Here is a 57671-nt window from a genome sequence, read left to right on the forward strand (position 1 = left end):
CGAAGCTGCCGTTAACTGGAATAAAGTCACCAATGATGAAGGTCAGATCAAAGATTTTAAAGATCAATGGCACGCCGGAATTACTTCTGAATCCAAACAAAAATTCAGGTTTTTAACCATTATACAAATTAAAGACGGCAAAACAGAAGTGATTAAAACCATCTCAAACAACAGCGGTTTATCAAACTTACAAGTTGGAGACTGGAATATTCAGGTGCAATTAGACGGAGAAAAACCTGCTGCATTACAAGTTTCGGGCAAAACGGCAAAATCACTATTTAGCTACGGAAATCTGCCAATTCAATTTGAAGGAAAAGCATATACTCCTAAAATTACAGGAAGTTCGGTTGTATTAGAAATTGATGATAATAAAGTTAATAAACAAGAAGCCGTAGATGAATTACCGGATGTTGCCCAATACGATAAAAATTAAAAAGAATAAGATGTTTAGTTTTTCTATAAATTAGAGGTGAATTTCTATTATTTCAAAAAAAAGAATGAATAATAATTCGTAGTAAAAATTAAACACATAAAAACATAGATTATTATATACGATAAAAAGGATACTTAAAAGAAATACATTTCCTTCACATAGTTACTTACGCGGGTTTAAAATAAGTGAAACGTCTTTTTTTAGTGACCAAAAAGCTATGTTCCTATGTGTTAAAAAAAAAAGCAGTAAAGCATACAAAAAATAATTATAATACCAATTTCATGAAAAAAAAGATTGCTGTCGTTGCCCTTTTGTGCATTCTTCTTTTCGCGGCCAAAAGCCAAGCGCAAGTTCAGGACCGATATTTCCGTACTATTTCGGTCGATAAAGGCTTGTCGCAAAGTTCCGTTTTTGCCATTCAGCAAGATACGCTCGGTTTTATCTGGATTGGAACTCAGGACGGACTAAATCGCTATGACAGTAAAGGTTTTAAAGTATATCGCCCTGTAAAAAATGTTAAAACAAGCTTACAATCCTATTACATCCGAAGCTTGTTTACCGATCATAAAGGGCAATTGTGGGTTGGCGGCAATCAGGGTATCAGCGTTTACAATTACAACACAGACAGTTTTACCAATTATCAGCTTCCGCGAAGCATTGGCGAATGGTACATCTCGTCGATCACAGAAGACCATCAGCATCAGATCTGGGCTACTTCGATTACCGGCGAAGTCTTTGTTTTAGCTCCTGAAGCTCAAAAATTCACAACCATTAAGTTCAATGCTTCTTCACATGAAATTAAAAAAATTGCCTATATCGGAGTTTGGCAAAAGCATATTCTTTTGGGTACTGATGTTGGTCTTTTTAAACTAAAACCCAATACACATCAACTAATAAAAATAGATTTAGGCGGAAAAACCCCTTATATCAATGATGTTTACATTGACGGAAAAAAATTATGGGTGGCTACAGAAGGTGAAGGCGTAATAAAATATAATGCCGAAAACGGACAGACTTCTTCCCTGCTTCATAACGCCGGAACCAATAGCATTGCCGATAATAACATCAGATGTGTTGGAAAAGATACGGAAGGAAATATCTGGATGGGAACCTTTAAGGGATTGACTATTTTTAACCCGGACAATGATTCATTTAGTAACTACCACCATCAAATCTCGCAGCCTTATACCATTAGTCAAAACTCGGTGCGCTGTTTTTTTAGGGACAAACAAAACGGAATTTGGTTGGGAACCTATTATGGCGGTTTGAATTATTATCATAAAAACGATATCAAGTTTAATCTGTTAAGTCAAAACTCAGGAAAACCTTCTTTAAATGATGAGGTCATTGGTGTCATCAAACAAGATGCTAAAGGCAATTTCTGGATTGGAAGCAACGATAAAGGCATCAACTACTGGAATAAAAACGCCAATACAATTAGCTATTATTCCAACAGCGAAAACAATCCGAATAGTTTAAGTTCTAACAACATCAAAGCAATAGAATTTGACGATAACGGCAATGTTCTTATTGGTACGCACAACGGCGGATTGAATCTACTAAACCCTAACGGCGGTTCTGTACAGCGTTTTAGACATGATGAAAACAATCCCAACACGATTGCCGGAGATTTGGTTTACAGTTTATTAAAAGATTCCAAGGGACGTATCTGGGTAGGAACCAGATCAGGATTGGATCAGTTTCATCCCGAAACCAAAACGTTTACACACATACATTTAGACAAGGCCGGAAAACGCCTGACTTCAGACGATATCACTTTTTTGTTTGAAGACAGTAAACATAGAATCTGGATTGGAACCACAAACGGCGTAACGCTTTTTTATCCGGATACGCAGTTATTTGGAAACATCGGACACGGAAAATTAAGCGACGATATTGTAAACTGCATTACCGAAGATCAAAAACACAGGATCTGGATTGGTACCAGAGAAGGTTTGCGATTGTATGATGAAGCTCAGGAATCTTTTATTAGTTTTAAAGCAGGAAAAGATTTCGTTAAAGAAACCATCTACGGAATAATTCCGGATGATGATGGCAATCTGTGGATTTCGACCAACAGCGGCTTAATCAAATTCAATTCGGACAAAGGTTCTGTTCAGACGTTTGACGAAAGTGACGGTTTACAAAACAAGCAATTTAACGATTATGCTTTCCTTAAAGCAAAAGACGGTATGCTGCTATTTGGCGGTATTAAGGGGATTTCGTATTTCTATCCGTCGATGATCAAACAACAGCCGCTTCCTCTAAAACTAAGTTTTACAGGATTAGAAGTTTTAAATAAAAATGTTGCCGTCGATGATGAAACCGGTATTCTCGAAGAACATATCGATCAGACAAACGAACTGGAGATTGGGCCGGAATACAAACAATTCAGTATCTTTTTTAATACATTCAATTATATTTCCTCAAACCGAACGTACTATTATTATAAGTTAGAAGGAATAGATAAAGACTGGCAGCGTACTGATGAACTCAAAGTGAGTTACAGCAATTTGCCAGCCGGAAAATATAACTTTCAAATTAAGGCTATTGGTCCAAATGGGGAAATGAGCGCTGTTCGTAATCTCAAAATTGTGATTCTGCCGCCCTGGTACAAAACATTATGGTTTTCTTTTCTGTTACTTACAATCGTTAGCGTAGCGATATACATTGGTTTTGAAATTATAAAAGGACGAATAAGAGCCGTTCAGCAATTAAAACTGGAAAGGATTGATAAAGAAAAAGTAAATTATATCAATCAGGTAAAAATGGATTTCTTTACTAATGTATCACATGAATTAAGAACCCCTTTAACCTTGATTTTAGCTCCTTTAGAAGAATTATTAAAAATGCCTTTTGCAGATAAAATTTCCAAAAAGAAACACGAATTAATGTTTATTAATGCAAAACGACTTTACAATTTAGTCGATCAGCTTTTTGAGTTCAGAAAAACCGAAATGGGAACACGACAGCTTAAAGTAGGCAAAGCCGACATTGTTAGTTTTACACAGGAAATTTTTGAATCCTTCAAGCCGCTTTCAGAGAAAAACAGCATTCATTACACCTATCATTCAGAAGAACCACAGCTGCTGTTTTATTTTGATAAAGATGCCATGGAAAAGATTTTGTTTAATCTTTTATCCAACGCCTTTAAATACACCAAAGCAGGACAAAGTATTCATGTCGAATTAGAAAAGAAAAATGATACTGTACAAATAAAGGTCGCCGACACGGGAGTTGGAATTAGCGAAGAAGATTTGTCTAAAGTTTTTGATCGTTTTTACCAGGTCAACAATCGCGAAATGAATTTGGGCTCCGGTGTAGGATTGGCCTTTACGAAACGTTTGGTCGAATTGCATCATGGCGAAATTACTGCCGAAAGTACCATGCAGGAAGGAAGTATTTTTACAGTAACAATTCCAACTTCAGATCAGGTTTATAAAAATGATCAGCAAATTGAAGTGTCAGCTTATAACTTGTCGATCATATCTGATAATGAACTGGAAACAGACGATTCTTTATTGCCGGAAGAAAATGAAGTAACTGAAAGAGATCAGCCCATAAAACTTTTAATTGTTGATGACAACAAAGAGATTTTAGATTATTTGCAGGATTATTTCAGTAAAGTATATGATGTTACCGTGGCTTATGACGGTCAGATGGCCTTAGACCTTTTAGAAATCCAGCCGTTTGACCTTATTATCAGCGACGTTATGATGCCGGAACTCGACGGTCTGCATTTTTGTAAAAAGGTAAAACAAAACATCAATACCTCACACATTCCGCTGATGCTTTTAACAGCCAGAAACGAAACCAGCCAACAGCTTAAAGGATTAGAAATGGGTGCCGACGATTATATCACAAAACCATTTTCGACACCTTTATTGGCTGCAAAAATCACAAATTTGCTGCGTTCCCGTAAACGTTTAAAAGAATATTATTCGGTTGGAAAAGAAATGGTTCCTGAGAATATTGCTTTTAATACACTTGATGAAGAATTTTTAAAACAAGCCATTCAGATTGTCGAAGATCATCTTGCCGATTCTGAATTTTCGGTAGACCAATTCAGCAAAAAAATAGGCATGAGCAGATCAAACCTTTACTTGAAGTTAAAAGCTATAACAGGCGAATCTGCAATGGATTTCATCAAACGAATCCGATTTAAAAAAGCAGTTGAACTCATGCAGAGCAAACGCTACACTATTGCGCAAATCACGTATATGTGCGGTTTTAATTCACCATCTTATTTTTCTACCGCATTCAAACAACATTACGGCTGTATGCCAAGCGAATATTTGGCAAAACTGGAAAACACAAAAGAATAACTGAAACACACAAACAACTATACAATGAAAATCTACAATCGTTCTTCTTAATGAAAATCAGCTAAACCAAGGGCTTCACAAAGCCTAAAATCACTTCCGAATTTTAATTTCAAAAATGATGATCTCGTCTAAATGGTAAATACATTTAGAAATCGGGAAGCCCAAACTATGTCTTTTCGGAACGAAATTATCAAACCTATTTTAATTTAAAAACAGCAAATAATTACACAAAATAACTCTTATGAAAATAATAAAAACCTTCTTTACACTAGCACTTATTTTGCCTTTGACCCTTATGGCACAATCAAAAGCCACTGTTACCATTCAGAATAATTCAACTTTAAACAGAAAAGAAACTTTGATTGCTATTAAATGGGCAACCGTACTTTCCTCCTATCCACAAATTGATACGGCGAACTTTGTGGTGGTTAATCCAAATACAAAAAAACAAATTCCGTTTCAGTTAGAGCATAAAGGAAAAGCTGCTATTCAGAATCTATTGGTACAAGTTGATATTAAAGCAAAATCGTCTATTATTCTTTCAATACAAAAAGGAAAGCCTGAAGTATTTGCTGCAAAAACATATGCGCGTTATGTACCGGAGCGTCTGGATGATTTTGCTTGGGAAAATGACAAAATCGCTTTTCGTGCTTACGGAAAAGCCTTAGAAAAAACAGAAGGCGATGCTTATGGCTACGATGTCTGGGTAAAAAGAACCAATAAATTAGTCTTAAATGACCGCTACAAAAGAAACGACTATCATATCGATCATGGCGACGGATTAGATTACTATCATGTGGGATATACTTTAGGCGCAGGAAACATGGCGCCATACGTAAACGACACCATTCGTTATTCCGGAAATTATCACCATTGGAAAGTACTGGATAATGGTCCGTTGAGATCTACTTTCCAGTTATTATATGACAGCTGGAATGCAGGCAGCATAAAAGTAACTGCCGTAAAAACCATTTCGCTGGATGCCGGTTCTCAACTCAACCGAATTGAAACCGTCTATACATTCAACGATACTAAACCTATGCCTGTTGTAGTTGGAATTATCCGACGCGAAAAAGCAGGTGTAATAGGCCTAAACGAACAACAAGGAATCATGAGTTATTGGGAACCCACTTTTGAGAAAGACGGAACTACAGCTGTTGGTACAATATTAAGCACTCCGGCTGAAAAAATGTGGGTGAATAAAGAGCAGTTATTAACCAGAACTTCGGTTAGAAATAACGAACCTATCGTGTATTATTCCGGTGCTGCGTGGGACAAAGCGGGTCAGATAACCAACTCAAAACAATGGCAGGATTATTTAGATCATTTCAATCAGGAAATTCAAAATCCTTTGATTGTAAGCGTGAAATAAAAAGCTGCGTATAATTTCTTTAACACATCATCAAAAAAAAACAAGATTACTAATAACCAAAAACTTAAAAAAAATGTCAATTAACTTATTTGATCTAACAGGAAAAACAGCGCTGATTACAGGAGGAGTTCACGGTCTTGGAATGGCTATGGCCAAAGGACTTGGGCATGCGGGGGCAAAAATTGTAGTCAACGACCACTCGTCGCAGGAAGCGGTCGATAATGCCATTGCTGAATACAAAGCTGAAGGAATCGAAGCATACGGCTATTTGTTTGATGTAACAGATGAAACCGCTGTAATCGCCGCAATCAATAAAATAGAAAAGGAAGTTGGTCCAATAGATATTTTAATTAATAATGCCGGAATCATCAAAAGAACGCCGATTATCGAAATGGAAGTTGCCGATTTTGAAGCGGTAATAAAAGTCGATCTGACAGGCCCTTTTATCGTATCAAAAAATGTGGCTAAAGGAATGATCGAACGCAGAGCAGGAAAAATCATCAATATGTGCTCGATGATGAGCGAATTGGGAAGAGATTCTGTAAGTGCTTATGCCTCTGCAAAAGGCGGATTAAAAATGCTGACCAAAAACATGGCAACAGAATGGGCAAAATTTAACATTCAGATCAACGGAATCGGCCCCGGTTATTTTGCAACAAGCCAAACCGCTCCTATTCGTGTAAACGGACATCCGTTTAATGAGTTTATTATGGGCAGAACACCTGCAGGACGTTGGGGAGATCCGGATGATTTGCAAGGAGCTGCTATATTTTTAAGCTCTAAAGCAAGTGATTTTGTAAACGGTCATATTGTTTATGTTGACGGAGGAATTCTGGCTACGATTGGAAAACCATCTAACGAAGATTAAAAAATAACAAATCTCCCAAATCTGCAGAATCTGCGAGAAAAAAATGAAACAAATAACAGAAAATAAACCTGTTTAAATCAGCGGGCAAAAATAAACGCATAGAAAACGATGTCTCCATGTGTTAAAAAAACAAAGCTAAAATTAAATTCAAAATGATAAAAAGTACCCTCGATAAAGCAACAGGATTCGAGAAACGATTTGAAAACATTAATACTGTTGTTTTCGAAAATTCTACTGAAGCTTCTAAAGCCGTTGCTCAGGAAATAGCAGCACTTATACAATCAAAACAAAAAGAAAACAAGCCTTGCATTTTAGGTTTGGCGACAGGTTCTTCTCCAAAAGGATTGTATGCTGAACTGGTTCGTTTGCATAAAGAAGAAGGATTAAGTTTCAAAAATGTAATTACGTTCAACTTAGACGAATATTACCCGATGGAACCGGATTCTATCAACAGTTACGTTCGATTTATGAAAGAACTGTTATTGGATCAGGTTGATATTTTACCGGAAAATTATCATATTCCGGATGGAACTTTATCCAAAGAAGAAATTGCAGACTATTGTCACGATTACGAAGCAAAAATCGAAGCTTTGGGCGGCATCGATTTACAGATTCTGGGAATTGGAGGAAACGGACATATTGGTTTTAACGAATCCGGTTCGCTTCAAAATTCAAAAACCAGGTTAGTTGCTTTAGATCATATTACGAGAGTGGCGGCAAGCGGCGATTTTTCTGGTTTGAGCAATACGCCAAGAACAGCCATTACGCTTGGTGTTAAAAAGATTATGGAAGCCAAACAGGTTATTCTGATGGCCTGGGGTGAAGGAAAATCAAACATCATCAAAAAATCGGCTGAAGGAGAAGTAACCAATCAAATTCCGGCTTCGTTTTTACAGGAACACAACAATGCTGTTTTTGTTTTGGATAAAGAAGCTTCTTCAAAACTAACCAGAATCAACAGACCTTGGCTGGTAGAAAAAATCGTATGGACCGATAAATTGACCCGAAAAGCCGTTTTGGGATTGGCTTTAGACTTAAAAAAGCCCATTTTAATGCTTACTGATGCAGATTATATCGAAAACGGAATGAGCGATTTATTGGCTGATTCCGGTCCGGCTTACGATATCAACATCAAAATATTCAATAAACTGCAAAATACCATTACGGGCTGGCCTGGAGGAAAACCAAATGCTGACGACAGCAATCGTCCGGAAAGAGCAGAACCGGCCAAAAAACGTGTACTTATTTTCAGTCCGCATCCTGATGATGATATTATCAGTATGGGAGGTACCTTTATGCGTTTGCAGCAACAAGGTCATGAAGTGCATGTCGCGTACCAAACTTCAGGAAATATTGCCGTTGCAGACGACGAAGCCTTGCGATTTGCCAGTTTTGTGATTGATTACAATGATAAGTTTGGGATAAAAAGCCCTGAAGCCGAGAATATTTACAAAAAAGCAGTACGTTTTTTAAAGAATAAAAAAGCCAGCGAAATTGATATTCCGGAGGTTCGCTATCTAAAAGGATTGATTCGAAAAGGAGAAGCCCGCGCTACAAGTCATTTTGTTGGTTTGCCGGACGAGCAGATTCACTTTATGGAATTGCCTTTTTATGAAACGGGAGCAATCGAGAAAAAACCTTTAGGAGTACAGGACATTCAGCTGACTATCGAATTGATAAAAAAAATACAACCTCATCAAATCTATGCAGCAGGAGATCTGGCCGATCCGCACGGTACGCACAAAGTGTGTCTGGACGCCATTTTTGAAGCTGTAAAAATACTAAAACCGAAACCTTTTATGAACGACTGCTGGGTTTGGCTGTACCGCGGCGCGTGGCAGGAATGGGGAATTGACGAAGTAGAAATGGCAGTACCTATGAGCCCGGATCAGGTTTTGGAAAAACGCCACGGAATCTTCAAACATCAATCTCAAAAAGATGGTGTTGTTTTTCAGGGAACTGATGCAAGGGAATTTTGGCAAAGAGCCGAAGACCGAAACAGCGAAACTGCTGAACTGTACAACCAATTAGGCTTGTCCCGTTATGCGGCTATGGAAGCTTTTGTGAGATGGCATTACTAAGTCTCCGTTTTCAGTGCCAATAAACAGTCTGTCGTATGGCATACGTACAAAACAAACGCGAATTTTACTAATTTGCACAAATCTTAATTCGTGTTAATTGGTGAAATTCGTGTTTAAAATTGATTCATACTATTTGTCTCTACATCATAATCTTAAAAATTCTCTTTTCTTATTACGTTTTATTTAAAAAGCAATACTCTCCTGTTTTGATCGTATTGATACTTCCAATGACTATTATTTACAAAACTACAGCCTCTTTAGAAATCAGGTTTAAATACTCTCTGGGCGTATAAGTGGTAATATCTTTAAAATACCGATTGAATGATGATTTAGAATTAAAACCGGATTCAAAAGCCAGTTCAAGAATATTAATCGTGTTGTTTTCTTCTGACAAACTCTTCAGTTTTTCTTTTACATATTCAATCCTGTATTCATTTACAAAAGTGTAAAATGGTTTATTAACGAAATGGTTCAACGTTTCGCTTATGTGGTATTTATTCGCACCCGTAAGTTTTGCCAGTTTATCAAGAGTCAATTCATTATCCATAAAATACCGTTCTTTTTGCATCGCATTTTCTAGTTTCAGCACTATTTTGAACATTTCACTTTGGCTTAAAATCTCTTTACGTTTTTGAGTGATTAATAGTTCTTTTTCAAAGACTAATGCCTTTTCATCTAAACAATCCATTAAAGGTTCAATTGCCACTTCTGAAGTGGTTTTATCATCCGTTCCTGAAGCTGCTGTATAATGATCTGCAAACAAAAGGAATTCATTACCCGTGTTCGAAATGGAGTCTGCCAATGCACCGTTTTTATAAGTAATTATTCGAACCGTGATTACAATAAGAAGTGCATAAATAATAGATCGGCTGACATAATTTAATTCGAAAATATAAGAGCTGAATATCGTAAACGACACACCTAATATTCCGATACATAAAAAAAGCGACGCGAGCTGAATGATCAGTTTTTTCTCCTGACTGTTTCCTGGCAGTTTATTGATCGCCAAATAAATTATACCACAGGAAAAAATAATATCCAGCGGAAGCAGCGTATAAAGACTGATTGTATTGTACCAATATAAAATCAAATAGGCTTTTGGCGATGTTGCTGATAACACGCAGACTGTAGAAAAATAACCTATCGCGCCAATAATAAACGGAATAAAAACGTACCATTTTGAAGCGCTTATAAATTCCGGACGAATTGTTTTTAAAGTATAGAGATACAACAAGGGAATATAGCAGAACCCAATAAAAGTATTCATCATGGTAAGCACTTGCTGATCTTCTACAAAAGTAAAAATGAAAAACTTTATAGAAAGATGCAATCCAATGCATATTACTAATGATATTAATAAATCATCTGCGTTTTTTCGGTACCTGCTTCTTAAAAGTAATACCGCGGCTAAGAGCGCCTGAAATATTCCAATGGCAATAATATATTTCATCTTAAAATCTTTGTGCTAATGTACCCTGAGGCTGTTAATTTAATGTTTCATAATTGCGAAAAAATTGATTCATAACAATTTAATAACAAAACATAAGTCATTAAAAATTAAACACTTATTGAATCCCCAAAAGATTGACACCTTTCTAAAGTAGTTCTGGTTCAACAAAGTCGTTTGATAGTTTAAAACGAAGCAATCTTTGCATCAAAACAACAAAACATGACACCTAAAATTATTTTAAAATCTTTATTTAAAAAGGAAAAGATATTTAAAAAAATACTTTTCACTGCCGTCTTCACGATCGGCTCTATTGTATCAAGTGATGCGCAAACCATCAAAGGAATTGTTAACAGCGATGCAGGGACTTTGCCCACTGCCAATATTACCGGCAAGACCTTTAATAACTCCGCGATTTCAGATTTGCAGGGTTCCTTTACCCTTACAGCGCCAACTGAAGGAGAAGTGACTATCGAAATTAGTTATCTTGGTTTTGAAACAAAATCAATTACGGTAACGCTTGTGAAAGGAATAAATGATCTTGGTCTGATCCAGATGTCACCAGACGGTTCAAGTTCCCTGAAAGAGATAGTTGTAAAAGGTACAATGGCACCCTCTCAGGCTAAAGCGTACAGCATCAAGAAAAATTCGCTTGCTATTATGGATGTGATGGCTGCAGATGCCATAGGAAAACTTCCGGATCGTAATGCTGCCGAAGCTGTTCAGCGTATGCAGGGTGTGGCCGTTGCCCGTTATCATGGTGAAGCAGATCAGGCTACCGTAAGAGGAACTCCTTTTGCCTGGACTTCTACCCTTTTTAACGGAAATCGTCTTCCAAGTTCTAATGTAATGGGAAATCGTTCCTCAGTTCTCGATGCTGTCCCGTCTGAAATGATTCAATACGTACAAGTGGCAAAAGCTATCACTCCGGATATGGAAGGAGATGCTATTGGCGGATCTATCAATTTTATAACCCGTACGGCTCCTACCAAGCGTGTACTGAATGTTAGTGCTGCCGGAGGTTACAATACCTTCAGCCAAAACGGTACATATAACGGATCTATAACTTACGGGGATCGATTTTTTAATAATAAGCTTGGCGTAATTGTTTCCGGAGCCATCTGGAGCAGACAATGGGGATCAGATGAATTTGCGGCTACTTACAATACCGGTGCTGCTGTGGTCGAGCAGAAAAGATCACTTAATACCGTGCTTTTTAAACGTTATATGGGAGAACGCGAAACTAAAGGTTTAAATGTGGGTGCAGAATATAAAATTACGCCGTCTGATAAAATATTCTTTAGAGGAATGGCGAATAAATTCGATGATATCCGTCCTGTGTATGAATCGTATATTGATTACACCAATTCCCGTTTTCAGTACAATTACAGATATTCTCATTATCAAACTGCCTTAAATGGTTTTGAAATTGGCGGTGAACATCAGATGAACCAAAAGTTTAAATTAGACTGGAGTTACAGCAATCATAAATCAGAATATTATTTGGATACGCCTCCCACTTCCGGCAACAAAGGGCTTCCGATTGCGACTTTCAGACAAAAAATAACAGGAGGTTTCAATGATCTTTCCAGCGATGGTAAACGTTATTGGGGTTTTGATTCTCCAAACGGAGTTGGCGGTACCGTAGATCATTTTGAAACTGGTCTTGCCAATCCAAATGAGGTAATGAGTGCTGATAAATTACTGCTGAACCAATTGGTAATTGCGCAGCTTGATAATAGTGAAAGAGATCAGATTGCACAAGTGAACCTAAAGGTCGAAGCCAGTTCCAGGGTAAACCTGAAGTTTGGTGCAAAATACCGTCACAAAGACAGAACCAACACTTACGGATCTAATTTTGTTTATCTGCCGGGAGCAGCTGTGGGAATTCCTAATTCACCTCCTTTAGTGGCACTATCTTCCCTGCAGACTACAAGTTTCCCAAGCGGAAGCAAGTTTTTTGGAAACATGAATGGTGATTTCAGCCAGTTCATCGTAAATCCATTAACTAAGGATCAGTTGTTCAATATGTATGGACAGGCTTTTCAAACCGCTAACGGATTTATGGATTTTACATCCAAAACAAATGCAACTTCTTTTTATACTGGCGACGAAAATGTAATTGCAGGTTATGCAATGGCAGAAATCGATGCTACAGATAACTTAAAAATAGTCGCAGGTTTACGTAACGAACATACTTCTATGACCTTAAATGGTACAAAAGCCACTACAGAAGGAACTCCGGCTGTAATCACTCTTAGCCCGTCTGTGGTAGAAAATAATTACAACTCGTTTCTTCCGATGCTGCATTTAAAATACAAATTAACCGAGAAATCAAATCTTCGTGCTGCATATACCCGCACCTTTGTCCGTCCGAATTTTGGAGATATGACACCGGGAAGTTCCACTAATACAACGGCATCTCCTATGACAATTACTCAGGGAAATCCTGATCTGAAACCTACTTTCAGCAACAATTTTGATCTTATGGGAGAATATTATTTTGATAATGTAGGGATTCTGTCGGGAGGTGCTTTTTATAAAAACATCAGCGATGTGGTGTTTACCGATGTGAGTATGCAGAACATTGACGGCAGTGATTATTTAGTGACTCAGGCAAAAAACCTAAACAAGGCATCTTTGTACGGATTTGAAGCGGGAATCAATAAAAGATTTGATTTCCTAAACGGTTTCTGGAGTGGTTTTGGAGTAGAATTTAATTACACTTTTATCAATTCTAAAACAGAAGTGCCGCGTGTAAACGGAAACGTTGTTTACCAGGATAAAACAGGATTGCCCAATCAATCTAAAAATTTATTTAATGCTATTCTTTTCTACGAACGCAATGGCGTAATGATTCGCATCGCTGGTAATTACCGCGGAAATTCTGTAGAGACTATAAACCAGCAATTAGGACCGGATTATTACATCTGGACAGATTCTAATTTTACGATAGATGCTTCTGCAACAGTAAACATCAACAAAAGGTTTAAAGTATTTATTGAACTAAACAATCTTAGTGACTCTCCGGTCAAAATGTATATGGGAGGTGATAAACGCCGTATTACTTCACAGGAATGGTACGGAAGCCGGGGTCAGGCAGGAGTACGTTATGACATATTTTAAAAACAAATAAATTAATTCAATATAAAATGAAAAAAACAATCATTGCAATTGCCCTGTTGGTGCAAACATTAGCAAGCGCTCAGCTTACAGACAGTATCAAAAGATTAGTTCCGCTAAAAGGAGCCTTAAATTTCAGAGATGTAGGCGGATATAAAACTACAGACGGAAAAGAAGTGGTATGGGGAAAAGTATACCGAAGTGCCGGAATTGATAAACTGACCAATGAAGATGTAGCGCTGCTGGATAAGAAAGGAATTCATACTGTAGTTGATTTTAGAGGTGTGGCCGAATCAAAAGCTGCTCCGGACCGTCTGCCTCAAAACACAGATTATACACTTAGTCCTGCCGGAAGCGACAGTATCCCAAATCCGGCGCAAATGGTGAAGCTTTTGAAAGAAGGAGGTTTTCTGGAAAAATTTTACGGAACAGATGCTGTAAAATACAGCGGTGACAGATTCCGTCCGTTATTTATAAAACTATTGACCACAGATACAAAAGAGGCTGTTATGTACCATTGCACCGGCGGACGCGATCGTACAGGTATGGCGACAGCACTATTTCTTTATACTTTGAATGTTCCTGAGAAAATGATCGAAGAAGATTATGTGGCCTCTAATGTATATCTTAAGAAAATGAATAAAGGCATGATGGCACCGCTTGCCAAAATGAGCGGTCTGACAGAAGCACAGATAGAAAATGAAATGGCACTAAAACCAGAACTCATCCGTTCTTTTTTCGCAGGTCTTAAAACAAAATACGGAAGCATCGATAATTTTTTACAGCAGGAAATGGGAATTGGACCAAAGGAAATAAATATTCTGAGAAAAAAGTATACCAAATAAAACAGTAATCGTATCGTTTATAATTGAAAGCCTGACATAGTTCAGGCTTTTTTTGTTAGCGTAAAGTCTTAGTTGTAAATACAGCTTAACTTATCTGCAGATAACAAATAGATTTTTTTACTCTGCAATTATAGTTTGCAATATCTCTCGTATTGTTTTTAAGGCCTGAGTCGAAGTTTCTCTAACTATAATTTTATTTTTCTTGTCTTTAACAAGTTCTGTAAATAAATTATCTTCTGTGTTAATGTCAACAATGGTTCCTCCATATCTCAAGGTACTTTCTGCAATTGCCATTGGTAAATTCGTTGCTCCAGATGTTCCAACAATAAAAAGAATACCTGAGTTTTTGGCTATTTTTAAGGAACTAAATTTTTTATTTGTTTTTTCATCATAATACTCATCAAACCATAAAATATTTGGTCGCATCCAGCTTCCGCATTCTTTGCATTTTAGTAATTCTATATCTTTCTCTGTTAAATCTTCGTCAATGTCTTTTCCTTCAATTTCATCGGGAAGATTTTCAATTCCTTTACAGCCATTTGAACATTTGATTTCTCTGTTGTTCCCATGTATTTCATAAATTGTTTTTATACCGGAACGTCTGTGCAGATTGTCTATATTTTGAGTTATTAAATGAAACCTGTCCTGCAAAAGGTTTTCAATTTCTACTATTTCATGGTGACTTTCATTTGTTTGGGCATTCTCAAACATTTTTTTTCTAAATAATGAATATTGCCACACTTCTTCAGGATTCTCCTTAAAATATTTAAACGTTCCAAATTCCTCCGGTTTATGAAATTTCGTCCCTTTTATCCATATTCCATCTATTCCCCTGTAAGTTGGTATACCGCTTTCTGCTGAAATTCCGGCACCAGTTAAAAATGTAAAAAGATTTCTGTTTTTTTTATTATAAACTTGCCTGATGATTTCATTAAGTTGTTCTTTCATAATCTAATTGAAATAAGAGATAGGAAACTTTTATTAGAATTTTTTAATAAAATTAATGCGAGAGATTTTGCAGTCGACGATAATCTGTGGGAGAAATAGAAGCATGTTTCTTAAAAAAACGTCCAAATGCAGAAACGGAATTAAAACGCAATCGATAAGCAATATCACTGATATTGATCGCAGGATTTCCTAATAAAACAACAGCTTCTTTGAGCAAATGAGCATCAATGATCTGATGAGGTGTTTTGTCTACGGCTTTTTTTACAACATGAATCAGATATTTATTGGAGATATGCAATTTTTGTGCATAATAATTTACGCCTTTGTGCTGGCTTATATTATTCATGACCAGATGAAGAAACTGAAAGTATATTTCTTTTGGATTATTTAAAATCAAAGCGTTATCGGGTTTTTCCTCAGGTAAAAATTCAGCAGTTTCTAAAAGCAGGTTGAATATTATTGTCCTGATAATTTCATCCTTAAATTTGAGATTTGCATTAATTTTGTTTTCAAGATATTGCATCAGTTTAAGCAGCTTTTTAGCTTCTTGTTCCTTAAGACACATGATCTCATAAGACTTATCCTTAAAAAATGTAAGTCGTTCGATGATAAAAGGATCGGATATATTTTTGAGAAGAAACTCTTTTTCAAAAAAAAGCAATTTTACCCGAAAGTCTTCGCTGTTATTCTGAAAAGCAATAATTGTTGCCGGCCTTGCCAATAATAAACTATACTGACGAATATAATGCTGTTGCCCGTCAATTACAATAGTAACATCTCCTTGCAGACAAATACACAAGGAATAATAATCCATCCGAAAAGGTTTCTGAGGATAATCCAATTGTTTTTTACCGGAAGAGACATAGTACGGCAAACGGTTTTCAACCTCAAAGTAAGCCAGTGTATCGCTTATTTTATCGTAAAATTTATCATCCTGCATAAATGTTGCGTCAACTTGTTTTTGGAAAACTAATTTTAAGCATAAAAGTAAGCAATTATGAGTGATTTCGCTTTATAAATTACAGTTAAATAGTATAAAAATGACACCTGAACAAAAAGCTCAGGTGTCATTTTTTCTTTACCAATATCATGTAAAAAACAGATTGATCTTATTACGATTTTATTCTCTAATTCCTCCTATCCATTGTTTTAGTTTGTTGATTTGTTCTGTAAAGAAAGATTCATGATCCTGTGCGTCTTCATTCTCAACAAGCAGATGTTCGTAATACGTTCCTTTTAGAAATTTTCTTAAAAGCCCCTCGCCTACTATTGGTTCGTAATCGTTTAAGGCTTGTGCTGCTTTAAGCAAATGGCGAATATCATACTGTAACGGATTGATATCCGGTACTTGTTTGTTCAAATTCAACAATTCATAAACGGCTATTCTGGCAGTTCGAACAGAACTTTCCATGGTAAAGACAATATCATTATTAGTTTCTACAAATTGTCCCACTAATCCTAAATTTGTACATCCTTCCGGAACTACCTGCGGACGGTCGCCTTTTGCTCTTGGCATAAACATAGAGGTGATATACGGCATAAATGCACTGCGAACAATAGTGTTTTCTACGATATTATCGAGCTGGTCAATAATTCCTAAATGATACGCCAATTCTGCCAAAAGCTCATTACCGGTACATTGCGGCATCGTTTTTTTGATATAATCGCCTTCTTTGTCCATAAAAAGGGCATAGATCCAGATTACCAGAATATCATCTGGCTGGTCAGGAAAATGCGGCTGTCTGTTGCAAGTAAAGCTCATTAACCATTTTGAATCGCTAATCGTAACAATTCCTCCCGTTGCCGTTTTTCCTGAGTAAGGATCGTTTACACACAACTCTTTTACTTTATCAACAAACGCTGAAGGTTTACAGGTAAGTGTAGCCGATTCCCAGGAAGATTTTTCGATATTTCCGCAGAACTTTTCAGGTTTTCCAAAAACAGGGGATTTCGCAGCCAGGTTTTTCCATAATTTCCATCCCGCACTTTGTCCACTGTTGTTTTTATCCAAATCAATAGCCGGAGCCATTAGATTGTCACCATAAAAAGTATCCTCTGTCATCGAGCCTGTTGTGGCAATTACGTAATTGTCTTTGCCTACGGGAATGCTTTCTTCTTTGCCGTCTTTTTCTATAATGATGGCTTCAACAACTTTTCCTTCAATATCACTATGAATATCTAAATCTTTTACAAGTGTGTTAAGATCAATTTGCACACCTTTGCTTTGTAAAAATTTTCTAAGCGGTGTCACAAAAGTATCGTACTGATTGTATTTTGGGAAAACGAGACAAGACAAATCTTTCATCCCGTCGATAGCGTGCAGGAAGCGGTGCATGTATAATTTACACTCTAATAAACTATGCCAGTTTTCGAAGGCAAACATCGTACGCCAGAAAAACCAAAAATTACTTTCTAAAAAAGATGTACTAAAATATTGTTCGATCGTAATGTCATCCAGGTCTTCTTTCTTTTTAAGCAATAGTTTTATGATCGAAAGCTGGTCTTTTTTCTCTAATCCAAATTTACTAAAATCTTTGATTTGTCCCTTTTGATGAATCAATCTCGCTTTCGAATAATTCGGGTCGTTGTCATTTACCAGACGGTATTCGTCTAATACGCTGTAAGGAGCCGGCAGCTCAAGGGCCGGAATGTCCTGAAATATATCCCAAAGATTCTCGTAAGTCATATCCATCTCGCGGCCACCACGAATAATATAACCGTCTGTAGTATTTCCGGCACCGTCCAGCGAACCGCCATCAACATGCAGCTGGTCCAGAAAAATAATGTTCTCGCCCGGAACATGGCCGTCACGAATAAAATAATAGGCTGCCGCCATTCCTGCGATACCACTTCCTACAATATAAATTTTACTGTCTTTATACGATTTAACCGGAATGGCTTTATTGCGCTGATAATTTCCTATCTGATCTGAAAAAGGCATTGTTTTTTCAGGTGTATTAATTTGAATCTCTTTACTGGAGTCAGGTTGGTGATTTACTTTTCCATACTCTTTAGAACCCTTTAATAATTTTTCGAATTTTGAAGTGGTAGAACTCATAATTAATCTATTTTTTGATTTACTCAAAGTTAAGAGTACCTGCAGGATAATGTGCATCCCGAAATTCAGTATTGCTATCCCGAAATTCCTTTTTTCGTGAGCGTATTGAAATAACAGCAACTTCATATTTTAGGTTCCACACTAAAGGAATTATCAAAATACTTCATTCAAATAAAAATTAAAAACCTCAAATCCTTTGACTTTGAAGGTTTAGAATGTTTGTATCTTAATTTTTCAAAGCTTCAAGTGGTACAGAAAATTTAAAGGTACTGCCCTTTCCCAATTCACTTTCGGCCCAGATTTTACCGTGATGTCTGTTTATAAGTTCACTGCAAAGCAGCAATCCCATTCCGTTTCCGATTTCATTCTCCGTTCCTCGCTGAATCACCTTTCCATTCATTTTAAACAGCTTTTCTTTTATCAAATCAGGAATTCCTATACCATTGTCTGTTATGGATATTTCTGCATTTTGATGTTTCTTTTGCACTTTAACGGCAATTTTACCATTCCGGCCTGTAAATTTAATCGCATTGGTCAAGAGGTTGCGTACAATCGTATCCATCATATTTTTGTCTGCTTCAAGTTCAATTTGTTCCGTTGATTCAAACAAAAGAGCGATATTTTTACTGAATGCCGCATTTTGGTTCAGTTTTATATTTTCATTGATCAATTCATTCAAAGTGATTTTTTCCGGACTGTAAACCATCATTCCGGTTTGCGTCGTCGACCATTCTAAGAGCTTGTCCAGTAATTTGTAAATGTTTTTATTGGATTGATGCAGCACTTCTACAATCTCACTGATTTCTGCGCGGCTGCCTTCTTTAATATCTTCTCTCAATAGTTTCGAAAGTGCTACTGAGGATCCCAATGGACCTCTTAAATCATGGGCAATTATAGAGAAAAAAATATTCTTATCGTCTAGCAGTTTCTGGATTTTAAGATCTTGTTTTTCCTTTATCAATAACAAAAAGCCAACCGTACCAATGAGAGCAAACAAAAACAAACCAATACTGTACAGGCTATCAAATGTGATATTGATAAAAAATATCTTTTGCGGATTACAATACATATAAATTGCCCGAAGCAATAACAGGATTTCAAATCCTGCGAAACAAAAGGCGTATAAATTCCGGGAAAAGTTATGTTTATTTTCTTTAAAATGACTGACCGTTGGAGGTAAATAAATGGCAAATACGCCAATCAACATAATTAAAATTCGGGTATTAATCGAAGCTTCAAATACTATGGCAACATTTAGCACGACAGCTGCCATAATAGTAATGGCGATCTGCAATTGATAACGTTTCTTTGATTTTATCCGAAGCGATAACAACATGGCGATCGTTTCGTAACCACAACCTAAAAGAAGGATCGTATCCGCCATACTGACGGAGATAATATCTGAAACAACGCCTCTTAAAAGAATCAGTATCCAGCCCACTGTTACTAATAATTTTGCAAAGCCAAAACTATTCAAAATTTTCCTGTTATCACTTGTTGCGTACGAAAGTGAATAGCTAAAAATAAGAATACACATCAATAAATTCCCCCAAAAATATACTATAAAAACGGTATTGGGATCGAATGGCAAGGGTTGAAACATGATGTCTTTTGGAGTATTAAGAACGGATAAAGTCAGTAATAAATTTTAGTTACAGAAACATCGTTTTTAGCTAAAAAAAGCGTTTCTCTTTTTTGCCCCACACCTAATTAGTGTGTTGAAACAATTGCGCACAACGAGTTATTTTAAAGTTTTTTGGAGTCATTCTTTAATAGATTTAATATAATAAAAAGTGTGGGGCTTTTTGATAAAATAAAGATCACAAAGTCCCGCCAAATCAGGCCGTAAAGGTCACTATTCAGTCAGGATATTTTTAATTAAACAAGAACGAAATGTCCTGAATAAGACTTTTTTGTCCTTGTTTGGTAATTTTTTGAACATGAAGCCTGAATATATTTGAAGCAAAAAATCCTCTTCATGTTTTCAATATTCAAATCAAAATTTTATCTGAAAGAAATACTACCTGATGGCTATATTGATATTCATAACCATGTACTGGCAGGTATTGATGATGGTGCCAAAACACCGGAAGAAACAAACTATCTGATAGCGCAAATGAAAGCGCTTAACATTAATACAGCTATTGCCACGCCGCATACGTTTAACGGGCTCTGGAATAATACGTCTGAAAGCATACAACAGGCTTATGAAACAGCACTTCAAAATGATGCCAACAAGTTGTTTCTGAAAAGATATGCAAGCGAATATATGCTGGACAATACATTAATAGAAAAAAGCAAAAACGAAAAATTACTATGTTTGTCTCAGAACTATCTCCTGATCGAGTTCAATCTCTTTAATAATCCTCTGAACCTGTTTGAAATGTTATTCGAGTTAAAGACAAAAAATTATCAAATAATTATAGCGCATCCGGAACGTTATCTTTATTTTCATAATTCTTTTAGTAAATATCAAAAACTAAAAGAATATGGTGTGTTTTTTCAGCTCAACTTACTTTCGTTAACAGGCTATTACGGCAAAAGTATTCAAAATCAGGCAATACAATTGCTTAAAAATGATTTGTATGATTTTACGGGATCAGACATTCATAGTGCCACTGAAATCAATCAATTTAAAACAGTGCCCATGCAGATTCCGGACAGAAAAAAAATGGCGCGTTTGCTGGAAAACAATAAAATCTTTCTTTAGATCAAAACGGGTACATAAATAAGAGCTTTATCTTATTCTTTTACAAAAAAAGACACGAAACAAAAAAAGCTGTTCGATCTGAACAGCTTTTTTACCAACAATAATTAGGTCGCATTTTACTTTTGACCAATAATTTGCCACCTTAAATTTTCAACACACTTTTTATTTAAAATGTGTTTACTTTTTTTTGAATTAATTTCTACTTTTTTCTAATTGCATAGAAATGCTAATGTTTTTTATTCTTTCCTTCAGCACTTCTTTAATAACCTCATACTTTTCTATTGTTTCTAATTCTTCATTGACGCTGATGTAAAATTTTATTTTTGGCTCAGTTCCGCTTGGTCTGGCACAAATTACAGAACCATCTTCAGTATAATAAATCAGGACATCTGCTTGGGGCATGTTTATGATTTCTGATTCGTTATTCAACAAATTATTTGATACGGATGATTTGTAATCTTCGATTCTCACTACTCTTTGACCGTTAATTTCCCTTAAAGGGTTTTCTCTTAAATTCACCATCATTTTATTGATTTCAGCCAATCCATCGATTCCTTTTTTGGTAATCGAAATCAGGTGCTCTTTATAAAAACCAAAATCGATATAATGCTGCAATAATGCCTGGTAAACAGAACTGTTATTTGCTTTGGCCTGTGCAGCCACTTCGCAAATTAATAAACTGGCTGCAACCGCATCTTTATCGCGAACGCTGTCTCCTACCATATAACCAAAGCTTTCTTCTCCTCCGCCAATAAATTCGAGTTCCGGAAAGTCTTTGATCATTTTGGCTATCCATTTAAAACCTGTTAAACCGCTTTTATAAGCAACACCATAAGCGGCGGCCAATTCTGCAATCATTGGGGTTGAAACAATAGTAGAACCTATGAATTGTTTGCCGTTTATTTTCCCTGCTTTTTTCCATTGCTCTAATAAAAAAGCCGTCATTAAAATCATGGATTGGTTTCCGTTTAACAAAACCATTTTTCCATCATTGTCCCGAACAGCTACTCCTAAACGATCACAATCAGGATCAGTACCAATAACAATATCAGCGTTGGTTTTTTCTGCTAATGCCAAAGCCATTGTCAGGGCTTCGGGTTCTTCGGGATTTGGAGATTTCACAGTCGGAAAATCTCCGTTGGGTACTCTCTGCTCTTCCACAATATGTACATTTTTGTATCCTGCCAACGCTAATGTATCCGGTACAACGGTTATAGAAGTTCCGTGCAACGACGTAAAAACGATGCTCAGATTATCTTTGGCCTGATCAGAGGTGCTAAAACTGGCATTTTGAACTGATGATTTCACAAAAGCCTGATCTATTTCAGTATCGATATATTCAATTAAAGCATCATTTGCTTCAAACTTAATCTGACTGTATTCTAAATCTTCAATGGCTTTTATAATTTCAGCGTCCTGAGGCGGTACAATTTGTCCGCCATCTTCCCAATACACTTTATATCCATTATATTCCGGTGGATTATGAGATGCTGTCAATACAATTCCGCAATGACACTTGAGGTATTTTAGAGCAAAAGACAATTCGGGCGTAGGTCTGAGACTCGAAAACAAATAAACCTGAATACCATTGGCAGAGAAAACATCAGCAACAGTTTTGGCCAGTGTGTCACTATTATGACGGCAATCGTATGCAATAACCGCTTTAAGCTTTTGATCCGGAAATACCTTATACAAATAATCCGATAATCCCTGAGTGCTTTTGCCTAACGTATATTTGTTGATACGATTATTACCAACACCCATTACGCCGCGCATTCCGCCTGTGCCAAATTCAAGATTTTTATAAAAACTTTCTCTTACTTCGTTCGGATGGAAAGCAATCATTTCGTTTACTTTATCTTGTGTTTCCTGATCAAAAACGGGCGTTAACCATTCTTGTGCTTCTTTTAAAATACCTATTGCTAAATTCATTTGGATTGCTTTCAATTATTTATTTTTTTTTCCACTTCTGAAACCATGATTTTTTCTCTGTTTCTCTTCCGTAACCATAGCCATAACCGTAGTTATATCCGTAACCGTAACTTGAACTAAAATCAATATCATTAAGTACATAACCCATATTGATGATTTTTTTATCCTTAAACAATTTTTTAGAATAAGAGATCAGCGTTTTTTCTGTCACTCCGGAACGCAAAACAAATAAAGTGGTTTCAGCATACTTAGAAATCATAAGGGTATCACTCACCAATAAGGTTGGAGGTGTATCAAATATAACAATGTCATACGCTGCTTTTACTTCCTCGATAAAGGTGGCAAAACGCGGATTGGATAATAACAGGGTTGGATTTGGTGGTATAATTCCGGGTAATAAAAGATCAAACGGAAATTCGCCTTCTCCGTTACTGCGCAATAAATCTTTCCATTGTATCGTATTATCGTGCAGATAATTACTCAATCCATGGCTGTCTTTGCTTACATCTTCTAAATTCCTGTGCAATTGGGGATTTCTAAAATCAACACCTATAATAATTACTTTTTTATCAAGTTGTGAATAAGCAGTAGCGAGATTATAAGAAACAAACGTTTTTCCTTCTCCCTTGATAGAAGAAGTAACAAATATTACGCTTCCTTTTTTATCTTCGGTATAAGGAGTAATAAAATTAGTATTATTCGCTAAAGTTCTAAAGGCTTCTGTGTTCTGAACCTGAGAATCTTTGTCTTCTTTTAGGGTAGGAAGTTCTACTAAAACAGGAATATTAGCGGCTATGTTTTCGACATCTGCTGCCGAATATATTTTATTATCTAATTTGAAAATTACAAATAAAATCGTAAACGGGAACACCATTCCTAAAAATAAAGCGATCAGGACAATCTTGCTTCTTTGTGGAGAAACTGGGTAAATATCTGTAATAGCGTAATCTATAATTTTAGTATTTGCTACTGTAACTGCCAAATTGATAGAAGCTTCTTCTCGTTTTTGAAGTAACAATAAATACAAACTTTCTTTTAGGTTTTGCTGACGCTCGATACTACGCAATACTTTCTCTTTTTCAGGAATAGAAGCAAAACTTCCGTCGGCTGCTTTTTGAGCTGATTCGCTCTGAACAAGTGTTGTTTGTAGTTGCTGCTTAAACCCTTTTACAGAATTGATGATATTGCTTTTTAAACTTACCAGCGTACTCACCAAAAGCTGAAGCGACGGATTATTAGTTCCTGCACTGGTCTGCAATTTTTGATACGATAAAACAGCTGTATTGTAATCTGCTACCAATTGATTGATCGTAGGATTCTGTATGCCTATATCTGCCGGTAAAAGTTCGAATGCTTTTTGAGATTCGATACTTTTCCTGAGCAAATCGGCTAATAATAACTGTGATTCTATATCAAATGAAGCTTGCTCCTTGGCTGTTTTCTGAAGAATACTTGAACCGGCATCTTCCTGAATAAAACTAAGATTATTGCTTCTTTTGTATTCTTTTTTGGAACTTTCTATAGAGTCGAGTTCTTTTCTTAAATAGACAAACCGATCGTCTACAAAATTAATTGTCCTGCGCGAAACCTCTTGTTTATCCGTAATTCCATCCGCCTCAAAAACATGGATCAAATTATTGATAATCGCTTCTGATTGAGGTCCGTTAGTGCCTTCTAATGAAATCGAAAGAATGTCGCTGTCTTTTCCCTCGGCATCCACTTCAAAGGCATTACTGAGTTCTAAAGCGGTTTTATTAAGTGGTTTTAGCACTACATTATAACTCTTATCAATATTTTTTGTGATGTTCGCGCCTAAAGCTGGTTTTATGCTTATGGGCAAATGGGCAATTTTCTGATTCGAAGTATATCCTGTGATTTCAAACTTTTGTCCTGATAAAACATCTAAAATGTTATATCCCGTCGGGGTTACCTTTATCGTGTATTGCAACGCATCTTTCAGGTTTGTGATATTATTATCGTAGCTTACAACAAACGGGGCATTGTATATTTGCTTGGATCGCACCGTAGAATTATAATAATATTCTACGTTCAGTTTTAAATTCTTAACCACTTGTTCAGACAGGTGCACTGATTTGAATAAAGCGATTTCATTTTCTAAATTAATATTCGATTTATTAAATAGTTTCGTGACATCTAATGTAAAATTTGAACTTTCCTTATCCAGTAATAATTTTACTTTCGCTTCAGATTTATAGACAACATCAGCATATCTTAAATAAGTAAAAACAGCAAAAAGTGCGATTATAATTGTGATTAAAAACCAGGGCCAATACCCTAAGTATTTGCTCAGCATTTGTTTTAACTGTACAGAGTTTTCGTCTTCTATTGGGTCAAAATATTCATTTTTATCTGTATGCATGAGCTTTTTATCTGGTTAATAATATAATCGAACTTAATATCAGCGAAGCAATTGTAAGTACAGTACCTGTACTGCCTATAAATCCTGCTGTTTTTACTTTTGCGTCATTTGGGTTCACCACTAATACGTCGTTTTGGCGAATCTGGTATTTCGGATCGTTCATCCAGTTTACAGTGGTCAGGTCAACACTCATCATTATTCTTTTGCCTCCTGACTCCCTAATTAATAAAATATCATTTCGCTTGGCGCTTATTGTTAAATCTCCCGCATATCCTAAAGCTTGCGGAACAGAAAGCGACTGCTCTAAAAAGGTGTAAGTTCCAGGTGATTTTACCTCACCGAGAACCGTAACTTTAGCATTCAAAATTCGAATCGCAACAGTAGGATTTACTAAATGTCCTCCTTTTTCCAGTTCTAGCTTAATTTTTGTTTCTAAATCAGTTACAGATAATCCTGCTGTACTCAAGGATCCTAAAATAGGCAGTACAATGGTTTCGTCAGGAGAAACAAGATATCCCTGAACTTTTAGTATATCTAATGTAGAATTGGTTGGTGTGTTTCCTGTTTGTATGTTGTAAGGTAATGCTGTCTCAGGAACCAAAGCGCCAATTCGAACACTTAAAATATCATTTGGCTGTACTAAAACAGCTTTGATAGCAGTTGCTGCTTGAGAATAATCAGCAGCATCCTGAAAATAGAGGATATCTTTTCTTGAAGCACAGGATGAAAACAGAATAACGATAAATAGTAAAATGCAGGGTAGACGATTCATATACAATATAATAATTATGGGGTTAAAAAGACAGAACTAGTATTGCAGTTTTACAATACCTGAATAAGTAGAGATGCAATTGATTAGAACAGACTAATCAATTAATTGGATTCTAATTGGAATTTTTGTTTCGCTTTCATATTGTCATTCAGTTTAGACAATCGGTGCAGCTGTTTTTTCTGTACTTTGTCTTTGATATAAAAACGGTATAATTCCTTGCCAATAAAAAAACCGGCAATAGAAACGCCGGAGATAAAACCGGCTAAATAAGAGGTGATGGTGATATTCATAACATTTTTTTTAAGGTTTAAAAAGCATTTTCATCCCCTTTCAGGGTTACAATTACGGTTAATACACAAATTTTAATATCTTTTATGAGACTCCAGTTTTGCAAATAATCGATATCAGCCTTTACTCTGCGCTGCATATCCGAGACTTTTTTAGTTTCTCCTCTATAGCCGGAAACCTGGGCCAAACCCGTAATTCCGGGCTTTACAAAATGGCGGACCATAAAATTATTAATCTGTTCGTTGTAGTCCTGCGTATGCTTGAGCATGTGAGGACGCGGTCCTACTACACTCATGTTTCCTAATAAAACATTAAAAAACTGAGGCAGTTCATCAATACTAGTTCGTCTGATAAATTTTCCTATGGGGGTAACTCTCGCGTCTTCTTTTTGAGCCTGTAAACTGTCACTTTGGGTATTGACGGTCATGCTTCTAAATTTATAACACCAGAAAGCTTCATTCTTTTTTCCTGTGCGAAGTTGTTTGAATAAAACAGGTCCCTTACTTTGCTTTTTGATTATGATAGCCATTAACGGATACAGCCATGATAATATAAAAACCAATACTGAGAAACTAAAAACAATATCGAATACCCGTTTGGCCAATCGATTGTAAGCGTTCTGCAATGGTTCGTGACGCGGACGTATTACATGAAAATTTTCGAAATTAGAACTGCTGAAGGAAGATTTTGAAATCATCGATAAATCAGGAACAAATTTCAAACGCATACAATACCGGTCTGCCAATTCGAAATAACCGTTCAGGTCGTCTATAAATTGTGGTTTTACTACAATATACAATTCCTGAATACCGTTTCCTGAAGCTCTCAGAATAGCATTTGACAGTGCTTCGCCAAATGTTGATTTATCTGTAAAACTCTCTTCATTGATGTCATTGATAATTCCGGGAAAATCATAAAAATAAGCGTTGCTCTCCAGTTTTGAAGCCAATTGTATGCTGGTAGTATTAAAACCCCAAATGGCTACTGTAAAAGGCTTTTTTATAAATTTTTTAATATTATTTAAAACCAGCGTAAAAATAATTCTGGACAGGAAAAGGTAAAAAAGCAAATAACTGAATTGCAGCAAATTGGCATCAATTGCCAATCGATACTCAGCGGCTCCCTGAAAAACAAGCAGGTAAACCTGCCATAAGATACATTGGCTTAGAAAGACACGCCAGCTGTTGCGATAAAAAGTAGTGAGGCTAAAAATAGTATCGAGTCGGTACAGATTAAAATATAAGGCCGCTAACAACCAGCCCACTACAGCAAAGAGATAACTGTTTTCGATAACAAAAATATTCCATTGTACAGAAGCTTCTGTAAAATTGAAAAAGAGAAAGATACCTCCGATTATCGCAAAAAAATCAGATAGGATACTGCAAAAAATAAAAGTAAATTTATGTCTATTACGCATTTTTACTAAATAATAAGTTGATTTTTTGAATTAAATGATACACGAAACAACCGAAAATACCTCCTGAAATTCCAAAGAAAACATCCATGAAATCCGGCTGACGCGTTGCTATAAAAAATTGTCCGCCTTCTGCCAGGCAAACCACCACAGCAATTATTATAAAATTTTTTAATCGAAAGGGCGATTGGTTTGCAGCGCCGGCAGCATTCGAAAGTCTTTGCCATACTTCCAGTAAATATCCCAGAACTACAAATGGTACGGCAGTTCGCAGATTATAATACTCATTGCTCCATTTCCTGATCCAGAGCGGCAAATACGTTTCGGTTTCCAAACCCGGATTGTGAATCCATGAGTAGTAAAAAATACTACCCGTACATACTAGCAAAAAAATAATAATGGTACTTTTTTTCCATACATTCTGTGTTTTCATTCTGTGATAATCGGGTACTCAAAAATTAGTTGATATATTGTTTCAGCGCTAGTAGTTTTTTCAGAAAAACAGCCCTGAAGGCTGATAAACCATGATATTTATAGATACGGTAATCTTCATACAATACTTCAAAAGCTCTTTTATAAGAAGTACTCAATCCGCCCATTCTCATTTTTACCACATAACTGCTGAGGTAGACTAATTTTATTTTATTGACAAATAAGTAGCGAAGCAGAAATTCAGTATCAGAAGCAATTTTAAAATTCAAATCATACACTCCTAATTTTTCAATCACCTGTTTTCTAAAATAAACCGTGGGATGCAAAGGCAGCCAGCCTGTTTTTAATTTTTCGAAAACATACTCTCCCCCTATTCTGTTGCGGACTATTTTTTCTTCGGCATCGTTTGTAACGTATATCCCGTCGCCATAAACGCCCTCAGTCTGAGTGTTACGGTCAAAAGCAGTTACGATTTTACTGACCACGGCGGCATCATAAAACTCGTCATCTGAGTGCATCAGACCAATAATATCTCCTGTCGCCATTTTCAAACCTTTGTTGATCGCGTCATACATACCTTTATCCGGTTCTGAAATGTATTGGGTAATTTTATCCGCATAAGCCTGAATAATACCTTTTGTACCGTCAGTCGAATTTCCGTCGATCACAATGTATTCGATATTGGCATAGTTCTGATTCAAAACACTTTCTATACATTGGGCAATAGTATTTTTTCTATTGTAGCAAATCGTGATTATAGAAACTTTCATAAATTATAGTATTGTTGCAAATTATTGGCGTGGTGTTATATAAACACGGATAGTGAATGAGCTTATAAATTGGAAATAGGAATGAAACAGAAACCTTTATATACTGCGATTCTCTACCATCCAGTTTACTGTTACTTTAGTGCCCTCTATTCTGGATACAGGTAGTTGAGGAGCCAGCTTTCTGATCTCAGATAAGTCGAAAAAATTATCTGTAGTCATGTTTTTTAATCGGAAACTGGTCATTGGAAATTTAATTCGGACTAACTTCAGGCAATCACCCAAAAAAGCGGTCAGAACAAAAATGCCATAAGGAATATTGTGGATTTTTATGCTTTTTGTTCCGGCAATTTCATCTGCCCAGGAGGTAATATTATAAGGCTCATAATCCCCTAAATAAAATATTTTCTGATCTGCCTGCACTTTATCTGACGCAATAATGGATTGTATCTGGTAAATAAAATTATCGATATAGCCGTACGTTTTTTTACAGGCCTTACTACCCATGTGAAAGTATTTTCCGGAAAGTACTATTTTGAAAAAAAGGTTGTAGGGTTCATCAAAATAAGGTCCCCAAATAGAAGTTGGTCTTACAATAGTCCAGGTATATTTAGGATTATGCTCTGTTATGACTTTTTCAGTTAACACTTTACTTTCCCCGTAAACGGTATGCGGTGCAAAATCAGTAAAATCCTGCGGTACATAACCCGGTCGGCAAACATACATAGACGAAGCAAAAATGACTCTTTTTAGATTTTTTAACTGATCCAGAACAAACAGTAAGTTTTTTACCCCGCCAATATTAGCATCATACTCTTCTAATGTTTTTCCGTTCAGGTCTGTTCTGGCTCCTAAATGAATTACATACGCCGGATCGAATGAAAGTATTACGCTTTCTAATTCCTGCCTGTTGCATAAATTTACCTTTCTAAAAATAGTAGTATGCTCCTTCGATTTAGGTTCCTTAATATCGATACTCACGACCTGATGATTATCTTTAAGCAATTTACTGATCAAATTGGTACCAATAAATCCTGATCCTCCGGTGATTAAAAATTTTGCCATTTTTATAATTTTAAATTCTGTCTTTTATTGCAATAGCAGGCGTTCCTACACATATTTTACCAGCAGGCATACTCTTTAGTACTGAACTTCTGGCTGCGATTATCGAGCCTTTGCCTATGGTGACGCCCGGTGCAACATAAACATCATTGGTGAGCCAGCATTGATCTTCAATAACTACCGGTTCTGAAAAAATATCAAAAGAAACTTTATCGTATTCGTGTCCTCCCGTGTTGATGTAGACTTTATGTGCCAGGGCAACATGACTGCCTATTGTGATTTTGCCAAGGCTGTACAAAACATTGTCCTCGCCGATCCAGCTATAATCTCCTATTTCTATATTCCAGGGATAAGTAACTTTTACGGTAGCCCTTAATAATACTCCTTTGCCAATTTTAGCCCCAAACAACCGAAGAAGAAACCTGCGCCATCCATAAAAAAACTGGGGAGACAATGCGAAAAGTGTTCCTTGTACGATCCACCATAATTGTACTGTAATTTTAGATTTTCCGCGAAAGGTTTTGGGAACGGAAAATTGTTTTAAATCCTGATAGATCATTTAAATAAGTGATTTTAAAACTTTGTTTAATTTTTCGGCAGCGCTTTTTACATCAAAATGTTTTTGATAAAGTAAAAATGCATTTTTGCCCATTTCTTCTTGTTCTGTTTTACTCAGTGCTTCCCATTTTTTCAGAACTCCAAGAACACCATTAAAGGTATCTGCACTGACCAATCCTCCTCCTCCTTCTTCTATCTCCCTGTAAATATTGACCTTATCCGTAATTAATACCGCTTTTTCGCAAGCCAGTGCTTCGACAATCGCAATACCAAAATTCTCCTGATGACTTGGCAATAAATACGCCTGGCAATTGTAGAAAGCGCCCCATTTTTCATCGCCCTCGAGCATTCCTGAAAAATGGATTTTTGAATTTTCAGCTGCCATTTTGATCATTTCCTGTCCGTAGGCAGATTCATTTGGTCCGGCAATTACTAATTCCGGAAGAGCGGGATTGTTTACAGACAATTGGCTGTAGGCCTGAATCAATAAATCGACTCCTTTTTTTTCGTGAATCCTGCTTAAAAAAAGCCAGTATTCCTTGTGCAATAATTCCGGACATTTTTTATAAAAAGCAGTATCAAATTCCGGCTTTCTTACTGGTGGCGGCTGAATTCCGTAACTTACATTGATTGCCTTTTTAGGACTATAGCCTTCAAAAGTGGTTGCAGCAAGCTGCAATTCTTCCTGACAGGTATAAAAAATAGCATCTGCCTGATTGATACATTTTTTTTCGATAAAAAACCAAACCAACTCGTTTCGCAATGCCTTCCATTTTCTGTCAGCTGCGGTCTGAAAATAAGGATCCAGCATTCCGTGTGGCATAATAACCACTTTGGGCGCTTTTTTACCAGACTTTTTCAAAGCATTAACTGCCTTGTAAACTACTAAATTATAATGCTGCCAAAGTCCGTGAACCATTACAAGATCATAATTCAGAGCGTTTTTTATCAGCCAGTTGTACAATAAAGGCTGGTATTGATAAGAGGTTTTCCCTTTTCCTATTTTATGAATAATAAAATCATCTTTTGTGGTATACTCTTCCGCTGCATTATCCAAACATACTACTTCGACCTCTGTACCTAATTGCTTAATAAAAGGATTTACATTGCGTATTCCCTGACAAGGCCCTCCACTTTTTGGATTCATGGAGGTGATAACTCTGAGTACTTTCATTTCTTGTTTATGGTTGTTTGTTTTAAAATCAGTGCTAAAACAGCTGTATGCTTGAGATCTAAAAGCGCTCTAACTTTAGTACTAACTGATATTCCTCTTCTAATTGATTCAGAAAAAGTTCGGTATCAAATTTTTTAATAGCTTCTAATCCTGTTGCAACGCATTCCTGTCTTTCTGCTTCAGAAAGATGTATGATTCTGGTAATTTGTCGGGCTGATTCAGAGCTCCATTTTTCAACTAATACCCACTCAAAAGGGCGTCTTTCTATTAGGAAAAAATCAGCAAAACCAAGAATCTCTGTCATTGGAGCTCTATTGGTCGTGATTACGGGACAGCCACATGCCATTGCTTCTGCTATTGGCCAGCCAAATCCCTCATCGAGCGATGGAAACAATAAACACGTTGCGCCGGAATAAGCGGCATTAATATACTGGTCCTCAAGACCTATAACAAAGTGGATATCTTTTTTGTATTCTGCTTTTTCATACACCACTTTTAGTTGGTCTGCCGGTTGTGCGCCTACCAATAAAAGGGGTAAAACCACGTCTGATGAAGCTCTCCAGGCATCATAAATTTCAATTACTCCTTTTCTGTTTTTATAAAACTGATTGCCGCCCACATGCAGAATATAACCTGCTGACAGATCGATGTTCAAAAGATTGTCGAGCGAATTACGCGCAGAATGTGCGTCTAAAACCTTAAATTCCCTGTTCAGACCATTATAACAAACCGCGGAGGATGTTATGTCCCCTTCGTGCAATTCATGCAGGTCTTCCTGAGTTTTTTTTGAAATCGATATAAAATGCTTTCCTTTCGAAAATCCTCTCCTGATAAAATTCTGATAGATTTTTCCGGTTTCACGCGTAGGATTCTCCGGAATCTTTCCTAAAGCTGAATTCAGGGCTAGAAAATCATGACAATGAATGACATGCGGCTTCGTTTTTACTAACGGTACCCACGGACCTAACGCCTGATCTGCAAAAACAAAAATCGTATCGTCAGAACAACGTCTGAGTTTTGATTTTACTTTTAGAGGAAAAACAAAATACTGATCGATATAGCCTAACCATTTCTTAATGGGCGAAAAAGGCAACTTATGAAAGAACGGTTCCGGTTTCCAGATCAGCACTTCGTAGCCCTTTTGCTGCATACCGTCGGCCAGCATTTTTGCATACCTGGGCATACTTTGTGATCCTACAAAAACTGGATGGGTAAATAAAACTATTTTCATGATTTTTTTCTGTCCGAATTATTTCAAAAACGTTGATTGTTTAAAATGATCTTCTCTTTTTCTTTGGCAGCTGTACCAGTTTAATAATAAAAACCAGCAGCCAAAAAATAAAACATTGCTGCCAAAACCCTCTTAAGATGTAAGCCAGCGGAACGATAGCACCAATAGAGTTCCGGAAAATGCCCAGAAAACCAAATATGTTTATTAGCCCAAGTGTCGAAAATAATATTGCGCCATTTTTGAATACTACCAAACTGTCCATTAATGTAAAAGAGAGAAATAATAATACAAACACGATTGGGAAACACCAATAACCAAATGTCGCCAAACCATCTCCTACCAGACTTGTCACCCGGAATCCGCCTAATGCCGAAGGGGTATGTGTACCCGTAAAATAAAGTTTATCACCGGGGGAATACTCTAACTCTTCTTTGTCTATAGTAATTCCGAGCAGGGATAAAAACGGAAGTGGATAAACGGCCAAAGTCTTTTCATAAAAACTTTTTTGCATTTTTTTATTACCATAGCCAATTTTATCCGCATAATATAAAGTTTGATCTACGACCCTCGCGTTACCATATCTGTTAATCATAAAATTATTCAGATACGTTTCGTCCCAGCCTCTGCTGTAGCTAAATACATTATCCTGCACTTCTATTGAGGTGTTTCTAAGCTTATCCATCAGCTTCTCGTTTTGCATGGTTTCGATGGTATTATCGAGAAGTTCACTCCGGCTCACGTCATTACGAATTTTTCTGTTGGCAAGCATTGCTAAAGAAATATCAGACAGAAATCCTAATCCAAAAAAGACAAAAAAGATGATAGCTCCAATTTTCCACGGGGCAAGAAGACTAAAAATAGAAATATTATCTTTTATGAGATACAGTATAAACAACAGAAGAACCGTAAAAATGGGATAAATCATCTGCTGACGGCTGTTTGCGGCAAAACTCAGCACAAACGTAAACGAAGCATAAATGATGACAAGATTACTGCGAAGCTTGTTGTAAGGCAGTCCTGATAATGTGGGAAAAAACATAATGATAGGGGCATATTGCAGGTACAACAGTCCTTCTAAAAACTTACTTCCCGCGTCTCCGTATTGTACTTCGTTTACCACTGCCAGACTTTTTATTCTGGCCAATAAGCCTACTAATCCCAAAATCCATAACGTGGATGGTTCTGTTTCGAAAAAATTCAGCTTGTATAAGGTACGCTGTATAATATTATTGCCTCTTCTTTTTCTGTAAACTACTGCGTAAAATGCCAATGAAGCTACAATGAAAATCAGGGTCTGAAAAAAAAAGGTTTCATACGGATTTTGAAAACCGTATGTTATGGGTTTTGATTCTAGTAATGTTGCAGGTAATGGAATAAAACTCGCCAGAAAAAGGGATGAAAATGCTAAAAAAGAAAACGGATGTTCCAGTATTATTCTCTTTTTAAAAAAAAGATTACGAAAGATCAGCCAGACGATTACTGTCATCACACAACCGGCAAAATTATGCCAGGAAGGAAAGAAAAATATTTCGCCAATTACCGAAAGTAATACTATTATATCAATGTACTTAATCACTGATTGCAAAGAAGTCCCTTTCCTTCGTATTTGTATATTTTCAGTCATTATTCAGTACAATTTTCAGCATTCTTTTTATTGATTCTTCATTAGAATATCCGGAAGTTTTACAGCGTTCTATTCCGCCTTCGACGATGCGTCTGCGTTCTTCTTCGTTGTTGAGATAGTAGCGGCATTTTTCTAAAAGTTCCTCATCGTTAGCAAAGAAAACGGCTTCCTTGTTTTCAGTAAACAATTCTAAATGTTCTGTTGTTCTTTCTGCCAGCATAAAACCGCCGCAGGCAGGAATTTCCATTGTTCGGGAAGTTTGGGTATCCGAATTCATTTTTCTTAAGAAACACAGGGATATTTTGAATGCCTGCAATGCTTTAGAATAATCTTCAGAATAAACTCCGGGTGCTATTTCAAGGTTTTCACTTTTATAGTCATTCCATTTTTTATCGCCAAAAACCTTCACTTTTATTCCATTTTTGGCCAGATACAAAATACTGTCACAGCGTTCCTTTTCCCAGGCACCAATAAATCCCACATCCCCGCCTAATTGCTGCATTTCATCTTCGCTAAGAATTCTGGGATAATGAAAAGTCTGCTCGTAATGCTTGTTCGTAAATTCTATTTTTCGGGCGCCAAGACGTCGCATGTCTTCCAGGATATATGATTTTGTTGTAAAGTGTATGTCATAAAGCGGAATACAATCGAGATAATTTTGACTCTGATTGTGCCGTAAAGCCATATTATCCGGCGAATAACTCACAATTTTTGTATTGGGAGAAAGTTTCTTTATATGATTCAGGGTTTTACTGTTTACCGTGATTCCTTTGTCTATCCAGACAATATCGTAAGGAGATTCGATAGCTTTATTTATAAACTTTTTTATTGTTTTGTTGGCTAATGAATTATCAGGCAATTGGATCGGCAAACCGTATTGAAACAAACGATTAGCAATTCGATACCAGATCGAAAAAGGTTTCTTGCGGGTATTCACCACATGAACTTCATCTGAAACCTTTTTTAATGCCCAATGACGGTGCAGACATGTATTAGACAAGCCTGACATGGTTCCTATAGATAATATCTTCACTTTATTATATATTTATAAGTACTGTTTTTTTTGATAAAAAACGGACTATGAAAGTTTTAGAATGCAGGTTCTTTAGTTTCTAATTGACTTATTTTCTTCTATTAAAGATTTTATGTCCTGAACAAATTCATCCGTCAGAGACAGACTTTCTTTTAGTGCATCGGGATAAATAACAGCCTGCGCAATATCTGCTGCCAAATCTCCTGAAAACAAGACTGGTTTGTATTTATAAAAATCATACTTCTCAGATCTTGGTGCAAATAGTATACATTTCTTTTTCATTAAAATGCTCCAGTACACGGCATGGTAACTATTGGTTAAAACCACTTCAGAGCTTCCGATAAATTCAATCATTTCCTTTAATGAAGCACTGTTTGTAATTTTATCAAATTCATGAATTTCCTGCGGAAGATGGTGCGGAACATCTTTATGTGCCACGACTCCAATATATCTCTTGACTGGATACTCCTGTTGTAATTCCGGTAAAGCACAGGTAGCGCAAGGCACATAACGAAAATCATTGTATTTGAAATCGCGAACTGCAACCAAATTAAAAGCTTTGAAATCGACTTTTCTATTGATTTTCTGCTTTGCATTAGAATTGAATCCTGCGGACCATACTACTGCTTTCCCGGCTTTTTTTGCCGCTTTATTGATATTATAGTTCCATTCGGGCATGGCGTTAAGCAATCCTCCGCCGCCTACCAGTATGACATCATTCTTTTTAATCAATGAAAAATCGACTTTATTTACATCGTGAACAATACACTTATAATGGTCAAATTCCGAAAGGAAATACTGATAATAACCACAAACTTTATCTCCGGTGTTATTGGTAATATATCGGTGTATAAAATGAATTGTTGGAGTTGTGGTCGCGTAATTGTCGTTTAATACTTTTGTGGTATATTTTTTTCCGGATCTCCAAATTTGAAACACGGTAAATAAATCGTACTTATTTACTAAAAGCCTGTAGGTATTTTTGATTGACATTGTTTTGGTATTTTATTGGCCTCTTTTCGAGCAATTAGTTCGCTGTAAAAGTTGCTTTACTTTTTTTTAAAATAAATTTTACCTGATCCCATAATCCCGCATACATTTCTTTAAAGCTGATGTTAAGAAACTTATTGTTATTCCTTACTGTGTATACAAAAAGGGCAAATTCTGTCAGTACTAGTGCCAAAGGAATCAGGTTCATATTGGGTTCTATTTTTAGAAACACATAACACAATGCTACTCCGGCAACCTGAGAGATTAAAAATACTATCGTAAAGCGAACGTGGGTGTTGGTAGAAAGCGGAATGACACTTGACAATCCTGAAAGGCAGGAAATCAGCAGTACAAACAACATTCCGATAAAGAAAACTTCATTGAAGACGATCGCATGTTTTGTCCACTCCAGATAGATTGTTTTTCCTGTAAACAAGAGTATAACAATACAAAACACAGTAGTCACAAATGTGATTACAAGTGATTTATTGTAAATGTTCAATATCGTTTTATAATCTTTTCTGCCGTAAGCTGCACAAATTTCAGGATTGATCGAAGTCGATAACATATTCATCATCTGACGCAGAAAATTAACGAGTGTTCTTGTTGTGGTAAAAACGACTAAAAAAGCTCCGCCCAGAAGTACATTTACAACAAATACCATCCCCTGACTCGAAACAGCCTGTCCTAACGGAAAAAACATAAAGGCTAGCGACGGTTTCATAATCGATTTAAAAACTGCACCATCAAAATTGCGCAGGTAAAGCCCTGAAGCAAATGTTTTTCGGGAACTCAAATGCTTGAACAAGATTCCCGCTAAAGACGGAATCAGGTATATCGTAAGCATTAAAATGATATCCATTTTGAAAAAGATCCCGCAAAAAAGTACAATCAGCTCTGCCATACGTATCAGGTTATCTGCTACAATAACCACATGAGTTCTTGATGTAGCCCTAAAAATACCGTGATACACTCTGCCGTACATCATAGCAAAAACTTCGCACAAGAGTAAAACAAAGGCAACAGAAGTTTCGTTTTCAGTAAAATGCTGTACTCCAAGCATTCCCTTGAAACCCCAAAGTGAGAAGATCAAACCGGAAATTAAAATAAACACACCAAATACCGCTAAGACAAATAAGAACGCATTGGTTTGCAATTTCAGACACGTCTCATAATCCTTTTGATTGTACTTAATAACAAATTCATTATTACTTGCCCGGTTGAGCCCCATATCCGTCATCGCAAAAAACGAGGAAAGCGCCGTAATCAATATCCAGTCCGCATATTTATCGATTCCCCAGTACATGATAAATAAGGGAACCATGGCGATCTGGTTCATAAAAGTAACCCCCATTCCAAATATACTTGCCGCGAAATTTTTTACTATTGACTCATATACTGACATAATTGTACATATTTTTAAGGTTTTAATGAGAGGATTTGCTAAAATATATTGTTCCTGTCCTGCCGAAAAAGAACAAAAAAGAAGACCCAAAGAATACGGCTGTACTTACTTATTACCGTAAGTACTTCAGCTGCAAGCATTAACACGGTTTATAATTGTACCCCAAAACAATTAAAAGAAAATTAGATATACTATTAAGAAGATTTATCTTTGTGTTAACGGCATGTCAGATACCGTAATCATTGGGTCTTTAGTTGGTTATTTATATGTTTTTGATTCGATTCTGCTATTATATTTAAACGTAATACGGGCGTATTTTTTCTGTACAGTGATCAATTAACTAAATTAAATGTTTCATCAAAATACACCCGTAAATCATTTCTGTACCCTCTTTTTGTTTCGAGGCAATCCAATACCCCAATATTTTTTATATTTCCAAACTTATTCACGAATTTAGGGCAGTGATTGCAAATTAATAACTGGATTCCGTGCGTATATAATCTTAACAAATCGATTAAATCATCTTCTGAATAAAACACAAAAACGATCAGAGAAAGCTCTTTATTTATTTCATTTCCATAGATAATTGCTTTTTTATTGCCCGTGATAAATTTGATGTCTTTGAACTCATATTTTAAAAATCTCGAAAAATAATGAAAGTCATCAAAAACCAATACTTTACTTTGATCCATACTTTTTAATTTTAAAAATTAATGTTTCATAAAAAAATATTTGAAACTATTATTACTGCTTCAATCGCTTTTCTTAAGATGAAAAATAAAAATTCAGCATTCTTTACATTCAAACTTTTTTGAAATCAGATTAGAAAGAAACTTTTTTTACATTTTCTACATTGGCCAGAAACCAGTTGTAGGTTTCCTCGATTCCTTCTTCTAAACCTACCTGATGTTTCCATCCCAATTGGTTCATTTTAGAACTGTCCATTAATTTTCGTGGTGTTCCGTCCGGTTTTGTTGCATCCCAGATAATTTCTCCACGATGTCCCACAATCTGCTGTATCGTCCAGGCAAGTTGCTGAACACTTAAGTCCTCTCCTGTTCCCACATTATAGAGATAATCCGGAAGTTGATTTTCTAAAGCAAAAACAACAGCCTGCGCCATATCATCTACAAAAAGAAACTCTCTCAGCGGTGTTCCTGTTCCCCAAAGTGTTACGGGTGAATGATCGTTTTCTTTGGCCTCATGAAATTTGCGTATCATCGCAGGTAAAACATGTGAACTTGTAAGATCAAAATTGTCGTGGATTCCGTATAAATTAGTAGGCATCAGACTCACGTAATCTTTTCCAAATTGTTTACGGATTGCTTCACAGGCTTTAATTCCTGAAATCTTAGCCAGTGCATACCATTCATTCGTTGGTTCCAAAGAGTCTGTCAGCAGGTATTCTTCTAACAAAGGCTGCGGGGCCAGTTTAGGATAAATACAAGAACTTCCTAAAAAGATAAATTTCTCTATTCCTGCGTGCAAAGCAGTATCAATAAGGTTATTCTGGATCTGCATATTCTCCATAATAAATTGATACGGATAATCTTTGTTCGCCAGAATCCCTCCTACTTTTGCTGCCGCATCAATAATGGCATCCGGTTTTTCTTTGGCGATAAAGGCTCTCACCGCTTCCTGATTGCGCAGGTCTAATTCCTGACTTGACTGACCTATCAGATTCGAATATCCTTTCTTTTCTAATGCTCTCCAAACTGCTGAACCTACCATACCGCGATGTCCGGCAATATATATTTTTGCTGTTGTATCTAAACCCATTTTTATTCGTAATAGTTCATTGTTTGATATCCTGCTTCTTCCAGATGATGGTCTTTTTTCATCAGTTTCACGTCTGATTCCATCATGTCAGTTACTAAATCCTGTAAATCATATTCCGGAATCCAGCCTAATTTAGTGTTGGCTTTGGTGGCATCACCAATTAGTAATTCGACTTCTGTTGGACGGAAGTAACGTGGATTTACAGCCAAAACTTCTTTTCCGATCTCGATTTGATATTCCGGATTACGACAAACGGCCACATAAGCCTTTTCGTCTACACCAGTGCCTGTGAACTCTAATTCTACTCCAACGTGCGCAAAACTCATTCTGACAAATTCACGTACCGGGGTTGTAGTACCGGTTGCAATAACCCAATCTTCCGCTTCATCAGCCTGAAGAATCATCCACATCATACGCACATAATCCTTAGCATGTCCCCAATCTCTTTGTGCATCAAGATTTCCCAAATAAAATTTGTCCTGCAATCCTAAGGCAATTCTGGAAACCGCACGGGTGATTTTTCTGGTTACAAACGTTTCTCCACGAATAGGCGATTCATGATTGAATAAGATTCCGTTGCAGGCGTACATTCCGTAAGCTTCTCTGTAGTTCACCGTGATCCAGTAAGCATACATTTTTGCAACTGCATATGGAGAACGGGGATAAAAAGGTGTTGTTTCTGACTGCGGAACTTCTTGTACTTTTCCGTATAACTCAGAAGTAGAAGCCTGATAAATACGGGTTTTCTTTTCTAATCCTAACAAACGAACGGCATCTAAAACACGAAGTGTTCCTAAACCATCTGCGTTTCCTGTATATTCCGGTATCTCAAAAGAAACCTGAACGTGGCTCATCGCTGCCAGGTTATAAATCTCGTCGGGCTGAATCTGCTGAATCAAACGAATTAAATTCGTGCTGTCGGTCATGTCGCCATAATGCAGTATAAAACGCTGATTATTGACATGTGGATCCTGATAAAGGTGATCGATACGATCTGTATTGAATAATGAACTTCTTCGTTTTACGCCATGAACGATGTAGCCTTTCTTTAATAAAAACTCACTTAAATAAGCGCCATCCTGACCAGTTACCCCTGTTATTAGTGCTACTTTAGCCATAATTATTTATCTTTTATTTTATTTTGATTTTTATTTTTCATCTTATATAGAGATGAACCCTGCCTTTTTTTAATTCCGATTTAGAAACTCATTCCTAAATCAGACAAGAACCTGATGATTCGAGTTGCTGATACACGTCTTTGACTTCTTGCGAATACTTTTTTTGCAGTACCAAAAGAGCATCAGGAGTATGAACCAACAGACAATTTTCAAGGCCTACAAAAGCTGTATGCACATCAGAACCGATTACAATATTTCCGTTGAGATCTGCTGAGTGTCCGTTTTGCATCAGATAATCGTATACTGCTTCAAAAGATCCCAGATCAGACCATTCGAAATGAGTAGCGACTACTTTTATATTTTTGCTTCGTTCCATTACAGCATAGTCTACGCTGATAGAAGGGATTTGAAGAGACAATTCATAATTGAGCAACCCATCGACATTGTCCTGCCAAACCAATTGGGCATTCTTATAAAGTTCCGGTTCCTGTACTTTAAGTTCTTCTAAAAAGAAACCTGCTTTGAAACAAAACAAACCGCTATTCCATAAAAACCTTCCGCTTTCGGTAAAAGAAATTGCTTTTTCTAAATCCGGTTTTTCATGAAATGCCAATACCGTATCTTCATCAAATTCGATATATCCGTAGCCCGTCTCCGGTCTTACGGGCTGTATGCCAAAAGTGACTAAAAAATTATTTTTAGCTAAATCGATTGCCTTCTCCAAAGCTGCTTTATATTGTACTTCTCCTTCTATAATATGATCAGAAGGTGTTACAATCAATATATCATCCGGATGTGCATTAAATGCGGCAAAAGCAATTGCCGCTGCAGTATTTCGTGGTGTGGCTTCGATAATATGCGTAAAAGGAACCGCTAGTTTTTTCATGACCTTTTCCGTCAAATGGCTATTGTCTCTATTGCCCACTACTACTACATCATCGGCCACCGCTGCATTTCGTTCCAGAGTCAGCTCAAATAAAGATTTACCCTCAAATAAATCCAGATATTGTTTGGGCTGACTTTTACGGGACAAAGGCCAAAGCCTGCTTCCTACTCCTCCCGTTAGTACAACATGTATTATTTTATTGGCTGAACTCATATTTTCTCATTTAATAATTCAATCTGAAAAACCTCCCTGCGCAAATTAGAGCTCGAAAAACGATGGTCTCTCGTATTGAAATAAAGCTCGATTCCCTTTTCTTCGCAATAGTTTCTTCCTGTAAAATCTCTGTCCTTATATTCATCACCCACAATACGCACGTCAATCTGAAAAGCTTTTAAGATATCTTCTAAATCCTGTTCTGTGGTATAAGGCACAATTTCATCAACAAACCTGCAAGCCTTCAATTGAATATAACGTTCTACGACTGTCTGCGTGGGTTTGTTTTTGGTAGGTCTGTCAATAGTTGGATCCGTTTGTAAACCAACAATCAAATAATCACAATGTAATTTCGCTTCTTCAAGCATTTTCACATGACCTGCATGCAATAAATCAAAAGCACTAAAGGTTATTCCTGTTTTCATAATAACTAAATATTGGTTTTTGCTTATATAAATGAGTGCAATAAATAATCGGGTTTAGAGAGGATATTTTTACAAATATTTCAAAATTGAACAAGGGTTCCCCGTGAATAGTTACATTTTACTATCCCTTAAAAAATAAAATTTATTGTTTTTATGACTTGTTATGTTCAAAAAAATTGGAAAGCGGCTACAAAAAAACGACTGTCAACAGGGCAAAAGTAAGACGAACTCAGAAAAATCGAAACTGAATTTAGTGGTTAAAAAGTCTTAATAAGGAATAATTACAATTGAAAAGAACACCTGAAGAAATAAAACAGAATTAATTTCACTTACCTATATATTAAGCCTATTTGAAACAAAAACAAACGGTTTCAGAGTGTTGCAGCGAGTAAAACAAAATCTTACAAAATACTAGTATTCAACTAATTACAAACAAACACACCGCTTTACCAGTACTATATGTTTTAAGAAAAGTCACTATCAATAAATATCAATTTAACATTCAAAGAAGAACAGATAAAATATTATGAAAACTAAAATTACCAAAATTTGCTGTATCGGTGCCGGTTATGTTGGTGGACCAACCATGGCCGTAATCGCTAAAAAATGTCCACACATACAAGTAACCGTTGTTGATTTAAATACAGAACGTATTGCTGCATGGAATGATGAAAATGTGGCCAACATTCCAATTTACGAACCAGGGCTTAGTGCAATAGTTGAAGAAGCCAGAGGAAGAAATTTATTTTTCTCTACTGATGTTGAAAAAGCAATCGAAGAAGCTCAGATTATTTTTATCTCTGTAAATACACCAACGAAAACCTACGGAAAGGGAAAAGGAAAAGCGGCCGACTTAAAATACATTGAACTTTGCGCGAGACAAATCGCTAAAATTTCAAAAGATGATAAAATTGTCGTAGAGAAATCAACCTTACCGGTACGAACTGCTGAGGCTATCAAAAGTATTCTGGACAATACCGGAAATGGTGTGCAATTTCAGATCTTATCTAATCCTGAATTCCTGGCAGAAGGAACGGCCGTTACTGATTTATTACATCCGGACCGTATCTTAATTGGTGGCGAATCGACTCCTGAAGGACAAGAAGCAATACAGGCTTTGGTGGATGTTTACAGCAATTGGGTTCCGGAAGAAAAAATCCTTACTACTAATGTCTGGTCTTCAGAATTGTCTAAGTTAACGGCTAATGCGTTTCTGGCACAGCGAATTTCTTCGATAAATGCCTTATCTGAACTTTGTGAAAAAACGGGCGCTGATGTAAACGAAGTCGCAAAAGCAATTGGAATGGACAGCCGAATTGGACCTAAATTCCTAAAAGCATCAGTTGGATTTGGAGGTTCTTGTTTTCAAAAAGACATTTTAAATTTAGTCTATATCGCAAAATCATACGGACTGGATGAAGTGGCTGATTATTGGGAACAGGTAATTATTATGAATGATTATCAGAAAAAAAGATTCTCGACTAAAATAACACAAACCTTATACAATACGGTTGCTGATAAAAAAATAACCTTTTTGGGATGGGCTTTCAAAAAAGACACTAATGATACGAGAGAATCAGCCGCTATTTATGTCGCAGACGATTTGATTGCGGAACAAGCCAAAATTGCCGTTTATGATCCTAAAGTAAGTAAAGAAAAAATTCTGGCAGATTTAGATTATCTAAAAACCAGATCTCCGGAAGAAAACACAGCGAGTTTATCTTCTTATCAAAATCCTTACGAAGCGTGTCAGGAATCACATGCCATTGCAGTTCTGACAGAATGGGATGAATTTACTACTTATGACTGGCAAAAAATATACGACTCGATGCTAAAACCTGCGTTTGTATTTGATGGCAGAAATATCTTAAATAAAACAACACTGGAAACTATTGGTTTCATATATCAGGCAATTGGGTCTTAAATCGTTATAAAAAAACCGTTGGGTGTAATTGTTTTTAACATATAGAAACATAGTTTATTAGAAACTAAGACTGCGTTTCACTTATTTAAAAGCACATAGCTTGTGCTATGTGAAAGAAATTATCATTTGAATCCTACCCAACGGGTAAAAAATAGAACTAAAAAATCATCTTGTAAAATCCCTAAACACGATATAAAATGAACTGGTACGTTGTATATACTAAACCGAAATGGGAAAAAAGAGTAGCCGAACAATTGATGCAATTGGGCGTAAATTGCTATTGTCCTATTGTAAAAACAATAAAACAATATTCAGACAGAAAGAAAAAGGTCGAAGTACCGCTTTTTAATAATTATATATTTGTTCAACTGGCTGATAAAGACCGAAATTTAGTTTTTTTATCCCGCGGAGCTGTCCGTTTTTTATATTGGTTAGGAAAACATGCCATTGTAAAAGAGAAAGAAATCGATACTATAAAAGAATGGCTTACTAAAGACGCAACAATAAGTGTTGGCCAATACAGTGTAGGTGAAACTATTAAAGTTAATTCCGGGCCTTTCTTAAATCATGATGCCGTGATCAAAGAAGTAACTAATTCTCATTATGTGCTGATTTTAGAATCGCTGGGATGCGTTTTGAAAATGAAGTACAAACCTGAAGAAAAGGAAGACAAGGAACTAATCATAATTACATAAAATAATGGATTTTAATTTATCGCAGGAAACAGATAAGGAAATAGTATTTACAAAAATTGCTTCATTTCTCGAAGAGCAAAATTTTACGGCAGTACAACAGGATCAGACAAGACCGTGGGGCGGTTTTTTTGTCATTGATGAAAAACAGGCACAAGCTTTTGCAGCAAAATTTTTTCCGCATTTGCAAATGTCCGAAATTCAGATTACCAATAAACTAAGCCCGAAGATTCTGATTGTTGCCCCTAATAAACGCCTCTCCTGGCAATACCACTTTAGACGCGCTGAAATCTGGACAATACTCTCTGGTCCGGTTGGCGTAAAAACAAGTGCTACTGATGAAGAAAGAGAACTTCAGATACTTGATCAGGGTCAATTTATTCAAATGAATAAAGGAGAGCGCCACCGTTTGACAGGATTGGATTCCTGGGGAATTGTTGCTGAAATCTGGCAGCATACTGATCCTGACCATCCTTCTGACGAAGAGGACATTGTACGGCTGCAAGACGATTTTGGAAGATAGTCTGATCAGCTCTCTCAACCTAAAAAGCCATAAATCTTTATCTATTTAAGATTTATGGCTTTTTAGTTGTCATACCTTTTATTTACTTTACCAGACGAAATTGTCTCACTTTCCCTTTTTTCTTTGCTGAATAAAAACCTGAGGAGAGATTCCTGTAACTTCTTTAAAGGTGGTATAAAACGGACTATAAGAAGAAAATCCCACTTTATTTGCTAAAGATTCAATACTATTTGACTTTAGATAATCTTTTTCTATCAACTGCAGCGCGTCGTGTATTCGCACTATTTTTTTGAATTCAGTAAAACTTACTTTCGACATATACTTGAAAACAAATGTCAAATGGCTTTTTGGAATTTTAAGTTTGTTCGCAATATCATTGATAGAAGCATTTGAGTTTCGGAATATTTCATGTTTGAAAACCAGTTTTTCAATATCATGAATATAGTTACTCGTATATTCGGCGATTTTTTTCCCTAACGCTCTGTCCTGAACATTATTGATTTCTTCTGAAGCATCCAGAATCCACAAATCTGTCAAAATAAAATTAGATTTGTTATGCTGTTTTATTTTATCATGCATCACATTATAACCGTACAGTATTTCCGGGGTAAATAATATCTTAAAATACATGATGTTCAGTAATAAGGCAGGAAAGAATTTATAATTATTCAATTCTGTATTATCATTGCCTGCCGCTTTTAAATTCATCGAAATAACAACAATGAGATGAAAAACAATTAAACTGTACAGGTAAAAAATAAAAAACGACCAATGTTTTAAGATCCGGTTTTGTTTCATATTGATAAGATCCGGTTCTCTGTTCCAAATTTTCTTTTTTAAGAACGCATATGTAATTGTAGTGTAATAGATAATATAAGCTTCAAATAAAATAGAAAAAAACAATTTAATCCAAAATGCCGGTACAACTGCAATCAAAAAACGTTTTGCAGTTAAATTCAGTACTACTAAAAGTACGGGAAATATAAAATGTACAAGCTCGTTATAATTAAGTCGTTTACTGTCTTTATCAATATTAATAAAAAACAAATGCATTGCCGGTATAATTACAATTAGCAGCGGATAGAATTGATAATATCCTTTTTGGGACAAGGACAAAATATTAAAACCATCGAGACCTATGAATAAAAAATTCATCGCTAAGAGCTTAAAAGAAAGTAATAAATAAATGTTTAATAATTTATTGTACTTAAACTGCATTATTATAATTATAAAACAGATTAATCCTAGTAATCCTGAAAATAGATAAAAAAGATTTATCAGCATTTTTTAGTGTGGTTTTTTTGAATGAAATTTGTTTTTTCTTCAATGTAATAAAGTTTATTACGGTTTAAATGTAATAATTATTATCAACTGAAAAATCGATTTTTTTTTATTGAATACCGCAAAAAAAAGAATGCTTTTATCAACATTATTCTATAATTCTGGTAATCAAATATTAGTTTGTTTTTTTGTAATAAACGTACTATTTATTTATTTGAGTTTTATGAAATATACTTTGTAATTAGCAAAAAGTATAACAATTACTTTGTTTTTTTCTACATAGATCTACTTAAAATTGATTTTGTAATAAAAAACTTTTTTTTTTGTATTTGATCCTTGGTAAGTGTTAAAATGTCCTTTTTAAGGAATTAAAGTTACTGTTCCAACGAGAAAAAAAAAACGAAATATTTACTTTTGGAATTAATGTAACTAAAGTAAGTTAATTACAAGTTTTATAAGATGAATCCTGCTGTGTACAAGAATATAAAAAAAATACGAGAATTAAAGAACCTGACCCGAGACCATGTTGCCGATGAGCTAAAAATGAGTACTAGCGGTTACGGAAAAATTGAACGGGGTGAAGTTGATCTGACTGTATCCAAATTAGAAAAAATAGCCGAAGTACTAGATGTATCAATTGAGTTTATATTTAGATTTGATGTTTCGCTTTTCTTCGAAAACAAAACAAATAGAAAAAGAGATCTTCTTTAGCATATCTGCAAGTTATTTTCCCCAATCTAATAGCTAATGTGTAGTATTTTGAGCATAAAAGAAACAAATTATACGCTCTGTGGCTATCACATTAGTTTAAAACATATAAACGTTTAAAAAAAGCCCCTCACCTAATATCGAAAAAATACATTATTACCCAATAAAATGATCTTATCTCCGGGCCCGACTTTTAAGCCGGGCTTCTTTTGTTGTCTTTTAAGGGGGGATTTTATAAAAAAAGAGATACTAATATTCTGAACCTAAAGCCTTTCTATTTATTAGCTCTCAATAAGTTATGATAATCTAAAGGTGTATTGCCGGTGTGTTTTTTGAAACTTCTGTAAAATGGATCATAAGAAGCAAATCCTACTTCTTTGCTTAAATAATTAAGTGTGTTGGTTTGCAGATAATTATTTTTTATCAGGATAGTGGCATAGTGTATTTTTATTATTTTTTTGAATTCTATAAAAGTAACTTTCGAATGGTACTTGAAGATGTAATTTAAATGGCTTTTTGGAATTTTTAGTTCATTTGATAAATGTTCTATTTTTATATCCGATCGAAAAAAAAGATCATTATTAAGAATAAGAAATTCAATCTGACTGATATATTCTGATAAGCTGATATCAATTTTCCCTTTTAGAATCTGGTCCTGGAGGTTATGCGGAACATTTGTAGTAGAAAGAATCCAAATCGAATTGAATTTTAAAGGAGTATCCCCGTCTTCGTTGATTTTACTTTTCAGATGTGTATATCCGTAGAATATCTCAGGGCAGCAGACTATTTTGCAACACATTATTAAGAGTATTGCGCAACTTACCGGCTGGTATATCGAATCTGTTTCTTTCAGATCCTTGAACCAATACAGTATCAGTGGCGCAAAAGCTATTATGATGATTTCGAGATAAACAAATTTTGTCCATTTCGACATCAGTGTACTTCTAAACTGATTGTGATTATCCCGTTTTTTACCCCATATATTTCGATATACAATCACAGAACACAGATAAATATAAGTCACTACAAATGCGCTGAAAAAGTAGTATATTGTATTACCAAAACAAAAATGAGATGTTTTGTTCCCAAGACAGTTTTTGAACAGAACCACCAGAAAATATAGTACCGGAAAGATACTGTGCAATACAATGCTACTGGCTGCTACCCTGCTTTTCTTATTAGACAAGCTCTTAAAATAGAGATAAATTATTGGCAATATTAATACTGAAATACTCGACTCAAAATAAAAATTAGTAAGTATCGCCTTTTTGAAAAAAAGAAGATTTAATCCCATTCCCAATTGAGTGAAAGAGATCACCATCATAAATAATATAAAATAAATATTTATGGCTTGGTTGGATTTATAATTTTTTAATATAATCGATGAAACTGTTGTTCCAAATATTCCAGCAATAAATAAAAGAAGAATCAGATGGATTTCCACAAAAAAATGTAATTAGATGATGGTGTAAATTTAAAAAATATATATTTAAACGTAAATCGATACGCCGTTAATATTTTGATAATATAATGACTTTTGAATGTTATTATTTTTTGAAAAGCAATCAAATAAAATACTGTAAATCAATTATTTGTTTTTCGCTATCATAAACTTTTTTTTTATAACTTTAAAAACTGATTTTTATCCTTTTAATTAACAATTTTCAATTTTGACAAACACGTTAAAAATTTGAAATTTTTAATTTAAAACAAAGTACTTTACAGGAGTACTTTTTGGTAATATTTTTAATAAATAGATTTGCTCTAAGTTGTTATAGACAATGATTTAAGTATTAATTTTTTAATTCATTTTAAGTAATTATGGTTGGTCTAAAAATTAAGGAAATTAGAGAACGAAATAAGTTAAGTAAAGAATATGTTGCTATTCAGATGGAGATGTCTTTAAGTCAATACAGTAAAATTGAAACAGAACATGTAGATTTAAAGTTATCTAAACTTGATAAATTGGTAAAAATTATTGGGGCAAAAAAAAGTGAACTTTTTGCACTGGATTACAAATAGAATCACTTGCTTTTAATTAAAATTCTTACTTCAGAATAAATAATTTTCTAAAAACCTTCAAAATAAAAGAAATAAGTACAATTGTAGTTAAGTATTGATCCGTACAGATGGTATTCGATAACTACTGCTGGCAAACTAAGCACTACTAAATTAAAAAAAAATAAGCTTTCAACTTAAAAAAACTTCCAAAATCATATGACTTTGGAGTTTTTTTTGCGCTTTATAGCGTTATTAAGCATTGTCTGTTTCAAAAAAGGCATCCAATTCACTTGTTATACTTCATTCTTTGTTTTATTATCTTTCCTGTAACGCAACGGATTCACAGCAGTATGTTTTTGAAAAAATTTATTAAAATGGCTTGGATCAGTAAAACCAAATTCCAGTGCAATTTCAGATAAGGAGCTTTCACTGTTCCTTATTCTGTTTTTAATCATTTCTATCCTCAGCGAGCTGATATAAATTCCAAGCGACATTTCCATTCCCTTTCTAAAAATACTTCTCAGACCAGATTCTGAAAGCCCAAAAGTTACACTTAAATTTTTTACACTTAGTTTTTCCGGAAAATGAATGTGTGAATGAATGTAATTTTGCAACCTCTCGATCTGTGTTACGCCGTATTGCGCCGTAGTATCATTAACATTCTTAGTGCTGCTGTCTATCAGCAACAAAAGGCTTCTCAAAAGATTCGTATGAATTTCTGTTACCTGCTGATTGTTCTCCTGCCATTCAGCAATCATGACTTCCATAATACTACTCACTTTCTTTAAAAATGGCGCATCATTATTGATTTCATCAGCAGATAAGTTCCATTTTCTGGACAAACTGGTTAACAGGTTGTCCCAATAATCAGTAGTACTTGAATTTATACCTGCTTTTAGCACACTGGGCAGGAATTTGATAACGCTAAACTGACATTCTTCTGCAATATTAAAATCATGATTGTCTTCAGGAGCCAGAAAAAATACGGTTTCTCCTGAATAGTCCGTGCTTATCTTATTGAGTTCGTGCGTACCGCTTCCTCCTGCGACAAACATCAATTCATAATGATTGTGATTGTGCAGCGGAAAAGGCCATACTGACGTGCTAAAGGACCTTATAAAGAGTGGCTCAAACTGAACTAATTTCATGGTGCAAATGTCGACAAAATATACCAATTATTTATCGGATTATACCATTTTATACATTTTCAACTTCCTAAGTTTGCCTAACTTATAGCCGAATAAAATATGTTAATTAACGATAAAACTAAATATGCCATTCCTGTTATGGCTTTTTCAGCAGGCACCATTGTTGCAAATGTTTATTACAGTCAGCCTATTCTTCAAAATATTGCCGGAGCACTAAACAAACCGGAAAGTGCCGTTGGCAAAATCGCGATGCTTGCTCAGATGGGTTATGGCGTAGGTATGTTTTTTCTGTTGCCGTTGGGAGATAAAATGAATAGAAAACGATTAATTATTGCAATATGTCTTTTGTTAATCGTTACGCTGGTACTCATAGCCAATACCACTCATCTAGAGACCTTAATGGTGCTTAGTTTCTTTGCCGGTATTTTTTCTACTCCCGCACAAATTATTCTTCCTATGGCCGCTTCTCTAAATAAAGAAAATCGCGGCAAAAATGTAGGCATTGTTTTTAGCGGAATTTTATGTGGGATTCTCGGATCACGCCTGATCAGCGGCTGGCTAACGGATATTTGGGGATGGCAAAGTGTTTTTTGGTTCTCTGCTTCTCTTGTTCTGCTCAGTATTTTTTTATTATCGTCTTTTCTGCCTGAAGTTCCTGTAAAATTTAAAGGCAGTTATCTCAACCTCTTACGTTCTACCCTGCAATTGGTGAAACAGTATAAAACATTAAGACAGGCAGCATTACTGGGTGCTTTTTCTTTTGGAATATTCTGCTCGTTCTGGACCACTCTGACATTTCATTTAAGCGGCGCGCCGTTTAAATATCCGTCATCAGCTATTGGCCTTTTCGGAATCATCGCAATTGGCGGCGCATTAGTAGCTCCTTATTTTGGAAAATTAGCCGACAAAGGACAGGTTTTCAAAAACCTGGCGCTCACTATTGGTCTTATCATTGCAAGTATTATTGCCATGCTGCTTTTTCCTGAATCTGTTGGGGTATTGATTGTCGCGATCTTCTTTCTGGATATTGGTGTTCAGGCCACTCAGATCACCAACTTTACAAGAATTTATGCTCTAGACGAAGAAGCTCACAGTCGTTTGAATACGATCTATATGACTGCCTATTTCATTGGTGCAGGAATAGGAACCTTTTTCGGATTAATTAGCTGGACTTTGGGAGGCTGGCATTTTGCATTGCTGCAAATGTTATTGTGGAGTGGCATTGCGGCTATTATTGTATGGCTTTCGAGTAAGAACAAACTTTAGAATGAAGGCAATTATAAAAAATTAAAATAAATGATACAGATTGCAATAATAAGCGATATTCACGCGAATGTGATCGCTTTAAATGAGGTATTAAAAGACATAGAAAACAGATCAATATACCAGACGTATTGCCTTGGCGACCTGGTTGATTTTGCTCCGTGGGGAAATGAGGTAATCGAAAAAATTAAAAATAAAGGAATTCCCTGCCTCTTGGGAAACCATGACGAAAGAATCGCTTCTGATCATCCTGTTGTACCCTTAGCGCATCATGATCAGCAAGAAACGGCCAACCGGTTTGTTGCGATCAACCACAGTAAAGCAGAAATTACTTCTGAAAATAAAAAGTGGCTGGCCGGATTGCCTTATAATTTAGAACTTACTTACAAGATCAATGAGGTAACAAAAAAGATACTTCTTGTGCATGCAGGTCTGTTGAGCAATGATACGTACATTTATGAAGCAGATTCGAAAAATGACATAGCGCAAAAATTAAAAGATAAAGGTATAGAGGCCATCATCATGGGACACACACATCTTTCTTATCAGCAAAAGCATTCAGGTGTATTATTTGTCAATTCCGGTTCTGTAGGTAGAAGCAGGGAACGGGACAGAAAAGCCACCTACTGCCTATTGACTATAACCGAAAAAGAAATTACGGCAGAAATCATAAAGGTAGATTACGACATACAAGAAGTTGCACAGCAAATTTATAATAGTGCGATTCCTGATTTCTATGGTGACTTTTTATTAAACAAGTAAGCTGCCCTTGCCTATTAAATCTTATTATAGAAAGAATTTCTATGTTCTGTTTCAATTGGCTCGTAATTTTAAATTTGTAATTTTATATTCTAAATTCTCAACACTACTGATATAAAAATAAGATCCTAAAAATTATGTATACACATTCAAAAGAAACTCAAGGCAGCTTAACGCCAACATCTGCCCTTGAAATTTTAAAAGCGGGCAACGAAAGATTTGTAAACAATCTAAAGGCAAACCGCAATTTATTACAGCAGGTAAATGAAACATCCGGCGGACAGTTTCCTTTTGCAACTATTTTAAGCTGTATTGACAGCAGAACTTCTGCAGAGCTTATTTTTGATCAGGGATTGGGTGATGTTTTTAGTATTCGTATCGCCGGAAATATCCTGAACGAGGATATTCTGGGCAGTATGGAATATGCTACAAAAATAGTGGGCACCAGAGTTTTAGTAATTCTTGGACATACCAATTGCGGTGCTATCACCGGAGCCTGCAATCACATTGAAATGGGGAATTTAACCACTCTGCTCAATAAAATAAAGCCCGCTATTGTAAACGAAACCGCTACAAAAGAAAACAGAGACGGTTCTAATGCCAATTTTGTAAAAAATGTTACCGAAATCAATGTACATCTGACTATCGAAAGAGTAAGAAAAGAAAGTCCAATTATAGCCGAATTAGAGCAAAAAGAACAGATCAAAATAGTTGGTGCTCTTTATGATGTAGAAACAGGAAAGGTTAAGTTTTATGAATAAACAAAGTACCATTTTCTTATTATTAATACCAGTTTAAAAGGCTTATCTTCTTCATTAAAGAAAGCAAAAGTGATTTAAAATCACCATTCAATTTTATTTTTTCGTATTTTAGGTTAAACAATATGACAGTTAACATATACCTGTCTGTTTAATTAATTTGGATATGGATCAGCGTATTAAGACATTTTGGGAAAAAGGGAACGGAAATCAGCTTATCATTTGGTCCGGAGCAATAATTAATACTGATAATCCTGATTACTACCAAACAATGAAAGCGGAGTATGATGTTTTGGGAGATCGGGCTGCCAAAGAAATTTTTGCAGATAAAAACTTCCAACAGGCCTACTCCTATCTTCAGCAATTGTCTCAAACGGCTATTACCAAAGATGATGTGTTGCCGGAAAGCATCAAAGAACTGATGCTTCAAATGCAGGAAGTTCCATTATGGTTAGACAAAAGCCTTATTGCGGCAGGTAGTGATCTCTCTATGCGCAGCGGAACAAATGCACTGATTTGTCTTCGGGATTACAGCCTTATGGGCGGATATGATTATGCCTATCTCAATAAAGCACTGGTGTATACCGGAGCACTAAAAAAAGGCGCTGCAAAAAGAATAACTGATACACTGGATTTCTGGACGCAGGTAACGCGCAGCAATGCATTAGAAATAAATCATGACGGCTATCAGTATGCTTTCAGAACCCGAATGATACATTCTTTTTCAAGAATAATGATCAAAGAAAAACATCCTGCCTGGGATAAAGAAACCTGGGGGGAACCTATTAATTTTGCTGATATGGTGGCTACCAGCATAGGGTTCAGTCTTATATTCCTTCACGGACTTCATCAATTGGGTCTTACCATCTCGGAAAAAGAGGAACTCGGTGTTTTTCATCTTTGGAAATATATCGGGTATCTGCTTGGCATTCCTGTAGCCTATCTCCCAAATAATAAAAAAGAAGCTACCGAAATATTTTATCGATGGACCGCCTCTCAGGCTGCTGCCGACGAGGATTCTGTAATGCTCGCAAAAGCGTTGGAAAATGAATCTTTGGTCTCTAATATATTCCAAAAAGCGTATCAGAAAAACTTCCTCAACTACCTGCACACCAGTTTTGTCTGGTTTCTGGTGGATAAGGAAACTTGTGAAAGACTTCAGATTTCTAAAATCCGAATGCCTTATTTTTTTCCCCGATTTAGAAAAATGCGAAATGTCCTTTATCAGAAAGTGGTTTCCGGCAGCGACAAAAATTATCAGCGCTCTGTCTATCTGGGGAATCTCATTCAGGTAAAAATCTCCAAAGAATACCTAAAAGCAGGAAATGACTAAGATTAATTAATCCTAAACTGAATGAAGGAACCAAATGTTATTCTGCCTGTAAACCAAGATCTCCAAAATCAAATGACTTTGGAGACTTCTTAATTTTACCAGATTTAAAAGCGTTCAGATTATTGTATGAATGTATCAGCCTCAAATAATTTTAATTTCAGACGCTGAATTCATCAATTAATTTCCTGTCCTTACCCTTTCATCTGCATTACCGGTTTCTCTTTTTCCAATATTTACATTTTTGTTTCCAAACTTATAATTCAAAGCCAATTGTACCGATCTGGAGTCAAAATAATAATTAGAATCACGATAAACCCCGTTCACCATTGAATTGAACCTCATTTGGTCTGTTCTGAAAACATCATTTGCTCTCAGGGTAATTTTCAGGTCTTTGTTCAACAATAAATATTGAACGGACAATGAAGTCGAACTCGATGATTCGAGCCTGTTGACTCCATACGTTCCAACTGGCATAAACGTAAAATTCAAATTAAAAAGCAAGGTTTTGGCTGTATTCAGAACAAAGTCATTATTCGTTGAAAAGGTCGAATAAAAACCATCTACACCTTCTGCAGGTATATCAATTGTTTCAGAAGTCAGATAATTCAAAACAAACGTATTGTTACTCGTCCACCAGTTGTATTTATCGAAAATATAAAGTTCTGAGATGCCGTATCTTTTTATATTAAACATATTTCTATTGGTGAGGCGAACGAGATACGTAGTAGAATCCGGCAGGCCAATCTGATTGTACATATTGTTTTCGATACTGTAATAAAGCTTGCTTTCGAGTTTTTTATAGGAATAAATTAATTCGAAATTATCTATAAAATAAGGCCTCAAAAAAGGATTGCCTTCAACGGTTAGAAACGGATTAACATAGGTTATATTCGGATTTAATTCCATAAAATTAGGACGTCCGATTCTCTTGCTGTAACCCAATCTGTAAGTAGAATTTTCTTTAGGGGAATAGGAAATATTAATCGAGGGAAAAAATTTAGTGTAATTGTTATTTACTGTCTGCTTCAAACTTCCGTCATACGATTTTGTCTGGGTTGCTTCCAGCCTTGTCCCAAATTGGACTTCAATATTGTTTTCAAATTTTTTATTTCCTGAAACATAAGCGGCTTGAATGTACTCATTATAATCAAATTTATTAGTGGTTAGCGGAAGATCAGTAACCGAATCATCTACTAATCCGCTATTGAAAGAAGAAATGTCGTTTTTGGTCTTTGAAACTGAAATTTTCCCGCCAACGCTCCAGTTTATCAATGTCGTAGGCAAATCGACATCTATTTTACCTGAAAAATTATTCGTTTTCTGATTGTTATTATTAATTCCTTTAAAATACTGTAAATCAAACGGATTGATTATTTCCGAAGTTCCTTCATAAGGTCTTATATCCGTATTTGAATATTTAAAATAATCCAGATTCAAAACTATTTTCTTTCCAACAGAATCAAGTTTAATCTCATTAAACCAGTTTATCGAATTGAATTCCGGTTTTTGGTAAGAAGTGGTAAAGGCTTTGACATCATTAAAACTTGTACTTGCATTGTTCTCAAAAACATCAGATTTTGTATTTCGATCGCCAATTGTTTTATTAAAATTGCCAATGTACTGAAAACCGAAAGCCCATTTGGGCGTAACCGAATACTGGAGTCCAAGGATGGCGTTGATTCTTTTGTAATTTCTTTTGAATTGCTGTCCGGTCTTCCATAACTGATCCGGAAAATAGACGTCATCCTGATAATCAAAAGATTCACCGCCATCTCTGTAATTTAGTGAAGAAGACAGTCCCAGTTTATTTTTGTTGTACATAAAATTACTGGTCATTGCCCCTTCTCCTTTTTCGGACCGGCGCAAATAACTGCTTCCTAAAGAAAGGTTCCAGGAATCTTTTTTAGCTTTTTTCAGATTAATATTAATTAATCCGCTGCTTCCGCTCGCTTCATATTTGGCAGGTGGAGTTGTGATTACTTCGATATTTTTGATGTTGTCCGCAGGAATTGACCGCAGTAAATTAGTCAGTTCCTCTTCTCCAACTTCAATCATTTTACCATCTATCAAAACTCTTATCGAGCTTTTGCCAATCATGGTGATACTTTCATTTCGAACTTGCAGCCCGGGAGTCACTCTTAGTGCATCAAGTGCATCACCACCAGCCACACTAATCTTATTTTCAAGATTAAAAACGAGCCTGTCGACTTTTCTTTCTACTACTTCTTTCTTTTTAGAAATCACAACCGTTTCCAGTACGTTCGCAACATCAACGATTATCTCGCCTGCATCAAAATCTGAAGTCAATTCTATATTTTGTGCATGTAAAATTTCCCCGAATTGACGAATTTCTAATTTGTAGGTCCCTTTTTGATATGCTATACTAAACCCGCCTTTATCGTTTGTCAGACGATTGACCAACGGAATAGATTGTTCTGAAAAAAGGATAACTTCTGCATGCTCTAATGGGGTCTTTTCAGTAGTGATTACCTGACCTGAAAATTTGACCTGCGCAGTTACTGTATTGCTTAAAATAAATACAATAAATAATAAACGATTGATGAATGATTTGTGCATATTTTACTTTT

46 protein-coding genes (1 of these 46 only partly in view) are annotated in these 57671 nt (G+C 35.8%); 17 read left to right on the forward strand and 29 right to left on the reverse strand.

Features of this window, described 5'->3' with window-relative positions; translation table 11 throughout:
* The 5 genes from B0A67_RS00920 to nagB form a co-directional block, all read left to right on the forward strand.
* On the forward strand, positions 1-433 hold the 3' end of the coding sequence (locus tag B0A67_RS00920; protein WP_072953674.1) for a DUF4962 domain-containing protein. It extends 2246 nt beyond the left edge of the window; only the last 433 of its 2679 coding nucleotides appear in the window; the start codon falls outside the window, past its left edge; its stop codon occupies positions 431-433.
* A 281-nt stretch (positions 434-714) separates the two neighbouring features.
* Positions 715-4758: a hybrid sensor histidine kinase/response regulator transcription factor gene (locus tag B0A67_RS00925; protein WP_072954224.1), complete on the forward strand. Its 4044-nt coding sequence runs from the start codon at positions 715-717 to the stop codon at positions 4756-4758.
* 241 nt (positions 4759-4999) lie between these two features.
* Positions 5000-6130, forward strand: coding sequence for a DUF4861 family protein (locus B0A67_RS00930; RefSeq protein ID WP_089069491.1), 1131 nt, complete (start codon positions 5000-5002; stop codon positions 6128-6130).
* A gap of 73 nt (positions 6131-6203) precedes the next feature.
* Positions 6204-6998, forward strand: coding sequence for a gluconate 5-dehydrogenase (locus B0A67_RS00935; RefSeq protein WP_072953676.1), 795 nt, complete (start codon positions 6204-6206; stop codon positions 6996-6998).
* A gap of 140 nt (positions 6999-7138) precedes the next feature.
* A complete protein-coding gene (gene nagB / locus B0A67_RS00940; RefSeq protein WP_317044061.1) occupies positions 7139-9079 on the forward strand; it encodes a glucosamine-6-phosphate deaminase in 1941 nt (646 codons plus the stop codon).
* 238 nt (positions 9080-9317) lie between these two features.
* On the opposite strand, the gene B0A67_RS00945 is transcribed toward nagB, so the two are convergent.
* Complete coding sequence (locus B0A67_RS00945; RefSeq protein WP_072953681.1) at positions 9318-10529, reverse strand: helix-turn-helix domain-containing protein; 1212 nt, start codon at positions 10527-10529, stop codon at positions 9318-9320.
* A gap of 219 nt (positions 10530-10748) precedes the next feature.
* Between B0A67_RS00945 and B0A67_RS00950 the strand changes: the two genes are divergently transcribed.
* Complete coding sequence (locus B0A67_RS00950; protein ID WP_084074403.1) at positions 10749-13652, forward strand: TonB-dependent receptor; 2904 nt, start codon at positions 10749-10751, stop codon at positions 13650-13652.
* Between the two features lie 26 nt (positions 13653-13678).
* Complete coding sequence (locus B0A67_RS00955) at positions 13679-14494, forward strand: tyrosine-protein phosphatase (RefSeq protein WP_072953685.1); 816 nt, start codon at positions 13679-13681, stop codon at positions 14492-14494.
* A gap of 117 nt (positions 14495-14611) precedes the next feature.
* Here B0A67_RS00955 and B0A67_RS00960 read toward each other — a convergent pair whose 3' ends face one another.
* The 4 genes from B0A67_RS00960 to B0A67_RS00975 all read right to left on the reverse strand — a co-directional run bounded on the left by B0A67_RS00960 (position 14612) and on the right by B0A67_RS00975 (position 20103).
* Positions 14612-15442, reverse strand: coding sequence for an SIR2 family NAD-dependent protein deacylase (locus B0A67_RS00960; RefSeq protein WP_072953687.1), 831 nt, complete (start codon positions 15440-15442; stop codon positions 14612-14614).
* Positions 15443-15494: 52 nt separating this feature from the next.
* Positions 15495-16382: a helix-turn-helix domain-containing protein gene (locus tag B0A67_RS00965; RefSeq protein ID WP_072953689.1), complete on the reverse strand. Its 888-nt coding sequence runs from the start codon at positions 16380-16382 to the stop codon at positions 15495-15497.
* 180 nt (positions 16383-16562) lie between these two features.
* Positions 16563-18500, reverse strand: a complete 1938-nt coding sequence (locus tag B0A67_RS00970) for an oleate hydratase (RefSeq protein ID WP_072954232.1) — start codon at positions 18498-18500, stop codon at positions 16563-16565.
* Positions 18501-18726: 226 nt separating this feature from the next.
* A complete protein-coding gene (locus B0A67_RS00975) occupies positions 18727-20103 on the reverse strand; it encodes a sensor histidine kinase (protein ID WP_084074404.1) in 1377 nt (458 codons plus the stop codon).
* Positions 20104-20478: 375 nt separating this feature from the next.
* Here B0A67_RS00975 and B0A67_RS00980 point away from each other — a divergent pair, with 375 nt between their 5' ends.
* Positions 20479-21210, forward strand: coding sequence for a tyrosine-protein phosphatase (locus B0A67_RS00980; RefSeq protein ID WP_072953693.1), 732 nt, complete (start codon positions 20479-20481; stop codon positions 21208-21210).
* A gap of 192 nt (positions 21211-21402) precedes the next feature.
* Here B0A67_RS00980 and B0A67_RS00985 read toward each other — a convergent pair whose 3' ends face one another.
* From B0A67_RS00985 to B0A67_RS01085, 20 genes are all read right to left on the reverse strand, one after another.
* The gene (locus tag B0A67_RS00985; protein WP_072953695.1) at positions 21403-23142 is read right to left on the reverse strand and encodes a phospho-sugar mutase; all 1740 of its coding nucleotides are present in this window, start codon (positions 23140-23142) and stop codon (positions 21403-21405) included.
* 19 nt (positions 23143-23161) lie between these two features.
* On the reverse strand, positions 23162-25522 hold the full coding sequence (locus tag B0A67_RS00990) for a GumC family protein (protein WP_072953697.1): 2361 nt from the start codon (positions 25520-25522) through the stop codon (positions 23162-23164).
* Positions 25523-25529: 7 nt separating this feature from the next.
* The gene (locus B0A67_RS00995; protein WP_072953699.1) at positions 25530-26294 is read right to left on the reverse strand and encodes a polysaccharide biosynthesis/export family protein; all 765 of its coding nucleotides are present in this window, start codon (positions 26292-26294) and stop codon (positions 25530-25532) included.
* Between the two features lie 101 nt (positions 26295-26395).
* Positions 26396-26584: a hypothetical protein gene (locus tag B0A67_RS01000; RefSeq protein ID WP_072953702.1), complete on the reverse strand. Its 189-nt coding sequence runs from the start codon at positions 26582-26584 to the stop codon at positions 26396-26398.
* 17 nt (positions 26585-26601) lie between these two features.
* Positions 26602-27999 carry an exopolysaccharide biosynthesis polyprenyl glycosylphosphotransferase gene (locus tag B0A67_RS01005; RefSeq protein ID WP_072953704.1) on the reverse strand — a complete coding sequence of 466 codons (1398 nt, stop codon included), beginning with the start codon at positions 27997-27999 and terminating at the stop codon, positions 26602-26604.
* Positions 27992-28429 (reverse strand): VanZ family protein, encoded by a 438-nt coding sequence (locus B0A67_RS01010; RefSeq protein ID WP_072953706.1) that lies wholly within the window; start codon positions 28427-28429, stop codon positions 27992-27994. Before B0A67_RS01010 ends, B0A67_RS01005 begins: the two co-directional genes overlap by 8 nt.
* Positions 28430-28454: 25 nt before the next feature.
* Positions 28455-29198: a glycosyltransferase family 2 protein gene (locus tag B0A67_RS01015; protein WP_072953708.1), complete on the reverse strand. Its 744-nt coding sequence runs from the start codon at positions 29196-29198 to the stop codon at positions 28455-28457.
* 96 nt (positions 29199-29294) lie between these two features.
* Entirely contained in the window at positions 29295-30260 is a 966-nt protein-coding gene (locus B0A67_RS01020) for an NAD-dependent epimerase/dehydratase family protein (RefSeq protein WP_072953710.1), read from the reverse strand.
* Positions 30261-30270: 10 nt separating this feature from the next.
* On the reverse strand, positions 30271-30816 hold the full coding sequence (locus B0A67_RS01025) for a WcaF family extracellular polysaccharide biosynthesis acetyltransferase (protein ID WP_072953712.1): 546 nt from the start codon (positions 30814-30816) through the stop codon (positions 30271-30273).
* Positions 30817-31989, reverse strand: coding sequence for a glycosyltransferase (locus B0A67_RS01030; RefSeq protein ID WP_072953714.1), 1173 nt, complete (start codon positions 31987-31989; stop codon positions 30817-30819). It lies immediately after the preceding gene.
* Positions 31990-32047: 58 nt separating this feature from the next.
* On the reverse strand, positions 32048-33220 hold the full coding sequence (locus B0A67_RS01035; RefSeq protein ID WP_072953716.1) for a glycosyltransferase: 1173 nt from the start codon (positions 33218-33220) through the stop codon (positions 32048-32050).
* 40 nt (positions 33221-33260) lie between these two features.
* Complete coding sequence (locus B0A67_RS01040) at positions 33261-34844, reverse strand: hypothetical protein (protein WP_123887313.1); 1584 nt, start codon at positions 34842-34844, stop codon at positions 33261-33263.
* On the reverse strand, positions 34837-35877 hold the full coding sequence (locus B0A67_RS01045) for a CgeB family protein (protein ID WP_072953720.1): 1041 nt from the start codon (positions 35875-35877) through the stop codon (positions 34837-34839). The genes B0A67_RS01040 and B0A67_RS01045 overlap by 8 nt, the downstream gene beginning before the upstream one ends.
* Before the next feature lie 72 nt (positions 35878-35949).
* Positions 35950-36870, reverse strand: a complete 921-nt coding sequence (locus tag B0A67_RS01050; protein WP_072953722.1) for a polysaccharide pyruvyl transferase family protein — start codon at positions 36868-36870, stop codon at positions 35950-35952.
* A 34-nt stretch (positions 36871-36904) separates the two neighbouring features.
* Positions 36905-38272, reverse strand: a complete 1368-nt coding sequence (locus tag B0A67_RS01055) for a lipopolysaccharide biosynthesis protein (protein ID WP_123887315.1) — start codon at positions 38270-38272, stop codon at positions 36905-36907.
* A 332-nt stretch (positions 38273-38604) separates the two neighbouring features.
* Positions 38605-38964 (reverse strand): hypothetical protein, encoded by a 360-nt coding sequence (locus B0A67_RS01065; protein ID WP_072953729.1) that lies wholly within the window; start codon positions 38962-38964, stop codon positions 38605-38607.
* A gap of 130 nt (positions 38965-39094) precedes the next feature.
* Positions 39095-40051, reverse strand: coding sequence for a GDP-L-fucose synthase family protein (locus B0A67_RS01070; protein WP_072953731.1), 957 nt, complete (start codon positions 40049-40051; stop codon positions 39095-39097).
* Between the two features lie 2 nt (positions 40052-40053).
* Positions 40054-41169 (reverse strand): GDP-mannose 4,6-dehydratase, encoded by a 1116-nt coding sequence (gene gmd, locus B0A67_RS01075; protein ID WP_072953733.1) that lies wholly within the window; start codon positions 41167-41169, stop codon positions 40054-40056.
* Between the two features lie 94 nt (positions 41170-41263).
* Complete coding sequence (locus tag B0A67_RS01080) at positions 41264-42268, reverse strand: mannose-1-phosphate guanylyltransferase (RefSeq protein ID WP_072953745.1); 1005 nt, start codon at positions 42266-42268, stop codon at positions 41264-41266.
* On the reverse strand, positions 42265-42693 hold the full coding sequence (locus B0A67_RS01085) for an adenylyltransferase/cytidyltransferase family protein (protein ID WP_072953748.1): 429 nt from the start codon (positions 42691-42693) through the stop codon (positions 42265-42267). Before B0A67_RS01085 ends, B0A67_RS01080 begins: the two co-directional genes overlap by 4 nt.
* A gap of 526 nt (positions 42694-43219) precedes the next feature.
* On the opposite strand from B0A67_RS01085, the gene B0A67_RS01090 reads away from it, so the two are divergent.
* The 3 genes from B0A67_RS01090 (at position 43220) to B0A67_RS01100 (ending at position 45832) form a co-directional block, all read left to right on the forward strand.
* Complete coding sequence (locus B0A67_RS01090; protein ID WP_072953750.1) at positions 43220-44617, forward strand: UDP-glucose 6-dehydrogenase; 1398 nt, start codon at positions 43220-43222, stop codon at positions 44615-44617.
* Between the two features lie 197 nt (positions 44618-44814).
* A complete protein-coding gene (locus B0A67_RS01095; RefSeq protein ID WP_072953752.1) occupies positions 44815-45312 on the forward strand; it encodes a UpxY family transcription antiterminator in 498 nt (165 codons plus the stop codon).
* Positions 45313-45316: 4 nt separating this feature from the next.
* Positions 45317-45832 (forward strand): cupin domain-containing protein, encoded by a 516-nt coding sequence (locus B0A67_RS01100; protein WP_072953754.1) that lies wholly within the window; start codon positions 45317-45319, stop codon positions 45830-45832.
* A gap of 105 nt (positions 45833-45937) precedes the next feature.
* Here the strand turns inward: B0A67_RS01100 and B0A67_RS01105 are convergent, their stop codons facing one another.
* Complete coding sequence (locus B0A67_RS01105; RefSeq protein WP_072953757.1) at positions 45938-46987, reverse strand: helix-turn-helix domain-containing protein; 1050 nt, start codon at positions 46985-46987, stop codon at positions 45938-45940.
* Between the two features lie 597 nt (positions 46988-47584).
* On the opposite strand from B0A67_RS01105, the gene B0A67_RS01110 reads away from it, so the two are divergent.
* Entirely contained in the window at positions 47585-47824 is a 240-nt protein-coding gene (locus B0A67_RS01110) for a helix-turn-helix domain-containing protein (RefSeq protein WP_207557288.1), read from the forward strand.
* Positions 47825-48095: 271 nt separating this feature from the next.
* Here the strand turns inward: B0A67_RS01110 and B0A67_RS24865 are convergent, their stop codons facing one another.
* The gene (locus tag B0A67_RS24865; RefSeq protein WP_207557289.1) at positions 48096-48755 is read right to left on the reverse strand and encodes a helix-turn-helix domain-containing protein; all 660 of its coding nucleotides are present in this window, start codon (positions 48753-48755) and stop codon (positions 48096-48098) included.
* 887 nt (positions 48756-49642) lie between these two features.
* On the opposite strand from B0A67_RS24865, the gene B0A67_RS01120 reads away from it, so the two are divergent.
* Positions 49643-49843 carry a helix-turn-helix domain-containing protein gene (locus tag B0A67_RS01120; protein ID WP_072953763.1) on the forward strand — a complete coding sequence of 67 codons (201 nt, stop codon included), beginning with the start codon at positions 49643-49645 and terminating at the stop codon, positions 49841-49843.
* A 272-nt stretch (positions 49844-50115) separates the two neighbouring features.
* Here the strand turns inward: B0A67_RS01120 and B0A67_RS01125 are convergent, their stop codons facing one another.
* Positions 50116-50970, reverse strand: coding sequence for an AraC family transcriptional regulator (locus B0A67_RS01125; RefSeq protein ID WP_072953765.1), 855 nt, complete (start codon positions 50968-50970; stop codon positions 50116-50118).
* Positions 50971-51069: 99 nt separating this feature from the next.
* Here B0A67_RS01125 and B0A67_RS01130 point away from each other — a divergent pair, with 99 nt between their 5' ends.
* From B0A67_RS01130 to B0A67_RS01145, 4 genes are all read left to right on the forward strand, one after another.
* Positions 51070-52236, forward strand: a complete 1167-nt coding sequence (locus B0A67_RS01130) for an MFS transporter (RefSeq protein ID WP_072953767.1) — start codon at positions 51070-51072, stop codon at positions 52234-52236.
* Between the two features lie 30 nt (positions 52237-52266).
* Positions 52267-52995 carry a metallophosphoesterase family protein gene (locus B0A67_RS01135; protein ID WP_072953769.1) on the forward strand — a complete coding sequence of 243 codons (729 nt, stop codon included), beginning with the start codon at positions 52267-52269 and terminating at the stop codon, positions 52993-52995.
* 134 nt (positions 52996-53129) lie between these two features.
* Positions 53130-53753 (forward strand): carbonic anhydrase family protein, encoded by a 624-nt coding sequence (locus tag B0A67_RS01140; RefSeq protein WP_072953771.1) that lies wholly within the window; start codon positions 53130-53132, stop codon positions 53751-53753.
* Between the two features lie 163 nt (positions 53754-53916).
* Entirely contained in the window at positions 53917-55083 is a 1167-nt protein-coding gene (locus B0A67_RS01145; protein WP_072953774.1) for an oxygenase MpaB family protein, read from the forward strand.
* A gap of 177 nt (positions 55084-55260) precedes the next feature.
* On the opposite strand, the gene B0A67_RS01150 is transcribed toward B0A67_RS01145, so the two are convergent.
* Positions 55261-57660 carry a TonB-dependent receptor gene (locus tag B0A67_RS01150; RefSeq protein WP_072953776.1) on the reverse strand — a complete coding sequence of 800 codons (2400 nt, stop codon included), beginning with the start codon at positions 57658-57660 and terminating at the stop codon, positions 55261-55263.
* Positions 57661-57671 lie beyond the last annotated feature (11 nt).

Source organism: Flavobacterium aquidurense (assembly GCF_002217195.1).
GTDB classification, from domain to species: Bacteria; Bacteroidota; Bacteroidia; order Flavobacteriales; family Flavobacteriaceae; genus Flavobacterium; species Flavobacterium frigidimaris.

Coding starts and splice junctions, on each gene's coding strand:
- B0A67_RS00925 (WP_072954224.1), top strand. CDS start 715: ATGAAAAAAAAGATTGCTGTCGTTGCCCTTTTGTGCATTCTTCTTTTC.
- B0A67_RS00930 (WP_089069491.1), top strand. CDS start 5,000: ATGAAAATAATAAAAACCTTCTTTACACTAGCACTTATTTTGCCTTTG.
- B0A67_RS00935 (WP_072953676.1), top strand. CDS start 6,204: ATGTCAATTAACTTATTTGATCTAACAGGAAAAACAGCGCTGATTACA.
- B0A67_RS00945 (WP_072953681.1), bottom strand. CDS start 10,529: ATGAAATATATTATTGCCATTGGAATATTTCAGGCGCTCTTAGCCGCG.
- B0A67_RS00950 (WP_084074403.1), top strand. CDS start 10,749: ATGACACCTAAAATTATTTTAAAATCTTTATTTAAAAAGGAAAAGATA.
- B0A67_RS00955 (WP_072953685.1), top strand. CDS start 13,679: ATGAAAAAAACAATCATTGCAATTGCCCTGTTGGTGCAAACATTAGCA.
- B0A67_RS00960 (WP_072953687.1), bottom strand. CDS start 15,442: ATGAAAGAACAACTTAATGAAATCATCAGGCAAGTTTATAATAAAAAA.
- B0A67_RS00965 (WP_072953689.1), bottom strand. CDS start 16,382: ATGCAGGATGATAAATTTTACGATAAAATAAGCGATACACTGGCTTAC.
- B0A67_RS00970 (WP_072954232.1), bottom strand. CDS start 18,500: ATGAGTTCTACCACTTCAAAATTCGAAAAATTATTAAAGGGTTCTAAA.
- B0A67_RS00975 (WP_084074404.1), bottom strand. CDS start 20,103: ATGTTTCAACCCTTGCCATTCGATCCCAATACCGTTTTTATAGTATAT.
- B0A67_RS00980 (WP_072953693.1), top strand. CDS start 20,479: ATGTTTTCAATATTCAAATCAAAATTTTATCTGAAAGAAATACTACCT.
- B0A67_RS00985 (WP_072953695.1), bottom strand. CDS start 23,142: ATGAATTTAGCAATAGGTATTTTAAAAGAAGCACAAGAATGGTTAACG.
- B0A67_RS00990 (WP_072953697.1), bottom strand. CDS start 25,522: ATGCATACAGATAAAAATGAATATTTTGACCCAATAGAAGACGAAAAC.
- B0A67_RS00995 (WP_072953699.1), bottom strand. CDS start 26,294: ATGAATCGTCTACCCTGCATTTTACTATTTATCGTTATTCTGTTTTCA.
- B0A67_RS01000 (WP_072953702.1), bottom strand. CDS start 26,584: ATGAATATCACCATCACCTCTTATTTAGCCGGTTTTATCTCCGGCGTT.
- B0A67_RS01005 (WP_072953704.1), bottom strand. CDS start 27,999: ATGCGTAATAGACATAAATTTACTTTTATTTTTTGCAGTATCCTATCT.
- B0A67_RS01010 (WP_072953706.1), bottom strand. CDS start 28,429: ATGAAAACACAGAATGTATGGAAAAAAAGTACCATTATTATTTTTTTG.
- B0A67_RS01015 (WP_072953708.1), bottom strand. CDS start 29,198: ATGAAAGTTTCTATAATCACGATTTGCTACAATAGAAAAAATACTATT.
- B0A67_RS01020 (WP_072953710.1), bottom strand. CDS start 30,260: ATGGCAAAATTTTTAATCACCGGAGGATCAGGATTTATTGGTACCAAT.
- B0A67_RS01025 (WP_072953712.1), bottom strand. CDS start 30,816: ATGATCTATCAGGATTTAAAACAATTTTCCGTTCCCAAAACCTTTCGC.
- B0A67_RS01030 (WP_072953714.1), bottom strand. CDS start 31,989: ATGAAAGTACTCAGAGTTATCACCTCCATGAATCCAAAAAGTGGAGGG.
- B0A67_RS01035 (WP_072953716.1), bottom strand. CDS start 33,220: ATGAAAATAGTTTTATTTACCCATCCAGTTTTTGTAGGATCACAAAGT.
- B0A67_RS01040 (WP_123887313.1), bottom strand. CDS start 34,844: ATGACTGAAAATATACAAATACGAAGGAAAGGGACTTCTTTGCAATCA.
- B0A67_RS01050 (WP_072953722.1), bottom strand. CDS start 36,870: ATGTCAATCAAAAATACCTACAGGCTTTTAGTAAATAAGTACGATTTA.
- B0A67_RS01055 (WP_123887315.1), bottom strand. CDS start 38,272: ATGTCAGTATATGAGTCAATAGTAAAAAATTTCGCGGCAAGTATATTT.
- B0A67_RS01065 (WP_072953729.1), bottom strand. CDS start 38,964: ATGGATCAAAGTAAAGTATTGGTTTTTGATGACTTTCATTATTTTTCG.
- B0A67_RS01070 (WP_072953731.1), bottom strand. CDS start 40,051: ATGGGTTTAGATACAACAGCAAAAATATATATTGCCGGACATCGCGGT.
- gmd (WP_072953733.1), bottom strand. CDS start 41,169: ATGGCTAAAGTAGCACTAATAACAGGGGTAACTGGTCAGGATGGCGCT.
- B0A67_RS01080 (WP_072953745.1), bottom strand. CDS start 42,268: ATGAGTTCAGCCAATAAAATAATACATGTTGTACTAACGGGAGGAGTA.
- B0A67_RS01085 (WP_072953748.1), bottom strand. CDS start 42,693: ATGAAAACAGGAATAACCTTTAGTGCTTTTGATTTATTGCATGCAGGT.
- B0A67_RS01090 (WP_072953750.1), top strand. CDS start 43,220: ATGAAAACTAAAATTACCAAAATTTGCTGTATCGGTGCCGGTTATGTT.
- B0A67_RS01095 (WP_072953752.1), top strand. CDS start 44,815: ATGAACTGGTACGTTGTATATACTAAACCGAAATGGGAAAAAAGAGTA.
- B0A67_RS01100 (WP_072953754.1), top strand. CDS start 45,317: ATGGATTTTAATTTATCGCAGGAAACAGATAAGGAAATAGTATTTACA.
- B0A67_RS01105 (WP_072953757.1), bottom strand. CDS start 46,987: ATGAATTTTTTATTCATAGGTCTCGATGGTTTTAATATTTTGTCCTTG.
- B0A67_RS24865 (WP_207557289.1), bottom strand. CDS start 48,755: ATGTCGAAATGGACAAAATTTGTTTATCTCGAAATCATCATAATAGCT.
- B0A67_RS01120 (WP_072953763.1), top strand. CDS start 49,643: ATGGTTGGTCTAAAAATTAAGGAAATTAGAGAACGAAATAAGTTAAGT.
- B0A67_RS01125 (WP_072953765.1), bottom strand. CDS start 50,970: ATGAAATTAGTTCAGTTTGAGCCACTCTTTATAAGGTCCTTTAGCACG.
- B0A67_RS01130 (WP_072953767.1), top strand. CDS start 51,070: ATGTTAATTAACGATAAAACTAAATATGCCATTCCTGTTATGGCTTTT.
- B0A67_RS01135 (WP_072953769.1), top strand. CDS start 52,267: ATGATACAGATTGCAATAATAAGCGATATTCACGCGAATGTGATCGCT.
- B0A67_RS01140 (WP_072953771.1), top strand. CDS start 53,130: ATGTATACACATTCAAAAGAAACTCAAGGCAGCTTAACGCCAACATCT.
- B0A67_RS01145 (WP_072953774.1), top strand. CDS start 53,917: ATGGATCAGCGTATTAAGACATTTTGGGAAAAAGGGAACGGAAATCAG.
- B0A67_RS01150 (WP_072953776.1), bottom strand. CDS start 57,660: ATGCACAAATCATTCATCAATCGTTTATTATTTATTGTATTTATTTTA.